General features: G+C 58.6%; 60 protein-coding genes, 2 tRNA genes and 2 pseudogenes (2 of these 64 running past the window's edge). 29 read left to right on the top strand and 35 right to left on the bottom strand.

Annotated features, from left to right (window positions below):
• Together ACZ1HN_RS22265 and ACZ1HN_RS22260 are read right to left on the bottom strand one after the other, a co-directional pair.
• A protein-coding gene (locus ACZ1HN_RS22265; RefSeq protein WP_472729073.1) for a TAXI family TRAP transporter solute-binding subunit crosses the window boundary here: on the bottom strand, positions 1–638 show its 5' portion. It extends 355 nt beyond the left edge of the window; 638 of the gene's 993 nt are visible here — the first part of the coding sequence; it begins with the start codon at positions 636–638; its stop codon lies off the left edge, out of view.
• A 237-nt stretch (positions 639–875) separates the two neighbouring features.
• On the bottom strand, positions 876–2,270 hold the full coding sequence (locus tag ACZ1HN_RS22260; RefSeq protein ID WP_472729072.1) for an aminotransferase family protein: 1,395 nt from the start codon (positions 2,268–2,270) through the stop codon (positions 876–878).
• A gap of 394 nt (positions 2,271–2,664) precedes the next feature.
• Here ACZ1HN_RS22260 and ACZ1HN_RS22255 point away from each other — a divergent pair, with 394 nt between their 5' ends.
• The 3 genes from ACZ1HN_RS22255 (at position 2,665) to ACZ1HN_RS22245 (ending at position 5,879) form a co-directional block, all read left to right on the top strand.
• Positions 2,665–3,672, top strand: coding sequence for a taurine ABC transporter substrate-binding protein (locus ACZ1HN_RS22255; RefSeq protein WP_472729071.1), 1,008 nt, complete (start codon positions 2,665–2,667; stop codon positions 3,670–3,672).
• A gap of 93 nt (positions 3,673–3,765) precedes the next feature.
• On the top strand, positions 3,766–4,572 hold the full coding sequence (locus tag ACZ1HN_RS22250; protein ID WP_299208729.1) for an ATP-binding cassette domain-containing protein: 807 nt from the start codon (positions 3,766–3,768) through the stop codon (positions 4,570–4,572).
• Positions 4,569–5,879, top strand: a complete 1,311-nt coding sequence (locus tag ACZ1HN_RS22245) for an ABC transporter permease (protein ID WP_299744534.1) — start codon at positions 4,569–4,571, stop codon at positions 5,877–5,879. The genes ACZ1HN_RS22250 and ACZ1HN_RS22245 overlap by 4 nt, the downstream gene beginning before the upstream one ends.
• A gap of 51 nt (positions 5,880–5,930) precedes the next feature.
• Here the strand turns inward: ACZ1HN_RS22245 and ACZ1HN_RS22240 are convergent, their stop codons facing one another.
• Positions 5,931–7,760 (bottom strand): capsular polysaccharide export protein, LipB/KpsS family, encoded by a 1,830-nt coding sequence (locus tag ACZ1HN_RS22240; protein WP_472729070.1) that lies wholly within the window; start codon positions 7,758–7,760, stop codon positions 5,931–5,933.
• 241 nt (positions 7,761–8,001) lie between these two features.
• Between ACZ1HN_RS22240 and ACZ1HN_RS22235 the strand changes: the two genes are divergently transcribed.
• Both ACZ1HN_RS22235 and ACZ1HN_RS22230 read left to right on the top strand, forming a co-directional pair.
• Positions 8,002–8,463 (top strand): GNAT family N-acetyltransferase, encoded by a 462-nt coding sequence (locus tag ACZ1HN_RS22235; RefSeq protein WP_472729069.1) that lies wholly within the window; start codon positions 8,002–8,004, stop codon positions 8,461–8,463.
• A 42-nt stretch (positions 8,464–8,505) separates the two neighbouring features.
• Positions 8,506–8,582 (top strand) — tRNA-Arg (locus ACZ1HN_RS22230).
• A gap of 15 nt (positions 8,583–8,597) precedes the next feature.
• Here the strand turns inward: ACZ1HN_RS22230 and ACZ1HN_RS22225 are convergent.
• The 3 genes from ACZ1HN_RS22225 to egtB all read right to left on the bottom strand — a co-directional run bounded on the left by ACZ1HN_RS22225 (position 8,598) and on the right by egtB (position 11,934).
• Positions 8,598–9,404, bottom strand: coding sequence for a phytanoyl-CoA dioxygenase family protein (locus ACZ1HN_RS22225; RefSeq protein ID WP_472729068.1), 807 nt, complete (start codon positions 9,402–9,404; stop codon positions 8,598–8,600).
• Positions 9,405–9,700: 296 nt separating this feature from the next.
• Positions 9,701–10,663, bottom strand: a complete 963-nt coding sequence (gene egtD / locus ACZ1HN_RS22220; protein ID WP_472729067.1) for an L-histidine N(alpha)-methyltransferase — start codon at positions 10,661–10,663, stop codon at positions 9,701–9,703.
• Positions 10,663–11,934: an ergothioneine biosynthesis protein EgtB gene (egtB, locus tag ACZ1HN_RS22215; RefSeq protein ID WP_472729367.1), complete on the bottom strand. Its 1,272-nt coding sequence runs from the start codon at positions 11,932–11,934 to the stop codon at positions 10,663–10,665. Before egtB ends, egtD begins: the two co-directional genes overlap by 1 nt.
• A 177-nt stretch (positions 11,935–12,111) precedes the next feature.
• Between egtB and ACZ1HN_RS22210 the strand changes: the two genes are divergently transcribed.
• Entirely contained in the window at positions 12,112–12,981 is an 870-nt protein-coding gene (locus ACZ1HN_RS22210) for a LysR family transcriptional regulator (protein ID WP_472729066.1), read from the top strand.
• Positions 12,982–12,984: 3 nt separating this feature from the next.
• Here the strand turns inward: ACZ1HN_RS22210 and ACZ1HN_RS22205 are convergent, their stop codons facing one another.
• A complete protein-coding gene (locus ACZ1HN_RS22205) occupies positions 12,985–13,953 on the bottom strand; it encodes a DUF5666 domain-containing protein (RefSeq protein WP_472729065.1) in 969 nt (322 codons plus the stop codon).
• Positions 13,950–14,921 carry a DUF6502 family protein gene (locus tag ACZ1HN_RS22200; protein WP_472729064.1) on the bottom strand — a complete coding sequence of 324 codons (972 nt, stop codon included), beginning with the start codon at positions 14,919–14,921 and terminating at the stop codon, positions 13,950–13,952. Before ACZ1HN_RS22200 ends, ACZ1HN_RS22205 begins: the two co-directional genes overlap by 4 nt.
• A 20-nt stretch (positions 14,922–14,941) precedes the next feature.
• Between ACZ1HN_RS22200 and ACZ1HN_RS22195 the strand changes: the two genes are divergently transcribed.
• Both ACZ1HN_RS22195 and ACZ1HN_RS22190 read left to right on the top strand, forming a co-directional pair.
• On the top strand, positions 14,942–15,430 hold the full coding sequence (locus ACZ1HN_RS22195; RefSeq protein ID WP_299701766.1) for a fasciclin domain-containing protein: 489 nt from the start codon (positions 14,942–14,944) through the stop codon (positions 15,428–15,430).
• Positions 15,431–15,458: 28 nt separating this feature from the next.
• Positions 15,459–17,390: a fasciclin domain-containing protein gene (locus tag ACZ1HN_RS22190; protein WP_472729063.1), complete on the top strand. Its 1,932-nt coding sequence runs from the start codon at positions 15,459–15,461 to the stop codon at positions 17,388–17,390.
• 60 nt (positions 17,391–17,450) lie between these two features.
• On the opposite strand, the gene ACZ1HN_RS22185 is transcribed toward ACZ1HN_RS22190, so the two are convergent.
• Positions 17,451–18,593, bottom strand: coding sequence for an alpha-D-ribose 1-methylphosphonate 5-triphosphate diphosphatase (locus ACZ1HN_RS22185; protein ID WP_472729062.1), 1,143 nt, complete (start codon positions 18,591–18,593; stop codon positions 17,451–17,453).
• Between the two features lie 34 nt (positions 18,594–18,627).
• On the opposite strand from ACZ1HN_RS22185, the gene ACZ1HN_RS22180 reads away from it, so the two are divergent.
• Complete coding sequence (locus ACZ1HN_RS22180; RefSeq protein ID WP_472729061.1) at positions 18,628–19,308, top strand: DUF1045 domain-containing protein; 681 nt, start codon at positions 18,628–18,630, stop codon at positions 19,306–19,308.
• Here ACZ1HN_RS22180 and phnN read toward each other — a convergent pair.
• The 8 genes and pseudogenes from phnN to phnG all read right to left on the bottom strand — a co-directional run bounded on the left by phnN (position 19,290) and on the right by phnG (position 24,631).
• Positions 19,290–19,832: a phosphonate metabolism protein/1,5-bisphosphokinase (PRPP-forming) PhnN gene (gene phnN, locus ACZ1HN_RS22175; RefSeq protein ID WP_472729060.1), complete on the bottom strand. Its 543-nt coding sequence runs from the start codon at positions 19,830–19,832 to the stop codon at positions 19,290–19,292. The genes ACZ1HN_RS22180 and phnN overlap by 19 nt on opposite strands.
• Positions 19,829–20,512: a phosphonate C-P lyase system protein PhnL gene (gene phnL, locus ACZ1HN_RS22170; protein ID WP_472729059.1), complete on the bottom strand. Its 684-nt coding sequence runs from the start codon at positions 20,510–20,512 to the stop codon at positions 19,829–19,831. The genes phnN and phnL overlap by 4 nt, the downstream gene beginning before the upstream one ends.
• 43 nt (positions 20,513–20,555) lie before the next feature.
• Positions 20,556–21,326, bottom strand: a complete 771-nt coding sequence (phnK, locus tag ACZ1HN_RS22165) for a phosphonate C-P lyase system protein PhnK (RefSeq protein WP_472729058.1) — start codon at positions 21,324–21,326, stop codon at positions 20,556–20,558.
• Positions 21,323–21,661: an NIPSNAP family protein gene (locus tag ACZ1HN_RS22160; protein ID WP_299701787.1), complete on the bottom strand. Its 339-nt coding sequence runs from the start codon at positions 21,659–21,661 to the stop codon at positions 21,323–21,325. The genes phnK and ACZ1HN_RS22160 overlap by 4 nt, the downstream gene beginning before the upstream one ends.
• A complete protein-coding gene (locus ACZ1HN_RS22155; protein ID WP_472729057.1) occupies positions 21,658–22,527 on the bottom strand; it encodes an alpha-D-ribose 1-methylphosphonate 5-phosphate C-P-lyase PhnJ in 870 nt (289 codons plus the stop codon). Before ACZ1HN_RS22155 ends, ACZ1HN_RS22160 begins: the two co-directional genes overlap by 4 nt.
• Positions 22,524–23,614: pseudogene (locus tag ACZ1HN_RS22150) on the bottom strand (carbon-phosphorus lyase complex subunit). Before ACZ1HN_RS22150 ends, ACZ1HN_RS22155 begins: the two are co-directional and overlap by 4 nt.
• A gap of 1 nt (position 23,615) precedes the next feature.
• Positions 23,616–24,176 carry a phosphonate C-P lyase system protein PhnH gene (phnH, locus tag ACZ1HN_RS22145; protein WP_472729056.1) on the bottom strand — a complete coding sequence of 187 codons (561 nt, stop codon included), beginning with the start codon at positions 24,174–24,176 and terminating at the stop codon, positions 23,616–23,618.
• A complete protein-coding gene (gene phnG, locus ACZ1HN_RS22140) occupies positions 24,176–24,631 on the bottom strand; it encodes a phosphonate C-P lyase system protein PhnG (RefSeq protein ID WP_472729055.1) in 456 nt (151 codons plus the stop codon). Before phnG ends, phnH begins: the two co-directional genes overlap by 1 nt.
• Positions 24,632–24,733: 102 nt before the next feature.
• Here phnG and phnF point away from each other — a divergent pair, with 102 nt between their 5' ends.
• Both phnF and ACZ1HN_RS22130 read left to right on the top strand, forming a co-directional pair.
• Positions 24,734–25,447 carry a phosphonate metabolism transcriptional regulator PhnF gene (gene phnF / locus ACZ1HN_RS22135; RefSeq protein WP_472729054.1) on the top strand — a complete coding sequence of 238 codons (714 nt, stop codon included), beginning with the start codon at positions 24,734–24,736 and terminating at the stop codon, positions 25,445–25,447.
• A gap of 82 nt (positions 25,448–25,529) precedes the next feature.
• Positions 25,530–26,711 (top strand): alpha-D-ribose 1-methylphosphonate 5-triphosphate diphosphatase, encoded by a 1,182-nt coding sequence (locus ACZ1HN_RS22130; protein WP_472729053.1) that lies wholly within the window; start codon positions 25,530–25,532, stop codon positions 26,709–26,711.
• A 1-nt stretch (position 26,712) separates the two neighbouring features.
• On the opposite strand, the gene ACZ1HN_RS22125 is transcribed toward ACZ1HN_RS22130, so the two are convergent.
• The 7 genes from ACZ1HN_RS22125 to ACZ1HN_RS22095 form a co-directional block, all read right to left on the bottom strand.
• Positions 26,713–27,330 (bottom strand): LbetaH domain-containing protein, encoded by a 618-nt coding sequence (locus ACZ1HN_RS22125; protein ID WP_472729366.1) that lies wholly within the window; start codon positions 27,328–27,330, stop codon positions 26,713–26,715.
• Complete coding sequence (phnE, locus tag ACZ1HN_RS22120; protein WP_472729052.1) at positions 27,330–28,649, bottom strand: phosphonate ABC transporter, permease protein PhnE; 1,320 nt, start codon at positions 28,647–28,649, stop codon at positions 27,330–27,332. Before phnE (ACZ1HN_RS22120) ends, ACZ1HN_RS22125 begins: the two co-directional genes overlap by 1 nt.
• Positions 28,646–29,527 (bottom strand): phosphonate ABC transporter, permease protein PhnE, encoded by an 882-nt coding sequence (gene phnE / locus ACZ1HN_RS22115; RefSeq protein WP_472729051.1) that lies wholly within the window; start codon positions 29,525–29,527, stop codon positions 28,646–28,648. Before phnE (ACZ1HN_RS22115) ends, phnE (ACZ1HN_RS22120) begins: the two co-directional genes overlap by 4 nt.
• Before the next feature lie 63 nt (positions 29,528–29,590).
• The gene (phnD, locus tag ACZ1HN_RS22110) at positions 29,591–30,496 is read right to left on the bottom strand and encodes a phosphonate ABC transporter substrate-binding protein (protein WP_472729050.1); all 906 of its coding nucleotides are present in this window, start codon (positions 30,494–30,496) and stop codon (positions 29,591–29,593) included.
• A gap of 51 nt (positions 30,497–30,547) precedes the next feature.
• Positions 30,548–31,369 (bottom strand): phosphonate ABC transporter ATP-binding protein, encoded by an 822-nt coding sequence (gene phnC / locus ACZ1HN_RS22105; protein ID WP_472729049.1) that lies wholly within the window; start codon positions 31,367–31,369, stop codon positions 30,548–30,550.
• 321 nt (positions 31,370–31,690) lie between these two features.
• A tRNA-Ala gene (locus tag ACZ1HN_RS22100) sits at positions 31,691–31,766 on the bottom strand.
• A gap of 90 nt (positions 31,767–31,856) precedes the next feature.
• Positions 31,857–32,189 carry a TIGR02300 family protein gene (locus ACZ1HN_RS22095; RefSeq protein WP_299208668.1) on the bottom strand — a complete coding sequence of 111 codons (333 nt, stop codon included), beginning with the start codon at positions 32,187–32,189 and terminating at the stop codon, positions 31,857–31,859.
• 154 nt (positions 32,190–32,343) lie between these two features.
• Here ACZ1HN_RS22095 and ACZ1HN_RS22090 point away from each other — a divergent pair, with 154 nt between their 5' ends.
• Both ACZ1HN_RS22090 and ACZ1HN_RS22085 read left to right on the top strand, forming a co-directional pair.
• The gene (locus ACZ1HN_RS22090; RefSeq protein WP_472729048.1) at positions 32,344–33,036 is read left to right on the top strand and encodes a M48 family metallopeptidase; all 693 of its coding nucleotides are present in this window, start codon (positions 32,344–32,346) and stop codon (positions 33,034–33,036) included.
• A gap of 31 nt (positions 33,037–33,067) precedes the next feature.
• Positions 33,068–33,718, top strand: a complete 651-nt coding sequence (locus ACZ1HN_RS22085; protein ID WP_299208830.1) for a GntR family transcriptional regulator — start codon at positions 33,068–33,070, stop codon at positions 33,716–33,718.
• Here ACZ1HN_RS22085 and ACZ1HN_RS22080 read toward each other — a convergent pair whose 3' ends face one another.
• Both ACZ1HN_RS22080 and ACZ1HN_RS22075 read right to left on the bottom strand, forming a co-directional pair.
• Positions 33,719–34,681, bottom strand: a complete 963-nt coding sequence (locus ACZ1HN_RS22080) for an acetyl-CoA carboxylase carboxyltransferase subunit alpha (RefSeq protein WP_472729047.1) — start codon at positions 34,679–34,681, stop codon at positions 33,719–33,721.
• A 58-nt stretch (positions 34,682–34,739) separates the two neighbouring features.
• A complete protein-coding gene (locus ACZ1HN_RS22075; protein ID WP_472729046.1) occupies positions 34,740–35,333 on the bottom strand; it encodes a LysE family translocator in 594 nt (197 codons plus the stop codon).
• A gap of 72 nt (positions 35,334–35,405) precedes the next feature.
• Between ACZ1HN_RS22075 and ACZ1HN_RS22070 the strand changes: the two genes are divergently transcribed.
• Complete coding sequence (locus ACZ1HN_RS22070; RefSeq protein WP_472729365.1) at positions 35,406–35,858, top strand: Lrp/AsnC family transcriptional regulator; 453 nt, start codon at positions 35,406–35,408, stop codon at positions 35,856–35,858.
• Positions 35,859–35,867: 9 nt separating this feature from the next.
• Here the strand turns inward: ACZ1HN_RS22070 and ACZ1HN_RS22065 are convergent, their stop codons facing one another.
• On the bottom strand, positions 35,868–36,335 hold the full coding sequence (locus tag ACZ1HN_RS22065; protein ID WP_472729045.1) for a DUF302 domain-containing protein: 468 nt from the start codon (positions 36,333–36,335) through the stop codon (positions 35,868–35,870).
• Positions 36,336–36,445: 110 nt separating this feature from the next.
• Here ACZ1HN_RS22065 and ACZ1HN_RS22060 point away from each other — a divergent pair, with 110 nt between their 5' ends.
• Positions 36,446–36,922, top strand: coding sequence for a transglycosylase SLT domain-containing protein (locus ACZ1HN_RS22060; RefSeq protein WP_472729044.1), 477 nt, complete (start codon positions 36,446–36,448; stop codon positions 36,920–36,922).
• Positions 36,923–36,985: 63 nt separating this feature from the next.
• On the opposite strand, the pseudogene ACZ1HN_RS22055 reads toward ACZ1HN_RS22060, so the two are convergent.
• Positions 36,986–37,946 (bottom strand): annotated as a pseudogene (locus ACZ1HN_RS22055) (L-malyl-CoA/beta-methylmalyl-CoA lyase).
• A gap of 256 nt (positions 37,947–38,202) precedes the next feature.
• Between ACZ1HN_RS22055 and dgcN the strand changes: the two are divergent.
• From dgcN to ACZ1HN_RS22035, 4 genes are all read left to right on the top strand, one after another.
• Positions 38,203–39,201 (top strand): N-acetyltransferase DgcN, encoded by a 999-nt coding sequence (gene dgcN / locus ACZ1HN_RS22050; protein ID WP_299208655.1) that lies wholly within the window; start codon positions 38,203–38,205, stop codon positions 39,199–39,201.
• A gap of 66 nt (positions 39,202–39,267) precedes the next feature.
• The gene (gene dgcA, locus ACZ1HN_RS22045) at positions 39,268–40,233 is read left to right on the top strand and encodes an N-acetyl-D-Glu racemase DgcA (RefSeq protein WP_472729043.1); all 966 of its coding nucleotides are present in this window, start codon (positions 39,268–39,270) and stop codon (positions 40,231–40,233) included.
• Positions 40,230–40,865, top strand: a complete 636-nt coding sequence (locus tag ACZ1HN_RS22040) for an exonuclease (protein WP_472729042.1) — start codon at positions 40,230–40,232, stop codon at positions 40,863–40,865. The genes dgcA and ACZ1HN_RS22040 overlap by 4 nt, the downstream gene beginning before the upstream one ends.
• Before the next feature lie 44 nt (positions 40,866–40,909).
• On the top strand, positions 40,910–41,773 hold the full coding sequence (locus ACZ1HN_RS22035) for a D-amino-acid transaminase (protein ID WP_472729041.1): 864 nt from the start codon (positions 40,910–40,912) through the stop codon (positions 41,771–41,773).
• A gap of 145 nt (positions 41,774–41,918) precedes the next feature.
• On the opposite strand, the gene ACZ1HN_RS22030 is transcribed toward ACZ1HN_RS22035, so the two are convergent.
• The 3 genes from ACZ1HN_RS22030 to ACZ1HN_RS22020 form a co-directional block, all read right to left on the bottom strand.
• A complete protein-coding gene (locus ACZ1HN_RS22030; protein WP_472729040.1) occupies positions 41,919–42,521 on the bottom strand; it encodes an OsmC-related (seleno)protein in 603 nt (200 codons plus the stop codon).
• A 10-nt stretch (positions 42,522–42,531) separates the two neighbouring features.
• Positions 42,532–42,843, bottom strand: coding sequence for a DUF1244 domain-containing protein (locus ACZ1HN_RS22025; protein ID WP_472729039.1), 312 nt, complete (start codon positions 42,841–42,843; stop codon positions 42,532–42,534).
• A gap of 76 nt (positions 42,844–42,919) precedes the next feature.
• Positions 42,920–43,657, bottom strand: coding sequence for an N-formylglutamate amidohydrolase (locus tag ACZ1HN_RS22020; protein WP_299599874.1), 738 nt, complete (start codon positions 43,655–43,657; stop codon positions 42,920–42,922).
• A gap of 99 nt (positions 43,658–43,756) precedes the next feature.
• Here ACZ1HN_RS22020 and pyk point away from each other — a divergent pair, with 99 nt between their 5' ends.
• The 5 genes from pyk to ACZ1HN_RS21995 all read left to right on the top strand — a co-directional run bounded on the left by pyk (position 43,757) and on the right by ACZ1HN_RS21995 (position 46,769).
• Entirely contained in the window at positions 43,757–45,202 is a 1,446-nt protein-coding gene (gene pyk / locus ACZ1HN_RS22015; protein ID WP_299208641.1) for a pyruvate kinase, read from the top strand.
• Positions 45,203–45,232: 30 nt separating this feature from the next.
• On the top strand, positions 45,233–45,364 hold the full coding sequence (locus ACZ1HN_RS22010) for a hypothetical protein (RefSeq protein ID WP_472729038.1): 132 nt from the start codon (positions 45,233–45,235) through the stop codon (positions 45,362–45,364).
• A gap of 234 nt (positions 45,365–45,598) precedes the next feature.
• On the top strand, positions 45,599–45,799 hold the full coding sequence (gene rpmI, locus ACZ1HN_RS22005) for a 50S ribosomal protein L35 (protein WP_027257795.1): 201 nt from the start codon (positions 45,599–45,601) through the stop codon (positions 45,797–45,799).
• Positions 45,800–45,816: 17 nt separating this feature from the next.
• Complete coding sequence (rplT, locus tag ACZ1HN_RS22000; RefSeq protein WP_147110356.1) at positions 45,817–46,182, top strand: 50S ribosomal protein L20; 366 nt, start codon at positions 45,817–45,819, stop codon at positions 46,180–46,182.
• A gap of 149 nt (positions 46,183–46,331) precedes the next feature.
• Positions 46,332–46,769, top strand: coding sequence for a BLUF domain-containing protein (locus tag ACZ1HN_RS21995; RefSeq protein WP_299552238.1), 438 nt, complete (start codon positions 46,332–46,334; stop codon positions 46,767–46,769).
• On the opposite strand, the gene ACZ1HN_RS21990 is transcribed toward ACZ1HN_RS21995, so the two are convergent.
• From ACZ1HN_RS21990 to ACZ1HN_RS21980, 3 genes are read right to left on the bottom strand one after another with little or no spacing between them, the layout of a single operon-like run.
• Positions 46,766–46,999, bottom strand: a complete 234-nt coding sequence (locus ACZ1HN_RS21990; protein ID WP_299599873.1) for a hypothetical protein — start codon at positions 46,997–46,999, stop codon at positions 46,766–46,768. The two genes, ACZ1HN_RS21995 and ACZ1HN_RS21990, sit on opposite strands and share 4 nt — an antisense overlap.
• Complete coding sequence (locus ACZ1HN_RS21985; RefSeq protein WP_472729037.1) at positions 46,996–47,790, bottom strand: OmpA family protein; 795 nt, start codon at positions 47,788–47,790, stop codon at positions 46,996–46,998. Before ACZ1HN_RS21985 ends, ACZ1HN_RS21990 begins: the two co-directional genes overlap by 4 nt.
• Before the next feature lie 21 nt (positions 47,791–47,811).
• Entirely contained in the window at positions 47,812–48,021 is a 210-nt protein-coding gene (locus tag ACZ1HN_RS21980; RefSeq protein ID WP_299208629.1) for a hypothetical protein, read from the bottom strand.
• A 183-nt stretch (positions 48,022–48,204) separates the two neighbouring features.
• Between ACZ1HN_RS21980 and pheS the strand changes: the two genes are divergently transcribed.
• The 4 genes from pheS (at position 48,205) to pheT (ending at position 52,944) form a co-directional block, all read left to right on the top strand.
• Positions 48,205–49,278: a phenylalanine--tRNA ligase subunit alpha gene (pheS, locus tag ACZ1HN_RS21975; protein ID WP_472729036.1), complete on the top strand. Its 1,074-nt coding sequence runs from the start codon at positions 48,205–48,207 to the stop codon at positions 49,276–49,278.
• Positions 49,279–49,390: 112 nt separating this feature from the next.
• A complete protein-coding gene (locus ACZ1HN_RS21970; RefSeq protein ID WP_472729035.1) occupies positions 49,391–49,603 on the top strand; it encodes a phenylalanyl-tRNA synthetase subunit beta in 213 nt (70 codons plus the stop codon).
• Between the two features lie 31 nt (positions 49,604–49,634).
• Positions 49,635–50,456 (top strand): CE1 family esterase, encoded by an 822-nt coding sequence (locus tag ACZ1HN_RS21965; protein ID WP_472729034.1) that lies wholly within the window; start codon positions 49,635–49,637, stop codon positions 50,454–50,456.
• 91 nt (positions 50,457–50,547) lie between these two features.
• The gene (gene pheT / locus ACZ1HN_RS21960; protein ID WP_472729364.1) at positions 50,548–52,944 is read left to right on the top strand and encodes a phenylalanine--tRNA ligase subunit beta; all 2,397 of its coding nucleotides are present in this window, start codon (positions 50,548–50,550) and stop codon (positions 52,942–52,944) included.
• Positions 52,945–53,008: 64 nt separating this feature from the next.
• Here pheT and ACZ1HN_RS21955 read toward each other — a convergent pair whose 3' ends face one another.
• Positions 53,009–53,890 carry a LysR family transcriptional regulator gene (locus tag ACZ1HN_RS21955; protein WP_299599868.1) on the bottom strand — a complete coding sequence of 294 codons (882 nt, stop codon included), beginning with the start codon at positions 53,888–53,890 and terminating at the stop codon, positions 53,009–53,011.
• Between the two features lie 82 nt (positions 53,891–53,972).
• On the opposite strand from ACZ1HN_RS21955, the gene ACZ1HN_RS21950 reads away from it, so the two are divergent.
• Positions 53,973–54,037, top strand: partial view of a class I SAM-dependent methyltransferase gene (locus ACZ1HN_RS21950; RefSeq protein ID WP_472729033.1) — the start only. 568 nt of this gene lie beyond the right edge of the window; 65 of the gene's 633 nt are visible here — the first part of the coding sequence; the start codon lies at positions 53,973–53,975; the stop codon falls past the right edge of the window.

The raw sequence follows: 54,037 nt of genomic DNA, 5'->3' as shown, positions 1-54,037 counted from the left end.
TGCGCATCCAACTGGCTGAAGGCCGGGTAAGGCAGCCCACCTGCCCAGGTCATCACGTCGATCAGACCGTCTTGAAGTTGCCCGGCCAAATCGGAGGCCCCGCCGTTGCGGAACTCAACATCCTTGCCCATGCCAGTCAGGATACGCGGCCAGTATGTTCCGGGTGTGCCGCCTGCCGGACCGACGCCCACAACGGCACCGTCTGGGATTTCAGCAAAGCTTGTAATCCCCGAGCTGAACAGGGTTACGGCATGAAAACCGGTTTTGTACATTGGGAAAAGCGCGCGCAGCTTGTCGTGTTTCAGACCGGGTGCCAGTGCACTGTTGCCGTTGATGGCGTCAAAGGCTGGCCCCATAGTGACCATGCCCATGTCCAAATCACCGGTTTGTACCAACGCGGCGTTCTGGACCGGGCCGCCGGTCACTTCGGTGCCACCAGGGATACCCAGTGCTTCGGACACCATGTTGGCCCATCCGGCGCCGTACACGAAATATGTGCCTCCTTGGCTGGCTGTTCCGACGGAAAAGCTGTCAGGCCAGTCGCTCTTGTCTTGGGCCGAAGCAATGGATCCAGCGAGGCCGATTGCACCGGCCAAGGCGAGGGCTTTAACGCCCCTCAGATTAAGCAAAGCAGTCATTAATTCCTCCAGTTAATGCGACGCCATGCGCTGGCGCTTATTTTTGTTATCGACTGAAGGTATATCTGCGGTTGTTCAAAACAAGAGGAACAGGGGCTGTCCAATCGCCTTCACGCGGTGTTTCCAAGGCTATTCACTCACAGGTAGTGCTGAGCGCAGTGCGCACGGGCCCCGCATCACATCCTACGAAAAAAGGCGGGGTCTCCCCCGCCTTTCGATCATGCGTCTTGAGTTTGATTAGCCAAACACGCGTGTCAGTGCGCCATCCACGGCGCCCACGATCTGGTCGATGTCGTCTTTGGTCGCGATCAGTGCGGGCGAGAAGCAGAGTGTGTTGTTCTTGCCGGGCAGCGAGCGGTTGGTGGCCCCAATGATCACGGCTTGCTTCATGCAGTCGCCGACAACGGCCTGCACCATTTTTTCATCTGCCGGATCGCGGCTGTCGCGGTCCTTGACCAGCTCCGCCCCAAGGAACAAACCCTTGCCGCGGACGTCACCGACCACCTCGTGCTTGTCTTTCAGCTCGGACAGTTTGTCGAGCATGTAGTCGCCCATGGCCGTGGTGTTTCCGAGCAGGTCCTCGTCCTCGATGATCCGCATGTTTTCGAGTGCCGCCGCCGGGCCTGCAGTGCAGCCGCCGAAGGTGGAGATGTCGCGGAAGTAGTTGAGGTGGTCCGACGTGTCGTCCTTGAACATGTCGAAGACTTCGTTGGTCGTCGCGAGGCACGAGATGGCAGCGTAACCCGATGCAACCCCTTTTGCCATCGTCACCATGTCGGGCTTGATGTCGTAGTGCTGGTAGCCGAACCATGTACCTGTGCGGCCCACGCCGCAGACAACCTCGTCAATATGAAGCAGGATGTCGTATTTCTTGCAGATCTCGGCAACGCGCGGCCAATAGCCATCAGGTGCCTCAATCACCCCGCCGCCGGCAGTCACCGGCTCAAGGCAGAGTGCACCAACGGTGTCGGGGCCTTCGCGCAGGATGATCTCTTCGATTTGGTTGGCCGCCCATTCGCCGTAATTCTGCTCGGGCGCGCCGTCCTGTTCGTGCTTGCGATATTCAAGGCAGTGGGGCACGCGGATGAAGCCCGGGGTGTAGGGGCCGTATTGTGCGTTGCGTTCGTCCTGTCCACCGGCAGACAGGCACGCGATGGTCGTACCGTGGTAGTCGCGGTCGCGGTAGAGAATCTTGTGCTTCTTGCCGCCATAGCGCTTGTGGGCGATCTGCCGGACCATCTTGAAGGCTTTCTCATTCGCTTCAGACCCGGAGTTGGCGTAGTAGACGCGGTCGAGCCCGGGCATCTTGGTCAGCAACTTCTCGGCAAAGAGCGCACCAGGGATCGAGCCTACGGTGCCGCCGAAGAAGTTCATTTTGACGATGGCGTCGCGCACGGCGTCGCCCATCGACTCGCGGCCATAGCCCACGTTTACCGTCCAGACACCACCGGACACCGCATCAATGTGCTCGATACCCTTTTGATCCCAGACACGCAGGCCCTTGCCTTCGATGATGATCTTGGGATCAGCACCGGTAAAAAAGGGTTGGTGCTGTACCAAATGGTGCCAAACATTTGCGCGGTCGGCTTCGATCACGCGGCTCATATCGTTTTCGTTGAACGTACCGTCCATGGGGTCAACCTTTCGAGAGAGAGTGCGGCCCATGAAACAAAGGGCCAATCAAGCTTGCTGACGCGTACAATCGCTGAGAATCTGGTCGTAACAGTAGGGCCAGTTTGTGCCGACAAGTAAAGCCAGTTGATGTGGCTTTGGATGTATCTTTGTAAGGGTGCCGTTCGAAATCCCCTTGTTTTCATGGGGCTGCCCGGAATTTGGGAATCCGAAAGACTTGGTTCACCTGCACAGAATTATGACAGAAGTCCCGATTTTACGTTGATCCGGGCGAGATTATCGGCTCGGATCACGCCAGCGCCGCGGCAGGCCGCGTGCGACCAGAGGCGGAACACCGCCCGACATGATCCAAAAACGGACCTGACAGGTTCGTGGAAAACACGGGAGTACTAAGATGACATTCAAGACAAAGCTGATGGGTGCTGTGGCAGCCACTGCAATGCTGGCGGGCGCACAGGGCGCCGTGGCAGCGGGCCATGGTGGTGAAATCACGGTTGCCTACTTCCTGGAATGGCCGATGCCTTTCCAGTTCGCCAAAGAAACCGGCATGTATGAAGAAGCCATGGGTGGCACCAAGATCAACTGGGTGAGCTTCGACACAGGTACCGCGATGTCGGCGGCCATGGCGTCGGGTGACGTTCAGCTGTCCGTAAGCCAAGGCATCCCGCCCTTCGTGGTCGCGGCCTCTGCCGGTCAGGACCTGCAGGTGCTGGACGTGGCTGTGTCCTATGCGGACAACGACAACTGTGTCGTGCGCGCCGACCTCGAAATTGACAAGGACAGTGCTGCCGAGCTCGCTGGTAAGAAAGTAGCTGTTCCGCTGGGCACCGCGGCCCACTACGGCTTCCTTAAGCAGATGGAGCACTTCAACGTCTCCCTCGATAGCCTTGAGGTCGTCGACATGGCACCGCAGGAAGGCGAAGCTGCGCTGAGCCAAGGTGCGGTCGACATGGCCTGTGGTTGGGGTGGTGCGCTGCGCCGCATGCTGAACTCGGGCAACGTGCTGCTGACCGGCGCGGAAAAAACCGAGCTGGGCATCCTGGTGTTCGACGCGACAACCGGTCCGACATCCTTTGTTGCTCAGGAAGCTGAGCTTGTGTCGCAGTTCCTGTCGGTGACGGCAGCGGCCAATGCGATGTGGGCAGATGAGGCGAACCACGCCAAGATGCTGCCGGTGATCGCGAAAGACGCTGGTATGTCCGAAGATGACGCGGCGGCCACGTTGTCGACTTTTGTCTTCCCAACTGTTGATGACCAGCTGAGCAGTGCATGGCTGGGTGGCAACGCGGCGACCTTTATGAAGGGTGTCGCAGACGTCTTTGTTGCATCGGGTTCGATCGACGCGGCGAAAGCTTCCTACACAGACAACGTGAACGCAGAGCCTCTTTCGGCTGCTGAGTAATCACGTTTTGTTTCGGGGTGGGCACTGGATATAGTGCCCACCCTTTTTCGCTCTGACCTCAGAGCGACCCACCCTGGCAAGAGGGGGCACCAATTGTCTGGACTTCTCATAAATGATATTTCGATGCGCTTTGATCTGCCGAATGGCGGGCATGTGCAGGCGTTGAAGAACGTGACGCTGGACATCAAATCCGGTGAACTGATGAGCGTGCTTGGCCCTTCGGGCTGCGGTAAAACCACGCTTCTGAACATTGTTGCGGGCTTTCTCGCCCCCACCGAAGGCAACATTCAGCTGAACGAAGAAGTGGTGCACGGCCCCGGTCCGGAACGCGGCATGGTGTTCCAGCAAGGCGCGCTGTTCGAATGGATGAGCGTGCGGGACAACGTGAGTTTTGGCCCTGACATGAAGGGCATGAGCCGCGCCGAAAGCAAGGAGAAGGTGGAACACCTTCTGGACGTGGTTGGCCTGCAGGACTTCAAGGAAAAGGCGGTTTACGAACTGTCCGGCGGGATGCAGCAACGTGTGGCCCTGGCCCGTTGTCTGGCAAATGACCCCGATGTCATCCTGATGGACGAACCCTTGGGCGCGTTGGACGCGCTGACCCGAGAAAAGATGCAGAGCCTTGTGCTGGACCTGTGGAAGGATACGGGCAAGACGATCATTCTGATTACGCACTCCGTCGAAGAGGCGTTGCTGTTGGGCGAACGCCTGCTGGTGATGGCCCCGCGTCCTGGTCGTGTGCACAAAGAATACCGCCTGCCATTTGCGGATATGGGCGTCGGCAACGATCTACGTGAAGTCAAGAAGCACAAAGACTATGGGCCGACGCGGGAAGAAATTCTCGAGATGATCTGGAACATGGAAGAAGAGATTATGGGCCGTACGGAGGAAAGCGCATGACTGGGTTACTTGTTCTTGCGCTGTATGTTGGCGCATTTTTCGGATCGTTCTTCCTCGCAAAGGCCGTGTTCAAAAGCGCCTTTGAGAAGAAGGGCTTTAACAAGCTGAAAACCGTTACCTTTGGTGACGAAAGCGCGATTACGGCAAACCGAGTGGCCTCCGTCATCTCGGTCATCACGGTGTTCTGGTTGTGGGTAGCGTTCACCAACTCTGTTATTCCGTTGCCCAAATTTCCAGGGCCGTTCTCGGGTGACATGAGCTTTACCTACACAGCACAGCTGGAAGATGGCACCACCGACGACGCGACTGTCACGATGCGGGTTTATCGTGAGGACATTCAACAAACCCTTGATGATGAGGGTAACCCGGGACGCGAGCCCGAAGCGGCCGAGGTCGAGCCGGGTGACGGGTTTGCCAAGAATGACAGCCTGACCGTCGCGCGCTATTCGTTCAAGGTGGTCAACGTTTGGGCCAATGACGAGGTGTCGAAGAGAGACGGTTCGTCTATCGTTGCCATCAATGGGGAGCCTATCGCGCCGGGCGAGTCGATCAAGGTGGGCGAAGGCACAATTGGTCTGACGGACAAGGGTACGCCCACGTTCGAGCCTGCTGTGGGTCTGCGCATGGCACGTCTTTACCTGCCTGCACCCGAAGTCGTGTTCCAGCGCTTCATCTGGCTGAACAAGGAAGGCTATCAAGGCTACACCCTGCTTGAGCACACCTGGTTTTCGTTGAAGCGTGTTGTTCTAGGGTTTCTCATCGGTGCAATTGTCGGTGTTCCGATTGGTTATGCGATGGGTCTGACGGGCTGGGCGCGGGGTTGGTTTGATCCGATTGTCGAGTTCATGCGCCCCATTCCGCCCCTTGCCTTGATCCCGCTGATCATCATCTGGTTCGGGATTGGTGAGGTCGGTAAGGTTGTCCTGCTGTTCCTAGCGGCATTGTGGATCATGATTATCGCAGCGCGGTCCGGTGTTTCCGGTGTGGCCATTTCAAAGGTCCATGCGGCCTATTCATTGGGCGCGTCGAAATGGCAGATTCTGTCCAAGGTCATTGTTCCCAACTCGCTGCCCGACATCTTCACCGGTGCGCGGGTGGCGATGGGGGTGTGTTGGGGCACTGTTGTTGCGGCAGAGCTTGTTGCCGCCAATGTTGGCCTCGGCAAGATGATCGTGACGGCGTCCAAGTTTCAGCTGACCGACATCATTATCGTTGGCATTATTATCATCGGTGTGATCGGGTTTGCCATCGAAGTTGGCATGCGTGCGCTGGAAAACTGGCTGATCCCGTGGAAGGGCAAGGTCTGACCCGGGCCAAACCGGTAGAGTTTGAAGACGGCGCCCCATGTGGCGCCGTTTTTATTTGCAGTGTTGGCTCAGGTAACTTGTCATTGCTGCCCGTGTGTTCGCCCGAATATCGGTGCGGTGATAATCCTCGACAAATCGGCCATAGAGTTGTTCGCCTGCAAAGAAGGGGAAGGTTGTGTCATGTTCGATCTGTGGCAGGACGCCACTGGACAGGAAAGCCTGAACATCCTGCGTTGCCAACCCGTGGGTTCGCTCGCTGGGTCGGGCGCTATCGTGGATTTGTTGCCAAACAAGGAACCGCGCCGCTTCGCGCGCCAAGGCACCCCAGTATTCTCCCTGGATGTCGACGCCACAGATGGTGCCGCGGTGGTAGTGCGCGTTCATGCCTACATAGTCTCCGTGTGACGCGGCTTGAACCACTGAACATCCTTTGACGTGATCGTTCTGGACGCGCAGCGCGGCGATCATTCGATCAAGGAGGGCACGGTCCTCCGGCGCAATTGCATCGTGATCGCGGGACAAACAGCGCTTGATCCAGAACCCCGGCCCGAAGGTTGAGCTGCGTCGTCGATCGCCCGGGTAAGTCGCGAGCCAGCGGCCTGCATGTTGCAGGAGTTTCTGACGCGAGCGCCCTTGCGCACCTGCAATTTTCTTATCAAGCCGAGAACCAGGAGCGTGTGACAGGATTGCGATCCCGTCCTCGGGCCATGCCATCAGGCAACGGTTCGCTTGACAGTCGCTATCAGCAAACGTTTTTTCCAGTCTGAATAGTTCGCCGTTCAAACTGCGTACCGTGTGTGCGCGAGCCTCGTTGAAGAAGCGCTTGATCACGACCTTTTCGCCATTCAGCTTTGCGCTGAACACCCAACTTTTGGCTGAGAATTTGAGGGTTTCGAGAATGCGAACTGATCGGACACTGGGACGATCTTTCAAATAACGGGTTAATGTCTTCGCCGCACTGATTTCGGTGGATGCAGGTTCGAATTCCCACGGGGCAGCGCGCAAGCCCAGTCGGTCCGGTGAAAAACCCTGATTGGTGAAGACCTGAAGGATATCCATGTCCAAATTGGGGTGGTCGAGGGCGAGGCAAAAGGTGCTGAAGTACCAGTACAGAAAATGTTGGTAATCATGTTGCGCAGACAGCGCACGGGTAAGATGGTCGTTGAATTTTTCGGGATCGATTACTGTTTCGCATACGTGGTGGAAGTCCGACTTGCCGAACAGAATGGCGGGCTTGTGATGAAGGAAACCTTCCAGTGCCACGGCCGAATTAAATGTTACTGTGACAGAGCACGCAGCCAAGATGTCGTGGATGTTTGCGTGTGTTGGGATCAGTTTCAAACCTTCGGCTTGCAGGGCATGGATCATCTGCTGTTCAGCCTTGGGGTTGAAAGACGGGTGCGCCTTGATCACCACCGGCCGATCCTTTGCCTGAGCGGCGACACTGCGTACCATGACCTCAGGATCGCAATGTGCGGTGCCCCAACGTTGTGGTGTGTCACCTTGGAGGAAGATGGCAACACAACCTTCTGGGATTGCGCTACGCTCTTTCGGCTGGTCATAGCGGGACCACCTTCTTTCGACAAAACGGTGTTGCAGGTTGTCCCAGAGTTTTTGTGCTTGCCCTTGATCGATTGTCGCTGGATCAAAACGGGCATGCCCGGCAGAGCTGTGGGCCAGCACGCCGCGCGGATCAAGATGGTAGAACGGCGGCAGGTAAGCGAGTGTAGTGTTCAGCACGCCTGGTTGTTGGACCAGTCCGTTTTCGACGATGTGTAAGCAATCCGATTCCAGCAGGTCGGACCAATCCGTTCTAAGCGGATCGCGCAGGCGTTCGTCGCGACTGCGCACCTCGATGTTGCCGCCTCTTGCCGTGATCAAATCCTGAATACGCGCATGCAGCCCAAGGTGTGGCTGGTGATAAAAGGTTCGCGAAAACCTGTGGGAAAGGTGAAGGACGACTTTGGACGTCACGGATCGTTTGGCTCATGCTGGACTGATGTTGCCTTTGGAGTAGCGGCTTTTGCGTTACCTGTCCAAAACTGCATTCACGTTTGTGGTCGGACGAAGGGCATGACATGTTTTTAAGTTTCAAATTCCTGATGCCTTCACTACGTTTGCCATGATGATTGCCATCGATTTGGATACCCCAGCCAACGCTGAAGTGCAGGCGCTGCTTTTGCGCCATTTTGAGCTGATGCGAGCATCGTCGCCTGAGGAAAGTTGTCACGTTATGGAACCTGGCACTTTGCTGGAGCGTGATGTGGCACTGTTTGCTGCACGCGAAGGTGGGATTGTCATGGGTGTGGGGGCAATGGCCATCATTGAACCCGGCCATGGCGAGTTGAAATCGATGCACACGGCAGCCGAAGCGCGGGGGCGTGGCGTGGCGCGCGCCGTGCTGAAGGCGTTGCTGGACCACGCACGGGGCATTGAACTGACCCGCGTCAGCCTTGAAACAGGATCGGCGGATATGTTTGCGCCCGCCCGCGCGCTTTACGCAGCGCATGGATTCACCGAGTGCCCGCCCTTTGGCGACTATGTTGTGGATCCACTGAGTGTTTTCATGACACGGCAGCTTTGAACGCTTGCCCTGTAGGCCGCACTGCGGCATGACAACACCAGCGGTCCCTTAGCTCAACTGGATAGAGCAGCTGACTTCTAATCAGCAGGTTGAGGGTTCGAGTCCTTCAGGGATCGCCACTCTTCACAGCGCTGTCATGCGATCTCACGATCAAGCAGGACTGGAAACCAGTCTTCGCGCAAACGTTCGCCATCCTTCATGTTATGGCCTGGGAAGGGAGGGGAGGTTGGTCCCGGGCGCGACACGTAACGCGCGTCATCTCCAACGAGGCGCAGAGAGAAGGCGCGCCTGCGATTGGCGGTTTGATTCCCCCGCGCACCATGCAGCGTCATGAAGTTGAAGGCGACAGCATCACCAGGCTCCATCTGCCATTCGCGTACGTCCATACCCTCAACATCGGGATCTGGCACGGGTTGATATGCTTCTTCATCCGGGTAGAAGCTGGTTTCGGCCAACCAACGGGTCGGCAGCACTGGTTTTTTCCAACGCTGTGATCCAACAACGCACCGCAGCGACGCGTCCTCAACAGGATCGAGCGGTGACCAGAAACTGACGGTCTGCCGTCCTTCTACGAAGTAGTACGGCCCGTCCTGATGCCACGGAGTTGGCTTCGAGGTTCCCGGCTCTTTTACCAGAACATGGTCGTGAAACATCTGGACACGGGACGAGCCCATGAGGTTGGCGGCAACTGCTGCAGCCTCTGACGCATGGATCACTTCCTTGAACTCCGGGATGCGGGTCCAGTTGCAATAGTCGTCAAAGAACCGGCCTTCTTCGCCCTTCTTCAGGTTTTCCGCTGCATAGGGTCCGGGCTCCGCCATATTGCGTGTTACGCCTGCGCGCAGTGTTTCGACGAAAGGAGCAAACAGCCCACGGATCAGAACAACACCGTCTCGCTGGTACGCGGTGATATCGGAGTGTTTTAGCAGTGGGTGCGTCATCGCGGTTTCCCGTGTCTTTGGCGAAGGTCTCCGTCTCTTGTACGATACAAAAGCCTTGGCGGAAATTGCCGTGACCCATCAATCCCCCTTGGCCTTCCCCATGCGTTGCCTGCCAGTGCCAGCCCACGACAGCCATAGGGCTTTCCTTGGTCGCCGATAAATCTTGCCAGCCGCAGCATGGCGTGACTTCAGTTCACAATCGACGGAACAACTGAGCGCGGTTACCCACCTTTATGAGATCGAGGTGGATAACCGGTGCAAGTGATTTTGCAAACCGTTTGCGTGCTGTGCATCCGTCACATGCGAGGCGTGAGAACGACTACTGAGAACCTGTCGGCCGCATCCGCGTAACGCACCGCAACGTCCCATCCGGCACTTAGCGCAAGAGCACGCAGGCTGTCGGGTGTGTATTTACGGGCCGCGCTGACATGGATCGCTTCCTCTGCTTCAAATGCGACGGTCGTTCCAGCGAGTGTAACGTTCTGATCGCGGGACGAGACAAGATGCATGTCGATCCGTGCCAAGGCCGGATCCCAACTGGCTCGGTACTTGAATGCTTGGGTGTCGAAGTTTGCACCCGCTTCTCGGTTCAGTCGCACTAGGATGTTTCCGATGAACTTGGCGGTGATGCCTTGGGCATCATCATACGCTGCTACAAGATCACTGGTATTTTTGACCATATCCATGCCGATTATGAATGCGGTGACCCCCTCCCACGCACGGACACCTGTCAGCAAAGCCTGCGCGCGGTCAGGCGTGAGGTTGCCAATCGTCGACCCGGGGAAAAAGCCAACTTTCGGAATGCCTGCCAGGTCGTCAGGCAATGTGACCGGGGCCGAGAAGTCAGCAACCACCGGTGCGATGCTCAAGGCTGGATAGCGGTTTTGAAGATCATTCGCTGTCTCCATCAGGAAATCCCGCGAGATATCGACAGGCACATAGCTGCCGAAATGCGACCCGACATCCAGCAATGTTCGGGTTTTGACCGACGCGCCTGATCCCAGTTCAACGAGTGCACCATTGTGCGGGACGAGACCAGCCAGCGCCGCAGCGTTGTCGCGGAGAATACCCGCCTCGGTTCGTGTGGGATAATACTCGGGCAACTGCGTGATCTGTTCAAACAGCGCACTGCCATTATGGTCGTACAACCATTTTGGGCTGAGTGATTTTTGCGGTGCAGTCAGGCCTGCAATCGCATCTGTGATCAATGCATTGGTTTTTGTTGAATCACGTGCCGCAAGTTGGAGTGTGCCGTCCATTACGATACATCCCGTGCCAGGCGCAGGCCCAACATTTGCCAGCGTTGATGAGGGTAGAAGAATGTGCGGTATGTTGGCCGCATCTGCTCGCGCGGTGTCGCGCAAGACCCACCGCGCAGCACACGCTGGTTCACCATGAACTTGCCGTTGTATTCGCCAAGCGCCCCCTCGGGTGGTCGGAAGCCCGGATATGGGCTGAAGTCCGACGCAGTCCATTCCCAAACATCACCCCAGACGCCTGGCCCTGGTAGGGGCCGCAATGCTCCGGTCGCGCCTGCGTCGCCCATCAGATTGCCTTGGATGGGAGTGTCGCGAAACGCGATCTCGTGTTCAGCCTCCGTTGGCAAACGTGCGCCAGCCCATCGTGCAAAGGCCTCTGCTTCGTAGTAGCTGACATGTACAACCGGGGCATCGAGGGCCACCGGTTGCGGACCGCGCAAGGTGAAGGTCCACCATTCATCATCCTGTTGCCACCAGTACAGGGGGTGTGACCACTCCTCCCGCTGGGCGACGGCATGTCCCTCCATCAACCAGTGCCGGGTGTCATCATAGCCCTCGTCTTCCATGAAAGTGATCCAGTCCCGGTTGGTGACGGGGCGATCGGCGATGTCGAACGGGGCAACATAGGTTTTGTGGCGCGGCCCCTCACAATCATATGCAAAGCCGATCCCATCATGCCCGTTCTCAACAAGGCCGCCATCATATCGGGTAAAGGTGAGCGGTACTTCGGATGTGACGGGAAGCGGTTCGGGGTCTTTGTAGACCGGCAGAAGTGGATTGAAGCTAAGCCCGTGCAGCAAGTCCGTGACCAGCAACTCCTGATGTTGCATCTCGTGGTGGCAGCCCAGCTCAACCAGAGCGGCAATATCATAGGCATCATCACGGGAGGCTGCCAACAGGTCTTCCAAACTGTCTTCGACATGTGCGCGGTATGCCTGGACTTCCTGAACGCCGGGGCGCGATACCAACCCCCGCCGTTCACGCGCGTGACGTGGTCCGGCCTGCGTGTAATACGAATTGAACAGAAACGCGAAGCGATCATCCGGGGATGTGTAGCCTGGCATCCTTGGTTTCAGAATGAACTCTTCAAAGAACCAAGTGGTGTGGGCGAGGTGCCATTTCGCTGGTGAGGCGTCTTCCATGCTTTGCAGCATCATGTCTTCCGCGGTCAGGGGTGCTGCCAACGCGTCGGTGCGCGCGCGCGTGCGGGAAAACAGGTTCGTTACCTCGTTTGGGGCCAGAGAAGGGGAGAGTGTGGTCATGACAGCGATGTTCCTTGGGTGGCGAAGGGTACGTTCATCTGATCTGTTTGTCTGAGCCCATGTTGTCAGGAATTGGCGACAGAACCACAGGCCACACAGGAAAGTGTAGTGCGTTGATTTTCCGTGCGATGCAGCGAATAGTTCATCACGGCGGATCGGCAACGATCCGCTTGGATGGAGGTCGCGATGAATTGGGATCATATGCGCATCTTGCTGGCACTTCATCGGGCGGGCAGCCTGCGTGGTGCTGCAAGCGCGTTGAAAGTCAATCATGCCACGGTCGCAAGGGCACTGGAGGGGGCGGAGTATAGTCTTGGTACCCGCTTGTTTGATCGATCCGCACGCGGTTTGGCCTTGACCCAACCCGGTGAGTTACTGCTTCCGCATGCCCAGGAAATGGAGCAGCGGATGCTGGAAGTGCAGCGCCGCCTGACTGGTTTGGACAGTGTTCCCAGCGGCATTGTGCGGGTCAGTTTGCCGCCCTCGTTTGGTCACGGCTTTTTTGTGTCGATACTGGCAGAGTTCACAGAACTCTTTCCGGATATTCGCATTGATGCGGTGGCAACCAACAGGATTTCGGACCTGTCGCGACAGGAGGCAGACGTCTCAATCCGCGCGGCCAGGCAGATCGATGATGATCTGGTGGGGCGCAGGATGGTCGACTACGTCAATGCTGCGTTTGCTACGCCTGACTACATCTCCGCCCATCCTGATTTGGTATCTTCGCTTGGAGAGGGTGCGCATTGGATCGGTTGGGGTGCTGACGATATGTGGATTGCACACACTCCACTGCCAAAGGCGACGCCGCGCCACAAGTTGCCAGAAGTCTTTATGCAGACCGAGGCTGCGGCAGCGGGCCTCGGTATGGCATGGGTGCCCGCTTTCCTTGGTGACACGCATCCGGGTTTGGTGCGTGTTCCAGGCGTGCCGGTTGGTCCGGGGCGAAGTATCTGGGTGCTGATGCATGGGGATCTTCGCAACAGCGCGCGTGTCCGCGCATTTGTTGATTTCATTGCAGAGTGGATCGCTGCCCGAAGGTCGATGTTTACCGCCTAGCGGTCAGCGCGTCATGACTGTTCGTGCGCGATCACCTGAAAGAGATGCGGCGCTGCTTTTGCCATCGGCTGGGCGCAAGAGTGACGCCCTCTGGCCTTGCGCCTCGGGTACAAGAACGGCGCGGCGTGCAACGAACCGGCCAGTGTAGGGGCCAAAGTACACTGCTCGGTTGTCAGCGAAACTGGCCAATTGGAGGCGTTGGTCAAAACTGTGGCCCAAGCCAGCCAAACGGAAGCCGGGCGCATTTGCAACCGGTTCAAGATACCCCTCTACCGACAACTGCCGCAAAGTACCGCCACCTTCCCGGAAACGTCCAAACCGCAGCGAGTTGACCTGAAGGGTCCCGTGTGTGAATTGCCCCTTGGCAACCACGAACTGCCCGGCAATCAAGCTTTGCCCGCGAGGTGGAGCAATCGGCGTTTGGCCAATACTCCAACCCTCGGCCGCTGATCCTTCAAGGACGCCTGAGACACTATCTTCCTGGCTGGACGTGCGTTGCATCAGGCTTGTTTGTACCGATCCATCGGCTTGCCAAATCCCACTCACAGTGACCCGCTCGCCGACCAGTGCATTGACACTGTCAGCACCGTGCAAAGTTGTGCTGTTGACCGAAAAACCGGATCCGTGGCGCAACAGCATCCCGGTCAGCGGATCATCGATGTCGATGCGTTTCGCTTCGAACCGGCCGAGCCGGGCGCGGGCCAGCATTGTGAGCGTGCGACCAGGTATGAGCAGGGTGTCGTTGGTTCGTGCATTTGCGGAAAAAATACGAGTCGCGGATGTCACCTCGACCCGCAGGCCGTTCACAAGCACACTGCCGGTGCCTGTCATCAAGCCAACAATCCCGGTGCCGCCGATGCCTCCCTCAAACGGGTCGTCGGCGAGTTGCGATGTTGAGATGGCTGGAGAGCAAGCGGTCAGTGCGGTGCCGCACAACAGCCCAAGCGTGTTCCGTCTGGTCAAGCGCGTCACGTGTCTTGGGCCTTCTCTTCTGTTTGCGCGTCTGAAGCGTCTTCTCGATAGAAGTAAATGCCCAGTCGGTAGCGTTGTCGAGGGCCATCATGCCCTTTGCTGGCATGGTGAAAACCACTCGACTGCTTGTTCAAGTCTTCAAGAAGGGCCTGAGCCTGCTGGCGCGCCGCCGTTTCAATCGCATCCACCGCGTCTGGTGGAAGTTGGTTGTAGAACACGGCGCGTTCGAAGAACGGAGGGGTGTCGGCAAGCAGGTTTTCTGTTGCCGCTGCCAAATGGTCGCCCACATTCGCAGCAAAGAACGCTTCCTTGTCCGGCGCATTGCCAGTTCCGACGACGGCTTCTGCTTCAAGGTGTAGCAAGCCATCACTGGTTTCGGTCACCAAGCCTGCAAATTGCAGTTCATCCAATACAGTTCGCGGTCGCACATCTCGGCTGACGGATCGCACAAGCGTTTCAAAGTTCACGGCGTCATCTGACTGTCGCGGCAATGGTGTTGGTGCGCCACTGCTGTCGATAAAATCAGGTGCGGACATCCATTGCCCAATCACCGTCGCAAGAAGTGCACTGTTGCGACGAGTTTGGCCGGTCGTATCGGTGTCTTCAGCTTTGATGGTTCGGATGTCTTTGCGGTGCACGCCTGTCAAAAGGGCGATCCGGCTGTCGGTCAAAGGTTTGTCATCCAGGCGGAATGACTCTTCTGCAACCTCGACATAGACCCGTTTTAGCAAGCTGTAGATTGCTGGAGCCGTCAGGCCGCGTGCAATCATTGTACGCACCAGTGGTCGCAGTAATCCCCTGAGAACACGCAGAAATGCGTCGGATGCGTTGGTTTGCTCGCTTCTTGCCATACGTCGACAATATCGCACGTGGAAAATTTTTCCACGTAAAACCTTGAAATCTGACGGACCTGCGTCATTTCGCCATGCGTGGGAAATATTCCCACTTTCTATCCGGCCCCGCGCCATACCTTTGAGGAGACACACCTATGAAACGCCGTTCCTTTATGAAAATGACCGCCGTCGGCGCGGCCCTTGCCACTCTTGGCGCTTGCGCCGAGATGAATACTCAGCCCGATATCGTCGATACCGCAGTCGCTGCTGGATCGTTTAACACACTGGTTGCTGCCGTGCAGGCCGCCGATCTGGTCGATACACTAAAAAGCCCTGGCCCATTCACTGTTTTCGCACCCACGGATGAAGCGTTTGCTGCACTGCCCGCAGGCACCGTCGAAAATCTGTTGAAGCCCGAGAACAAAGATCAGCTTGTCAGCATCCTGACCTATCACGTTCTGCCGGGACAGACCCTGTCGTCCGACCTTGCCGGTCAACGTTTGAGCGTCGCCACCGTCAATGGCGCCAACGTCCACATCGATGGCCGCAATGGTGTGAAAGTTGAAAAATCCAACGTGATCCAGGCAGACATTCTGGCTTCAAACGGTGTGATCCACGTCATCGATCGCGTGCTCATCCCCTGATTTTCACAAACCGGAAGGACTGTGACAAATGTCTATCAACATGTTCACTTTTACCGGTTTTGCGGAAAGCGACCTGACCCAGGGTAACCTGGGTCACGGTACGGTTTTCACGCAGCCGGCTGTTGCGACACTCGAATTTGCCGTGTCCGATAATGATCCGTTCCTAAGCGGCGATTTCCTGGATTTCTCTTTGGATCGCCACGGACAGAACGCAGCGATCACATCGGCTGGTGAAGACATCGGCAATGGCGGCCGACTTTATGCTGAGCGGGTGTTCCATCTTCAGGACGCAGACGGCAACCAATACGCTTTGGTTGAGCTTGAACAAGAGCATAACAGCATGGATTTCTTCACCTATCGCGGGCCTGTGCCTCCGGCAGGGACCGAACTGACGGTGGTTGGCGGTGTAAACGTCGGCCATGTCCGATATCGGGATCTCGGCGCAGGAGACACCACGCAAAACATCGTTGCGATTGCGGCGGGGTCTGACGATTTCAACATCCTTGTTCAGGCGTTGACCGCCGCGAACCTTGTCGAAACGGTACAGAACCTGAACGACATTACGGTGTTTGCACCAACGGACGCGGCGTTTGTCCAATTGGCGGTTGATCTGGGATTTGACGGCGACACGTCGGACGAAAATGCCGTCTTCGGTGCAATTGCAGAGGCATTGGCCGGGCTGGCACCAGATGGGGACCCAATCCCGCTTCTCACAGATGTACTGCTCTATCACGTAGCAGCGGGCGCCCGGTCAGCCGAGGACATCGCAGCGGTCGGAGCCGTCGACACGCTTCTGTCCGGCGTGTCTTTTGCTGCTGACGGCAGTGAATTGATCGACGCCGAGCCGGACATCGAAAACCCCAACATCGTTGTGCCCGATATTGCCGCCACCAATGGCACGATCCAGGCCATCGACCGTGTGCTCTTGCCCATCGACATTCCGGGGAACACGCCGGAACCTGAGCCAGTGCCAACTCTGGCCGGGCTTGTCGCGGCCAGTGGCGGGGTGTTTGACGCAGACGGCACAGACTTTGATATCCTGTTGAATGCGGTACAGGCGGCAGGCCTTGCCGGAGCGCTGGATGATCCAGAGGCAGATCTCACGGTCTTTGCCCCCAATGACGCGGCCTTTGTTGGGTTGGCGCAAACCTTGGGCTTTGATGGATCGGACGAAGGTGGCGCCTTTGCCTACATCGTGGATGCGCTGACGTTGTTGAGCGCGGGCGCAGATCCAATCCCGCTTTTGACGGACATCCTGCTTTATCATGTCTCGCCAGGGGCGCAGGATGCAGAAGCCGTGCTGGGCGCGTCTACGTTGGATACGCTTCTGGGGGCAACGCTTGGGGTCGACGGCACGCAATTGGTCGACAACGACCCCGACCTGGCCGATCCAAACATCATCGAGGTCAACCTTGAAGCTTCAAACGGCATCGCGCACGTGATCGATGGCGTGTTGCTTCCTGTTGATGTGCTACCGGACAACGGGCCAGGGCGTGTCGATTTCATCATCGACGGTGATGGCCGATCCTTCAATTTCACCGGCGCGAATGACGACTTTGTCTTTGGCCGAGGTGGGAATGATCTGATCGCACTTGGTCGCGGCAACGATGTTGGTCTGGGTGGTGATGGCCATGATGGATTGCGAGGTGGTCGCGGCAACGACACCTTGGACGGCGGTGCCGGACATGATCGCTTGATCGGCGGGGCGGATGACGACGTTCTGACGGGTGGAGAGGGCGAAGACATCTTTGTGTTCGGCCGCCACAATGGCGATGACATCATCACCGACTTTACCCAGGACGAAGACACAATCGTGCTGCGCGGTTTCCGCGACCATTGGGACATCATGGACTTCGTAGAAGACGGTGAAACCGGCGCGGTCGTGAGCTTTGGGCGAACCACCATCACGCTGGAAGGGGTGAGCGCCGATCTGTTGTCGACGGACGATTTCCTGCTCTAGGCACCGGGGTCGTCAAAATCCAATGCGGTCGGCATCTCGGTGTCGGCCGCACTTTGCCCGTCAAGCCACCTGCCGCCCCAGGCTGTACACCTCGCGTGCTACTGCACCCCCATCCATTTGTGCAAAGCGAACGAGATCGGCTCGTTTGCCCACTGCAATCGCCCCGCGATCCTCAAGTCCGACTGACTTGGCAGGTGTACGGGTGACAGTTGCAATGCCGCGTGCCATATCGCCCCACATGTTCCCGAGTTGGACAGCGGACATTAGCAGCGCGGCTGGCACGTAGTCCGAGGACAGAATGTCGAGAAGGTCACGTTTAGCCAAGTCTTTGGCTGCAACATTTCCCGAGTGGGACCCGCCCCGCACCAGGTTGGGTGCGCCCATGATGATGGCGATATCTTTGTCTCGACACATTTCTGCGGCTTCCACGGTGGTCGGAAACTCGGCGACTGCGACGCCATGCCTTGCGGAAGTGGTCACTTGGTCAGATGTCGTATCATCATGGCTGGCAAGGACCGCGCCCAGTCGACCTGCCTCGGCAACCGCCGCCGCCTCATGCTTGGCTCCCAGCCTGTCCTGCAAATCTTGCAGCTTTTCGACATGGGCGGCGAACTCGTCTTCGGTGAGGTTGTTCTTGCCCATGACATAGGCTTTCATTTTGTCGATGTCGCGGAATTGGCGTTGACCGGGGGTGTGGTCCATCAAGCTGACGATCCCGACCCGGTCATCGGGCGTGAACTCTGCGAGCTCGTCTGTAAGGGTTTCCGAACAGATTTCGGCACGCAAATGCAGAAAGTGACTGATCTTGAGAACGCCTTGCGCGCGCAGGGCCAGCATTTCGGATGACAATTCGCGCGCATATTTGAGATACCGCCCCTTGCCGGATGGTATCGACCCGACACGCATGGCGTCGAAGACGGTGGTAATGCCAGTGCCCGCAAGTTCCCGATCATGTGCCAGGATCGCCGGTCCGTGCGGCCATGGCACTTTGGGACGTGGTGAGATGTGTCGCTCAAGGTTGTCGGTATGCAGTTCGATCAGTCCCGGCGCGAGGAAATCGCCTTCACAGTCCAAAGCCCCTGCAGGCACTGACGTGCCCGTACCAATTTCGGAAATCAGGCCATCGCGGAGGACGACATGCCCTGTGACCACTTCTGTAGGCAGCACAAGCTTGGCGTTGGCGAGGATCGTATCTTGTGTCATGTGCCTGTCATCTCGAACTGGAATGGGGTGGGATATGTTCAAGCGCTATGCCATCTACTACACGCCCGAACCGGGTACGCCCTTGGCTGATTTCGGCGCCGCATGGTTGGGCTGGGACAGCGCCGCCGGAGCTGAGCGCACGCACCCTGATGTTGACGGTTTGGACAGTGTTGCTGTCACAGCTACGCCGCGCAAATATGGGTTTCATGGGACGATCAAGCCGCCGTTCAGGTTGGCGGACGGAAAGACGGTGGATGAGTTGAAGGCCGCGCTGGCCGCGCTGTGTGCGGATGCGGCGGCCGTGTCGCTCGATAGCCTTGAACTGACGCGTCTCGGGCGTTTCCTCGCTCTGGTTCCAAGTGGTAATGCCAGTAGCCTTGGTGTTTTGGCTGCTCGCGCCGTGCAAGAGCTTGACGTTTTCCGCGCGCCGCCAACCGACACAGAATTGGCCAAGCGCCGTGGCGCCAATCTGTCGGCTGCACAAGATTCGTACCTTGTGCGCTGGGGCTACCCATATGTGCTGGACCAGTTCCGGTTTCATCTGACACTCAGTGGCAAGCTGGACAAACCTGCGATAGCGCGCGTTGAGACTGCCTTGGCCCCGGCCTTGGCAGAGTTCGAACTGTCGCCCTATCGGATCGATGGCCTGACACTGCTGGGCGAGGATAAGAACGGGTTGTTTCATCAGATACATCGCTACGCCCTGACCGGGTAGAGCGCGTTCAGCGCCTTTTGAACGGTGGTCTCCAACGTGCTTGAATTGTCGATGATGGTTGCCTCGATGCCGTCCGGAAGACCTGCGCCAACCCGCGCCAGACGCGCGGCAATGTCGGCATGGTCCTCGCGCCCGCGTGCTGACAGACGGCGCGCCAAAATGTCAGTATCTGCTGTGAGAGCCAGAACGATCAAACCGGGAAACCGAGATTGCGCCTGCGCTAACACTCCGCGCGACAAGTTGGCCAGCATGTCCTGACCTGACGCGAGGCATGCATCAACCGATGTCGGAATCCCATAGGATAATCCATGCGCTGTCCAAGACAGGGCAAATGCCTCATCGTGCTTCATCGTCTGAAACGTCGCTTCTGAAACACCGGCAAACACCTCGCCCCCCGACGTTGCGGGGCGGGTGATCACTCTGCGTACTAGGCCAAGGCGGGGGGCTGCTTTGGACATGGCGTCCATCACGGTGTCCTTGCCAACGCCAGATGGCCCAACAACGGCGATGAGACGCCCGGTCATGCGGCCCGCTCCGGCGTAAAGAGGCTGACATCAACCTCGCGATCACAGACCTGCGCGCGCGCGGCTTCATCATGGAAAATGCCAATGATGGCCGCTCCGCGTGCCTTGGCGCGCTCAATCAGCTCAAGCACGACCGCGCGGTTCGTTGCATCAAGGCTCGCTGTGGGTTCATCAAGCAGCATGGCCGGATAGTCATATGCAAACCCACGCGCGATGTTCACCCGCTGCTGTTCACCACCGGAGAAGGTTGTCGGACTAAGCGACCAAAGCCGTTCTGGTATGTTCAGCATCATAAGAAGGTCGCGTGCCCGTGCGTCAGCCTGTTCAGCGTCAACACCGACGGCGCGCAACGGTTCACTGACGACGTCGATGGTGGGCACACGCGGGACCACGCGCAAAAACTGACTGACATAGCCCAGCGTCTCGCGCCGCAGCGCCAGAACGTCGCGTGGCGGGGCAGAAGCGACATCGACATCTCCAACCATAATCTGGCCGGCTTGTGTGGTGTAGTTGCCGTAGATCATGCGCATCAACGTCGATTTTCCGGCACCCGATGCGCCAACCAAGGCCACGCATTCGCCAGCGCTCACCGTCAGGGATGCGCTGTGCATGACTGGAATGACTGCGCTGCCTTGATTGTGCAGAACAAAGGATTTGGCGACGTCTTCAACTCTGATCATGTTCATCTTCTTCTTGCCAAAAGCTTCGGGTTTGTCCTGTTCGTCACACCTGCAACACACTCGACACCAGCAATTGCGAATAGGCGTGTTGCGGATCATCCAGCACCTGATCGGTCAGCCCCGTTTCGACCACATGCCCGTCCTTCATCACCATCAACCGGTCAGCGAGCAGACGCACAACGGCCAGATCATGGGTCACAATGATCGCGCTCAAACCCATCTCGCGCACCAACCCGCGCAGCAGATCCAACAACCGCGCCTGCACCGAGACGTCCAAACCCCCCGTCGGTTCATCCATGAAGACCAGTCGCGGACCCGTCACCAGATTGCGCGCAATCTGTAGCCGCTGTTGCATGCCGCCTGAGAACTGTCGGGGGCGGTCGTCGATGCGGTCAGCAGCAATCTCGACCCGCCCCAGCCAATCAATGGCCTGATCGCGGATGTCGCCGTAATGGCGCGCACCCACGGCCATCAGGCGTTCACTAACATTCCCGCCAGCACTGACGTTCATCCGCAGCCCGTCTCGGGCGTGCTGATGGACAAAGGCCCAATCCGTACGACCGAGCATGCGCCGTTCCGGCTCACTCATCGTGACCGTGTCGCGCATTCCGTCTGTGCGCGTATTGAACAGCACCTGGCCAGTGTCGGGCGGCAGGTGACCGGCCATGCAGTTCAGCAGGGTCGACTTGCCCGACCCACTTTCGCCAACGATGCCCATCACCTCACCAGGATACAGATCAAAGCTTACATCCGCGCAGCCGACACGTTGCCCATAGAACTTGGACAGCCCTTCAACCTGCAACAATGGCGTCATTGGTCTTCTCCAATCGCTGCGCTGAACGCGGTTGGCGTCAAAACAATGTCTTCGATCCCCAGCACGAATGTGCCGTGCTGTGCAGCAGTTTCTTTCTTGATCTGCGCCCAGTCTTCATCGGCCATGAACGCGGCCCAGCGGTCTTTCATCTCGGCCTCGTCCTGCCAAGCCAGCAAGTAGACAAAGCGCAACCGGTCCTCAGTTTGCTCTGTCCACATTGCTTGGATACGAAACCCATATGTCTTCATCAGCCGCGCCGCATGGTCGCGAAAACGATCGAGGAACGGTCCTGTATTCTCTGGTGGAACGTCATAGATACGCAATTGATTGATCATACTGCATCCTCCTGAAGGGGTGTTCCTTCAGCGCCCACATGACCATTGGCTCGGCGCGCGCCGCAGTAGTCCGTGTCGGAACACATAAACATGCGACCACCAGCGTCGTCGACGATCAGCTCGTCCAAGTAACTGTCCGTCGATCCACACAACCCGCATGGATGATTGGCTTTGGTGGCCTCGAAAGGGTAGTCTTCAAAGTCGAGGCTGACCACCTGTGTGTAGGGGGGCAGGGCATAGATACGCTGTTCTCGCCCGGCACCAAACAGCTGGATTGCGGGCATGCTCAGCTTGGGGTTGTCGAACTTGGGAATGGGGGAAGGGTCCATCACATAACGCCCTTCGACTTCGACCGGGTAAGCATAAGCCGTGGCAATTGCGCCATGCGCGCTGATGTCTTCGTACAGCTTCACATGCATCAGCCCGTAGTCCTCAAGGGCGTGCATCTTGCGGGTTTCGACCTCGGATGGTTCAAGGAAGCGCAGGGGTTCCGGGATCGGTACTTGGTACACAAGGATCTGGTCGTCGGTCAGGGGCTCTTCGGGGATGCGGTGGCGGGTCTGAATGACTGTCGCCTCCGCCGTGGTTTCGGTTGTTTCCACTTCGGCAGTATGTTCAAAAAAACGTCGGATGGACACTGCATTGGTCGTGTCGTCTGCACCTTGGTCAATGACCTTGAACACGTCTTCTTGGGTCATGACGGCGGCAGACACCTGCACCCCGCCGGTGCCCCAGCCATAAGGCATCGGCATCTCTCGACTGGCGAAGGGCACCTGGTAACCTGGAATAGCTAAGCTCTTGAGGATCGCACGTCGGATCATGCGTTTGGTTTGTTCATCCAGATAGGCAAAGTTGTAGTCCGTCACTCGGCGGCCTCCTGCTGCTGGTTACATCCCATTGCCTCGCGCCGTAACTTACGGATCAGTTCAAGTTCGGACTGGAAATCCACGTAGTGGGGCAATTTGATGTGCTCCAGAAAGCCCGTCGCTTGGATATTGTCGGCATGGTACAGCACAAACTCTTCGTCTTGTGCGGGCGCACCGACGTTGTCTTCGCCCAGTTCTTCCCACCGAAGCGCGCGGTCGACGAGGGCCATCGAAATAGCCTTGCGCTCGGACATGCCGAACACCAGCCCGTAGCCCCGCGTAAACTGAGGTGGTTCGGTCTTGGATCCCTGAAACTGGTTCACGGTTTCGCATTCGGTGAGCTCGACCTCGCCGATCTCAATCGCAAAACCCAGTTCGGGGATATCCATCTCGACAGCGCAGGTGCCTATACGCAGCTCTGCCACGAAAGCGTGGTTGCGGGCATATCCGCGTTGGGTCGAGTAGGCCATGCCAAGGATGAACCCTTCGTCCGCTCGCGTCAGAGATTGCAGGCGCAGCGCCCGATCCGCCGGCAATTCGAGGGGTTCCCTTGTTAGATCCGGCGGACTTTCCGCGCCCTCCGGTTCCGGCTGGATCAACCCCTCGCGATCCAAATAGGACATTATGTGTGGCTTGGAGCTGTCATCGCTTTGGCGTTCGGGTGCGTTGGGCACATCCCCATCCGCGGCCAGTTTGAAATCCAGCAGCCGGTGCGTGTAATCAAAGGTGGGTCCAAGAACCTGCCCCCCGGCGCGTCCTTGAACGTGGCTGACACGCGGCGGTCGCAGGACATGCTTTCGGTGTCCACCGGCGCCGATCCACCAATTCTGGGCAGCGTGGTGCGATAGGCGCGGATCAGAAAGATCGCTTCGATCATATCGCCACGCGCTTGCTTGATAGCGAGCGCAGCAAGGTCCGGGTCATAGAGCGAGCCTTCGGCCAGGACGCGGTTCACTGCCAGTTTCAACTGTCCCTTGATCTGATCTACGGACAGTTCAGCCACATCCACGGGCCCGCGCCGTTCCTCGGCCAGCCAGGCATGGGCTGCGTCTATGGCCTTTTCGCCTCCTTTGACGGCAACATACATGTCAGGACACCTTTGTGCTGCGGGGCAGGGCAGCAATGTGCGCCCCGCATGTGAACATGAAGTCCAGCCCAAGAGGGAACAGCGTAGCATTGCGCTGGAACGTCCCCAGATCAGGCAGGTTGAGCTGCGCGACGTCCCTAATACCCGGCCCTTTCAGTGTTGCGCCTTCGGCCTTCAATACGGGCAGGTCGACAATGACAGTCGCCGACCGGTCGGGATATTCTGCGGTGCCAACCGCAAGATTGGACAGGTCGATATCCTCCCAAGTTCCCAGAACGAATTGTGCATCAGCGGCGTCAACCAAAGGCGCGCCTGTCTGAAACGTTATCCAATCGCGTACGGCTTGGACGTTGTAATGTCCCGCCAAGTGTACGCCAGTGTCGTGGTCGGCGAGGGTTATCAGAACGGTCCCTGCCGCGACGGACAATGGGGCGGGCGGCACGGCCCCCGCGACATCGCAAATCGTTCCAGGACAGGCCATGGCGCGCATGATCCCGCGAAAAGCCTGTGCGCTTTCCTGGGGCGGGTCGGTGAAGCCGCCTGCCAGACTTGAATGCTCCATCAGTCCTCCCCTCGTACCATTGTAAAGAAGTCCACCTTGGTCGCCGCCGCCTTTGCGCCTCGCGTCGCGCGACGTTGTTCAGCGGCTTTGCGCAAGGGCGCAATGATTGAGGCGCCGACGTCCATTGCATCAACAGTTTGCATGAGAGCGTCGGCCAAAGCGGCTTGCGTCGCATGGTTCTTGTCGCGTCCCTGAACATAGCCATGGCCCACTTCTCCGGAAGCGAGGCGGATGGAACAGCGCGTGACGGTCATTTCGCCCAGATTGAACGGCGCGCCAACTGCACCGGCGCGGCCACGGACCATCACGGCGCCAATCTCGGGGGCACGCAGCACCTCGTGTGCTGGATCGTAGCCAGCTTTGCTCCAGAGGTTTGCAAGGTCAGTCGCCGAGGCCTTGGACAACACCGATAACCATGCCTTTCGCGCTGCATTTGGGTCGCTTGATCCGTCCATCTATACACCTTGCGAAGTTGTCGAGATTCCTATACAACTAGACAAATAATAGGCGAGTCGCCTCGCCACGTCCACCGACTTGATGTGAAAGTTCCGTGACACATGGCGCGCACGCCCATCTGGAAATCCATTGCGGATACCCTCTCCCGCGAAATTGCCGATGGTCTCTACAGTCCTGGCGACAAACTTCCGACCGAGGCGCAGCTATCGGCCCGGTTTGGTGTGAACAGGCATACGGTGCGCCATGCGCTGTCTGCCCTGGTCAAAGTTGGAACCGTGCATACGCGGCGTGGGGCGGGTGCATTTGTTGCGCAAACGCCGACCGACTATCCGATTGGTCGACGCGTGCGCTTCCACCAAAACCTCAGGGCCGCTGGCCGCACCCCGGCCAAACAGGTTCTATCGGTTATTACCCGCCTTGCCAGCTCCAAAGAGCAGGAGGCGTTGCAGCTTGAAGAAGCCGCGCAGGTGCATGTTTATGACGGCCTCAGCTTTGCCGATGATCAACCCATCGCGCTGTTCTGTTCGATCTTCCCCGCTGCGCGGTTTCCTGACCTTCCGAGGGCTTTGGAAGCGTCGGGCTCGGTCACCGCGGCGCTGAAGGCTGGTAAGGTCTCCGACTACACACGCGCATGGACGCGATTGACCGCCACAGCCGCGACGGCAACGCAGGCCCTTAACCTCCGACTTGCCGAAGGGGCGCCTTTGTTGCGCAGTGTTGGCGTAAATGCCGACCTGACCGGGCAACCGATTGAACTGGGGCGGACATGGTTCGCCGGGGACCGCGTTACGCTGACCTTGTCAGACGACATGTGAAAGTTCTGCGATGTCACGGCGCTGACATATCCACAGGCTATTCTATCCAGACGAGTATCAGCACAAGTGTTCGAGCAGATTGATGCACCAGTCTTATCCTTCCATGCGCTTTGTCGGTGCACGCGTTTTGCGCGGTGATGCGTTGGTCGATGCACCCGTTAGTGTCGCAGACGGCATGCTGGTCGATGCGGCGGATCGTGATTTGAACCTGCACGGATACCTGGTTATGCCGGGCATCATTGATTTGCACGGCGACGCATTCGAGCATCACATGGCGCCACGGCCGTCAGCACCTTTCCCATTGCAAACTGGCCTCGTCGGGACCGACCGAGATGCTGCCGCCAATGGCGTAACGACGGCCTGGATGGCCCAAAGCTGGAGCTGGGAAGGCGGTCACCGCAGCCCGGACTATGCCGAAGCGTTCCTTGCCGCCCTCGCGGCCTATCGCCCGCAGATGCAGACCGACCTTCGTGTGCAGATCCGGTGTGAAACGCACACGATGGACCATCAGGATCGATTGCTGGCTGCGATCCGGGAGCATGGGATCGACTATGTTATCTTCAACAACCATCTCGACGAGGCCGTTGAGCTGGCAACTGCCAAGCCGGAGGCAATAACCGTCTGGGCGGCCAAATCAGGGCGCACGCCGGATGAGCATATGGTCCTGGTCAGGGCAGCCAAGGAGCGGGACAAGGATGTTCCCCGGTATTTGTGCAATCTCGCCTCAGCCTTTGATCGTCTCGGTGTGACGTATGGGAGCCATGATGATCAGGATGCTGCCACCCGTGAACGCTATTCCATGATCGGGGCAAAGGTTTGTGAGTTTCCAACCTCCATGAAGGCCGCGGTCGTCGCCCGCACATGGGGAGACCCGATCCTCATGGGCGCTCCAAACGTGGTGCGTGGTGGCAGTCAGTCAAACAACATTGCGGCTGCCACGCTGATCAGCGAAAGCGCGTGTGATGCGCTTGTGTCCGACTACTACTATCCCGCCTTGGCGCAAGCCGCATTTACCTTGGCCGACCAAGGTCTGCGGAGCCTGTCTTCCGCTTGGGGCATGATTTCGTCCCGCCCGGCCCAGATCATGGGGCTGGATGATCGCGGCACCCTGGACGTCGGAAAGCGTGCGGATCTGACCATCATCAATATCGACACACGTCAGATAGAAGCGACCATGGCGGGTGGTCGTTGGACACATCTGTGTGGTGATGTTGCTAACCGCGTCAGTGCGCTGCATGCGTCGCTGTCGGTCGCAGCGGAATAGCTCAGAGGCGTTCGTATTTTTCCAGAAAGGCTTCGGCGTTCAGGTGGCGGAAGTCATCAAGCCTTGTGCGCAAGGTGGCGTGATCCCAATCCCACCATGCCAATGCCATCATGCGATCCGCGACACCCGGCGCATACCGGTCGCGGAGTTTGCTGGCGGTGACCCCGCCCACGATGGTGTAAGGGGCCACGTTCTTGGTCACAATGGCGCCGGATGCGATGACGGCACCATGGCCGATGGTCACGTCGGGCTTGATTTGCGCGTTGTGGCCAATCCACGTGTCATGCCCGACAAAGGCGCGCCGTGACGCCCGATGTGCGAACCAATCAGCGTCATCTTCCGCATCGTTCCAATAACTGGCCGAACGATACATAAAATGGTGCAGGGATGCGCGATCCAACGGGTGGTCTGTCGCCCCGATGCGGACGAAGCTGGCGATGTTGGCGAACTTGCCTACCGTCACGTTTGCCAAATCGCAAAACCGATCACAATAACTGTAATCGCCCATCTCCACTTGTGCGAGCCGAGTGTTCTGACCGATCTGGGTGTATCGCCCCAGCGTTGTGTTCACGGCTTCCACTTGCTCATGCAAGTATGGCTCTTCGCGCAGTCGTGGGATCAATGTCCGTCTTTACCCCCTGTGATCAGCTTGCGCCGCAGCAATCCCGATAGCCAGTCCATAAAAACGACCATCACGACAATCAGCATAATGTAGTAACTAACCTCTTCCCAATCCTTCTGGGTGATGATGGCTTGTGTAAGCAATAGTCCGATACCGCCGCCAGTGATGGCGCCGATAACTGTGGCGCTGCGGGTGTTGGATTCAAGGAAATACAAAATCTGTGAAATCAGCACCGGCGTGATCTGCGGGATCACACCAAACCGGTAGCGCTGGATCGGTTTTGCGCCGGTCGATTGCACGCCTTCCATCTGCTTCTTGTCCACGTTTTCCAGCGCTTCCGAGAACAGTTTGCCAAAGGTGCCAGTGTCCGTGATCAGGATGGCCAACGCTCCCGTCAACGGACCAAGGCCAAATGCGCGCGACAGGATAATCGTCCAGATCAACGCATCCACCCCGCGGATAAAGTCGAACAAGCGCCGCGTTGCCATGCGCACAGCCACCAGTGGCGCAAAATTGCGCGCAGCGAGGAAAGCCAAAGGAAGCGCGACGATGGCCCCGCCCATGGTTCCAAGAAAGGCCATCAGGATGGTTTCAAAAATCGCCCAGGCCACATCGCCATGCCGCCACATCTTGTTGGTCCAGAAGTCCTGCGCGATGGCTCCGGCCTCGCCACCAAAGGCGCGGCCGACCACTTCGCCGAACTCCAGGCCATGGTAGGGGCTGTCGAGTGTGAAAAAGAACAGTTCCCAGCCAACAAAATATCGGAACACCTCGGTGCGGTTGCGGGTGATCGACAGACGACCGGCTTCTGTCGTCACGGCCACGCGGTTCTTTGATGCGTTAACCCAGTTTGGAATGTCGCCCGTCGGGTAATCCTGGATGACGCCTTGTGATCGGGACACTTTGAACGTCATCAGCCCATATCCGGGCACGTTGTATGTTACGCCATTGTTCTCGGGCAGGTAGGTGACGATATGACCGCCTCCCAGATCAATGATTGTCTCTTCGCCAAGTGCCACCCAGTCCGGGCTCGCCCCTTCGGGATAGGCCCCTTTGCTTTCACCCTCGATTGCGACACGCACCGTGCCATTTCGGTTGTCGCGGGTCACATGGACCTTGTGACTGTAGGTGTCGGCCATCAGCGCGCGCGCATTGGCTCCGCTGGCCTTGGCAATCAGGTCGGGAACACCGAAGGCAAAGAAGACATAGGCCAGATAGGTCAGAACCAGAGCGGGCAGGGCAAAACTGACGATCCGCTTGCGGGACATCACACGGTCTGCGGACCCTTTCAGGTCGGCGGTGTCTAGCATGGTCATGCGCGGCGCTCCGATTTGGCCCCGTGGGTCAGTCGATCCCGGTAGTGGCTTGAGGTCTGGTCAATCACGACGATGGTGATGAACAACAGAAGGAAGATCGCAGCCGCTTCGTCGTAACGACCCTGCCCCCAACTGATGGCGTTCTTGAGCTCGTAACCAAGCCCGCCAGCGCCGACAAAGCCCAGAATAGCCGAGGCGCGCACGTTGATTTCAAACCGCAATAGCGCGTAGCTCAGCCAATTGGGTGCAACCTGAGGGACGATGCCAAGCGCCATCTTTTGCCCCCAAGCGGCTCCGACCGATGCCAGGCCATCAAGCGGTTTCAGGTCTGCATTCTCGTTCACTTCCGAGAACAGTTTGCCCAACGCGCCTGCAGTGTGGATTGCAATGGCAATCATCGCCGGAACCGGGCCGCCGCCCAGGATGAAGATAAGCACCAGCGCCACGACAATCTCGGGAATTGCGCGGCTGATGTCCATGATGCGGCGAAAGACCGGGATCAGAACGGGGAACCGCGCCATGCCGCGTGTTGACAACAGGGACAGGAAAATAGCTGCGATGGCACCGATCAAGGTGGCGGCGGCGGCAATGTTCACCGTTTCAATCAGGGCCGGAAAGAAGGTCACGAAATGGCCCGGCAACTCGGACAGTTTGCCACTCGCCTCGATCACCAGCTCCGCAGGGTAGTCGAAAAAGTTGTCCAACCCGCCCCAAAAAGATCCGGCATTGCGGCCCCCCGCGACAGAGAACCCGGCGACCATGAGCGCTATGAATATGATCAACAGAATAAATGAATAAAGACGCTTTTGCCGGGTCAACGCCAAGTAATCGTCTTGGATGCTGCCCAGATCGCGGATGCCCGCAGTTGTTTCTACCATGCCCTTACCCCAATAAATTACCGGGCCCCCAATTACTGGGGACCCGGCAGACACACACTTAAATCAGTTGGATTTGGCTTTACGTGCTTCGATGACAGAGACGTACGCCTCGTGGGTGATCGGGTCGAAGCCCAGGCTTTCACCGGCCGAGATGCTGTATGTGCAGTCTTTGTCCGTGTCGTACATGTTGTCGACCAGCGCGATCATCTTTGCTTTGACGTCTTCGGGTAGGTCCTTGCGCAGAACGATGGGACCTTCCGGGATCGGCTTGGATTTCCAGATTTGCACCAGGTCGTTCATGTCGATCAGGCCCGCGTCCACGGCTTTGCGCAAGGCGCCCGAGTTGTAACCGTCTTCCCAGTTGCCCTGGCCGTCTGCCCAGGTCACGCCAGCGTCGATGTCACCGTTGTTGACCGCAACGATGGTTTGCTCGTGACCGCCGGTGAACTTGACCTCGCCAAAGTATTCGCCGGACTCCATTGTGATCTTGTCAGCGGCCTGCGGGATTTCGATCGAAGGGATCAGATAACCGGAGGTCGAGTTGGGGTCACCAAAGCCGAACACTTTACCTTCCATCTCGTCCAGGTTGGTGATGTTGCTGTCGGCACGGGCAAACCCGATCGAATGATAGCCGTAGGAGCCGTCGAGGTTGATCTTGACCAGCACGGGCTCAACCGCGTCGGGGTTCTGCAGATAAGTCGCTGCATAAGACGAGGCACCCAGCCATGCCATGTCCAGCGTGCCACCAACCAGGCCCTGGATCACACCTGCATAATCGGCAGGGGCAAAGAGCTTGGTTTCAACGCCAAGAGTTTCCTCTGTGTAGGCGCGCAGGCACTCATTTGAATTCAGGCGATCCTGAGCGTTCTCACCGCCCAAAAGGCCAATGCGGAATTCGGTGATGTCTTCAGCCGAGGCGACTGTCGCCAGTGCTGTGGTTGCCAGGGCGGCAGCGATGATCTTTTTCATGGTTCTCTCCGTTGGAACGAAAAATCCCCGCCGGATGGGCAGGGACGAAGGTCAGACGTAGGCCTCGGCCTCCATCTTGGCTTTTTCCGAAGCGTCGAGTGTCTCGATCTCGGTCGAGGTTGCGCTCTCGGAAAACTCGGCGCCGGCGCCATAGATTTCGCGGGCCATGGATGTGGTCAGCTTGCCAGGCGTTGCGTCAAATACGATCCTGCCCGCCCGCATACCGATCACGCGGTCACAATAGCGCCGCGCTGTATCCAGCGTGTGCAGGTTTGCGATGACCATGCGGCCATCTTCCTCGTGGATGCGTCGCAGGGCCTGCATCACGACCTGTGCGTTCATCGGGTCGAGAGAGGCAATAGGCTCATCTGCAAGGATGATCTTTGGGTCCTGCATAAGCGCGCGGGCAATCGCAACGCGCTGTTGCTGACCACCAGAGAGGGCTTCGGCCCGCTTTGGTGCATGTTCTGCAATGCCCAGCCGATCAAGGATGTCGATTGCGCGATGAATGTCTTCGGTTGGGTACAAGTTGAACAGGGTCGCGACCGTCGACCGGCGGTTCAAAGTGCCATGAAGCACGTTCGAGACCACATCCATCCGCGGGACCAGGTTGAACTGTTGGAAGATCATCGCGCATTGGCTTTGCCACGCGCGCTTTGCCGCACCTTTCAGAGCGGTGATGTCCTGCCCTTCGAAATGGATGGTGCCAGACGTGTGGTCGGTGAGACGGTTCAACATGCGCAGCAAGGTCGACTTGCCCGCGCCAGAGCGTCCAATGATACCGATCATCTGGGGGCGGTTGATTTCTACCGATGCAGTATCAACTGCTATGTTCTGCCCAAATGCTTTGGTCAGCCGTTCGATCTTAAGCATACCATTCCCCGGTTTTATGCCCGGGTGTATCGGCGGTGTTGGATTCGAAAATGTATCAGATAAGCGAAATTTTTGTGACACGGCTGCGTGTCGCTACAGCGATGGACCATCCCAAAAGCCTGATTGAACACCTGCGTTCCGACTGACTTCGTCGCAGACAACATCCTTATAAAATCGGCGTCGTCGCACAGCATCAGAAAGACTGAATGCTGAGCCATGGCGGGATCGAACCGCTGCACTCACAGTGGCAGCACAGTAGACGCGCGCAAGTCAGGGCCTGACATTGCTGCCGCATTCTGCGTGATTTGCGAGAGAGAGGGATGGTGGAGCATAGCGGGATCGAACCGCTGACCTCCTGCATGCCATGCAGGCGCTCTCCCAGCTGAGCTAATGCCCCATCCTGTGTGGCTGTTTCCAGCCGTGCGCCGCTGATTAGGCGCTTTGCCAAACGGGATCAAGCGAAAAAGACCCCGTTTGGCGCATGCGTTTACGACTCGTCTTCTTCGACTGCCACGTCTGCCAGCTCGTCGAGCGGGACGTTGTCTTCGTCGTCGTCATCATCATCCAGCAGATCATCATCCAGCTCGACCTCGACATCGTCGTCGTCCAGCACCTGATCCTCCCCGTCCGCGACGGTCTTGGCCTTGTTTTTGGCCGATGCGGCATCTTCGGCGTCCGCCGCGATCATACGGGTTTTCGTGCTGTCGACCTCGACCGCATCACCGGTGTAGGGGCTGATGATGGGTGTCCGGTTCATATCGTAGAACCGTTTTCCGGTCGTCGGACATAGTCGTTTCGTGCCCCATTCTTCCTTTGGCATGTGTCATCCTCTTGTATGCGCGTAGCCCGGTATGGCGCTGTGAAAGCGGGTAAAAGGGCGTGCCTCGTGTTGCGGCGATTCTGGGCAAGTGCCATAAGGTCGGGACGGAGTCAAAGCCTTATGGGTAGGTGTTGGCCCGCGATGCGGAGATGGGATGGCTGAACGGGTACTTCAAGGACGCCCTGACATTGTTCTGACGTTGCGCCGGTCCACGCGGGCGCGGCGCATTACCTTGCGTATTTCATCCTTGGATGGTCGCGTCACGTTGACTTTGCCAACGCATGTCGCCGAGCGAGAGGCGTTGGACTTCGCGCGCCAGAAGGAGCTTTGGATTCGCAAACATCTGGCGGCAAGGGTCGAGGATGTGATTGTCGGCGCGGGAACACGTTTGCCGGTAGAAGGGCAGCAACGCAGCATCGCGCAAGGCACCGGTCGGCGGGTCGTGATGACGGATGACGCATTGCTGGTTCCCGGCACGCCAGAGACGGCCCCTGCTCGGGTCGTCGGGTTTCTCAAGGCGCGTGCACGTGATGTGCTGGCCGACGCCTGTGATGACTACGCGCAGCGGCTTGGCCGGTCCTACAACGGTCTGACCCTGCGCGACACGCGATCCCGCTGGGGGTCGTGTTCGTCGGCAGGCCGGTTGATGTTTTCATGGCGCCTCATTCTCGCGCCGTCCGAGGTGCTGAACTACGTGGCGGCTCACGAGGTGGCCCACTTGGAACAGATGAACCACTCACCAGCCTTCTGGAATGCCGTGTCACGCATTCACGGACCCTATGATGCGCAGCGTCGGTGGCTGAGGACTGAAGGTAACACCCTGCATCGCTTCCGTTTTGCCGATTGACCCGCGTCACGTCGTGTGATCACAAAAGATGATGCAGCAGGTTCCACGCACCCGAGACACCGCGTCCGCCGCCCATGACCGCGTTTATCGTCGTCTGCGGACACGCATCATGCATGGTGATATCGCCCCCGGGCAGGCTTTGACCTTGCGCGGGATCGGCAAGCAGTATGACGTATCCATGACCCCCGCCCGCGAAGCGGTACGCCGTCTGGTGGCCGAAGGCGCGTTGACCCTGTCGCAGTCCGGACGCGTGTCGACGCCAGAACTGTCCAATGAACGGATCGAAGAGCTCGCTGCCCTGCGCGCTTTAATAGAGGTGGAGTTGGCGACCCGGGCTTTGCCGCGCGCGCACCTTGCCCTGATCGAACGATTGCAAAGCATCAACGGCGCCGTGGCAGAGGCTGTCGCCCACCGCGACGCAGTCAGTTACATCCGTACGAACCTCGAATTTCACCGCACTCTCTATTTGCGGGCTCAAGCGCCTGCGATGCTGGCAATGGCGGAAACGGTGTGGTTGCAGATGGGCCCGACCATGCGGGCGCTTTACGGTCGGTTGCGACGGACCGAGCCGCCGCGATACCACCGCTTGATCATTGCAGCTTTGCGCGCGGGTGACGAACCCAGTCTTCGCCTCGCGGTGCGGTCTGACGTGACGCAGGGGCTGCGGATGCTGGCCAGCTGATCAGGCGGCAAGCCCGGTGCTGCCAAGGCTCAGGAATTTTTGCCTGCGGTCGCTGACGAGTGTCGCGCGATCCTTGCCGTCGAGTTCATCCAGCATTGCGGACAGGGCGTTGCCAACAGACGCAATGGTTGCGGCACGGTGTCGATGTGCGCCGCCAACGGCTTCGGGGATGATGCGGTCTGTCACGCCCAGCTGCTTGAGATCCTGCGCTGTTAGGCGCAACGCCTCAGCCGCTTCGCGCATCTTTTCCGCATCTTTCCAAAGGATCGAGGCACACCCTTCGGGGCTGATCACCGAGTAAACCGAGTGCTCGAGCATCGCGACCCGGTTCGCGGTGGCAAAGGCCACGGCCCCGCCCGATCCACCTTCACCAATCACCACGGACACCAGCGGCACACCGATCTGAAGGCACTTTTCGGTTGAGCGCGCAATGGCCTCGGACTGGCCGCGTTCTTCCGCCCCTTTGCCTGGATACGCGCCGGGTGTGTCGACAAGCGTGATGACTGGCATGTTGAAACGGTCCGCCATGTCCATCAACCGGATCGCTTTGCGGTAGCCTTCGGGACGGGCCATGCCGAAATTGCGTTCTATGCGGGATTTGGTGTCATTGCCCTTTTCGTGTCCAATCACGACGACAGGCCGATCATCCAGGCGGGCCAACCCGCCCATAACGGCGTGATCGTCTGCAAAGTTCCGGTCGCCCGCAAGCGGAGTGTATTCAGTGAACAGCGCTTCGATGTAGTCGCGGCAATGGGGGCGGTCTGGGTGACGCGCCACTTGGCATTTGCGCCAAGGCGTCAGGTCACCATACAGATCCTCAAGCATCTGTACCGCTTTGGCATCAAGCCCGGCAGCCTCGTCGGTGACGTCCATATCTTCGTTCTGGCGTGCGAGGGCCCGCAACTCTTCTGCCTTGCCTTCGATTTCAGCCAAGGGTTTTTCGAATTCAAGATACTGCGTCACGCCTGCGTCCCCGATGCGATTTTTCGCTATATGGCGGCAGGATGCAGTATTTGCAACGTTAGGGAAAGATCACGGGGTAGAGCGACGCGACCAGAAGCGCAGCCATGGTCCAGTTGAATGCAGTCAGACGGGCCGGATTTGTAAGTATCCGCGCCATCTGTTGGCCCAGCAATGTCCACGAACTGACGGACGGAAAGTTGATTGCGCCAAAGACGATTGCCACAAGGGCAATTGCCCAAAGGGTTGTGTCGGGCGTGTAGACGGTCACGGCTGTCAGGGCCATCGTCCATGCCTTTGGATTGACCCACTGAAAAGCAGCTGCTTGCAGGAAGGTCATCGGCGTACCCTTTCCAGCGCCATCTTTTAAAGGGGCCGCGGTGGCAATCTTCCATGCGAGATAAAGAAGATAGGCGACCGACGCCGCTTTTAGGATTGTATGACTGACTGGGTATGTGTCGAATATCTGAACAAGCCCTGCGCCAACCAGCAGCACCATGAACACAAAACCCAGTCCAACGCCCAGCATGTGAGGGATTGTCCGGCGAAAGCCGAAATTTGCGCCAGACGCCATAAGCATCAGGTTGTTGGGTCCGGGTGTTATTGAGCTGACAAAGGCAAACGTAGCCAAGGCAGTGAGGAGATCATACGTCATGCACAATAAATGCGGTAAGATCGGTCGAGATACATTGCGAAATAAATGAATTTCAATCTATCTTTGCAACTAATCATGAAAATCGATCAAATAAATGACCAGATATTGCAAGAGCTGAGCCGTGATGGCCGGATTAGCAATATCGAATTGGCGGATCGCGTGGGCCTGTCGCCGTCCGCTTGCTTGCGGCGTGTGCAAGAGTTGGAGCGGGCAGGGGTCATTGCCGAGTACCGTGCCGTGCTGGACAGAACCAAGATGGGCATTGGCTTTGTCGCTTATATCGCTGTTGGGTTGAATGACCATTCAAAGGCCAGTCAGGAAGCATTTGAACGTGCGATTTCTCGCGCACCCGAGGTGCGCGAATGCCACAACATCACAGGCACAATCGAATACCTGTTGCGCATCGAATGTGCCGACCTGCCCAGTTACAAGACATTTCACACCGACATGCTGGGCGCACTGCCGCAGGTGAATGCCATTACATCCTATGTGGTTATGGGGTCACCGAAGGATGAGCGCGCCTAGCGTCACGCTTTACTGTGTGGCTTGGTCCGAGATCGCTGCGAAGATCGCGTCCAGGTCCTGCGCAAGAGTTGCGAGTTCCGGGCCAGCTTCCTCTGTGTAGGGCGCAAATACGCTCGATGGCGTCTTGTAGCTGAGGGTCGCTGTCCCATCCGCATTTTCGGTCACGTAGACGCGCACGGGCGCTTCGATCATCGCGGCTGTCGACAGGTTCAGGATGTTGACCGCATAAACGTTGTTGAACAGCCCGATCACCCGGTTGCCTGGAATGGTAATCCCCCGGGACTTTGCAGCTCCGGTAGGACCAGCTTGGGTAACGACACCCATTTTATTCGTTTTGGCCGCCGTTTTGACATCCGCGATCAACTGATCGTAGCTCTTGGTTGTTGGCGTGACGGACCAACCTTCGCGCGGTGCCATCTCGGCTTGAGCGGCGAGTGGTGGCAGGATCAGTGCGAGGATGGCGAGTGTCAGGCGCATGGACGTCTCCGATGGTACAATGATCCAAGCAGGGAAGCATGTGAGCGAGGACTTGCCCAATCACGTCTGTGTGCGTGGTGCATAAGCCCGACTGCTATTAGTCATCCCTCATGACACGATTTATCCTGATGTGCATTGTGGCCTTGGTCGCCGCTTGCTCGAGCCCCGAACCAGAAGCGCGGTCGGTATCTGCGGTTCCGCTCTATCCGAATGAAACGCCCGAACTGCGACAACAGATCGAGGCTGCTGCAGCGGCAAATGACGTGCCCGTCGCCCTGGTGCAGCGCGTCGTCACTCGTGAAAGCACACACAGGCCGGGGGCACGGAACGGGCCTTACTACGGCTTGATGCAAATCCTGCCCGCCACGGCGCGTAGTATGGGATTCCGGGGGCAACCGAACGACCTGCTTGATGCGGAAACGAACCTCAAATACGCGACACGTTACCTGCGTGGGGCGTGGTTGGTGTCGGGTCAGGATATGGATGCGGCGGTGATGTGGTACGCACGCGGATACTACTTCGAAGCCAAGCGACTGGGTCTGATTGAAGAGACGGGCGTTGATGGCCGAAAGGTCTGGCCGGATTGAGGACGTCGGGTGGACGCTGTTTGCCGTTGGCAAAGGCGCCCCACCCACCGGCCCGTTTGGTGTTTAATTGCTTGCAATCATCTCAGATTGCCGCACGATCACTTCCGCCTGTTTGATCGAGGCGATGTCGACAAGACGGCCCTTGTAGACGGTTGCGCCTTCTCCTTTGGCCTTGGCCTCTTCCATGGCGGCGAGGATCTCACGGGCTTCGGCCACGGCCTCCTCGGACGGTGTGAACACTTCATTGGCCAACGTCACTTGTTTGGGGTGGATCGCCCATTTGCCAACCATGCCAAGCGTTGCAGACCGCAGGGCCTGTGCCCGGAAGCCTTCGTCGTCCGAAAAGTCGCCGAAGGGTCCGTCCACTGGCAGCACGCCGTGGGTGCGGCAGGCGGCGACAATGGCGGCCTGTGCCCAATGCCACGGGTCTGACCAGTGTTTCTGTCCTTCATGCATCATGTAGTAGTTGGCTTGCGTCCCACCGATCCCGGTCGTGGCCATGCCCATCGATGCCGCGAAATCGGCCGCGCCCAATGACATGGCGGCCAGCCGGGGCGAGGCGGCGGCGATGTCCTCGACATGTGCGATGCCGGCTGCGGATCTCGATGATGACCTCAAACGTGATTGTTTTGCTGCGTCCCTTGGCGGCCTCGATGGATGTCACAAGCGCATCGACGGTGTAGATGTCTGCGGCATTGCCCACCTTGGGGATCATGATCTGGTCCAGCCGGTCACCCGCCTGTTCCATCAAATCCACCACATCGCGATACCAGTAAGGAGTATCAAGGCCATTGATGCGGACCGACAGTGTTTTTGTGCCCCAGTCGATATCACCGATGGCTTTTATGACGTTCTCGCGGGCACTGTCCTTGTCGCTCGGTGCGACGCTGTCTTCGAGGTCAAGGTTGATGACGTCCGCAGCCGACGCTGCCATTTTTTCAAAGATTGCGGGGCGCGATCCTGGGCCAAAGAGTTGGCAACGGTTTGGACGGGCCGGAGGCGTGGGTTGAAGGCGAAAAGACATGGCGCACCTTTGGTAAGATAATTTCGTATGAGGCTACTTGGCTGGTATTAAATTGCGCACCGGTTCGCAAGGCGCATTTTGCAGGTGCAGCATGACGCGGCGATTCTGCTGAGTTCATGGGAGAATTCGAAAGAAACACTTCTCTATGCCTATATCACGCAAGATTATTCGACATATGACGAGATATGAGAGAGTTTCACGATGTGATTGCGTGCGGCATCGATAGAATGCCGCGTAACGACGAAGGGGATGTCAGATGATTCAAACACCATATCTATTGTTCCTCGGCGATGCGCCGGATCAGTTGGCCGCCAAAGTGGCACAAGGGATCAAGGACTGGCGTCCTGAGAATGCCGTGGGTCAGATCCGGCTGGAGGGCTGCGGCGCCGATATGGGGCTGACAGACATGACCCTCGAGGAAGGTCTGGCCGCAGGTGCCAAGACCCTCGTGATTGGCGTCGCAAATCGCGGCGGTGTGATCTCTGATGCCTGGAAGGTCGTGCTCGTGAAGGCGTTGCAGATGGGGTATGATCTGGCCGCTGGCCTGCATAACCTGTTGCGGGACGAGGATGAATTGCAAGCGGCCGCACGGGTCAATGGCTGTACGCTGCACGATGTGCGCATTCCCACGATTGCCTACCCCATTGCCAACGGGAAAAAGCGCAGCGGCAAGCGCGTATTGGCCATCGGCACGGATTGCTCCTGTGGCAAGATGTACACCGCCATGTCGATGGATGCAGAAATGCGCAAGCGCGGCATGAATTCGGATTTCCGGGCAACCGGTCAGACGGGTATTCTGGTCACGGGCAAAGGTGTGCCACTGGATGCCGTGATTGCGGATTTCATGGCGGGTGCGGTCGAGTATCTGACACCTGACAATGATGATGACCACTGGGATCACATCGAAGGGCAGGGCAGCCTGTTCCACGTCTCGTATTCCGGTGTGACAATGGCCTTGATCCACGGCGGTCAGCCAGACGCATTGATCCTGTGCCATGAACCAACCCGCACCCACATGCGCGGACTGCCCCACTACGGGCTGCCTTCGCTGGAACAATTGCGCGATACCGCGCTGCCGATTGCCCGTGTTGCAAACCGGGATTGCTTTGTCGCTGGTGTGTCGGTGAACACAAAGGCACTCGACGACAACGCGGCACGCGCATGTCTGGCAGAGATAGAAGACCGTATGGGCCTGCCTGCTGCCGATCCGTTCCGCTTTGGGGCTGGCAAGCTGGTTGACGCACTGGCATCCTGAGGCAACGGCGTTGTCTCCGGTTAGTTCCTCGGAGAAGGGGACGTGTAGACAGAGAATGGTGGGCTTATGCGCATTGATATAACCCGTGATGTCTTTCGATTGGCGCAAGCGTTCACCATTTCGCGCGGGTCGCGGACCGAGGCGCATGTGCTGACCGTCCAGATCAGTGATGGCACGGATACCGGATGGGGAGAATGCGTGCCCTATGCGCGGTATGACGAAACGCTGGACAGCGTGACGGCAGAGATTGAGGCTTTGCCAACGGCGCTCAGTCGGGCGGCACTATATGATCTCTTGCCAGCAGGAGCTGCGCGCAACGCCGTGGATTGCGCGCTTTGGGATCTTGAATGCAAACGTGCCGGAAAGCGTGCTTGGGAACTTGCGGGTCTTCAGACACCGGGCCCCGAGATCACCGCTTACACTCTGTCGCTTGACACGCCCGACGCGATGCAAGCGCAAGCGGCGCAGAACGCACATCGCCCGCTTCTCAAGATCAAACTGGGCACACCTGATGACATGCCGCGGCTGGAGGCCGTTCGGGCGGGCGCGCCCAAGGCCCAGATCATCGTGGATGCGAATGAAGGTTGGTCAGCGGCGGTGTATGCCGACCTTGCTCCGCATCTTGTGCGTCTCGGCGTCCAGTTGGTCGAACAGCCCTTGCCGGCGGGCGAGGATGACGCCCTGATCGGAATGGAACGGCCAGTTCCGGTCTGCGCTGACGAAAGCTGCCATGACAGGGCCAGCCTGCCCGCGCTGAAAGGCAAGTATGACCTGATCAACATCAAGATCGATAAAACCGGTGGGCTGACCGAGGCGCTTGCCCTGCGCGATGCGGCGCGCGCCGAAGGCTATGGGATCATGGTGGGGTGCATGGTGGGGTCGTCCCTGGCCATGGCGCCTGCGACTCTTGTGGCCCAAGGTGCAGCAGTGACTGACTTGGACGGGCCACTCTTGCTGGCCGAAGATCGCAACGCACCTTTGGTTTTTGATGATGCGGGTGTTCATCCACCAACCGCGGAGCTTTGGGGATGAGCCGGACCGCGATCATCTACGATTGTGAATTCGCGACAGCGCCGGGCGCGCCCCAACGGTTTTGGTGTGGTCCCAACGACCCTGACCCCGTTGTCTTCCAGATTGGTGCCGTCCGCATGTCCCTGGCAGCACCCTACAAGGATCTTGAGCGTTTCGAGGTACTTATCCGACCAACAGACCGCTCGGGTGCGCCACTGACCCTTGATCCGTTGAATGCCAGGTTGACGGGCGTGACCGATGATCGGTTGGCGAAAGAGGGTGTAACGCTCGCCAATGCTTTGGACCAGTTCAGCCGGTTTGCGGGCGATGATCGAATGTGGGCCTGGGGCAAGGATGAATTCAACATGATCGCCATCAGCTGCTACGTGGCTGGTATTGTGCCGCCTATCCCGGCAGACCGGTTCGGGAACGCACCCGAGTTGTTTCTTGCGGCGGGTGTGCCGTTGGACGTTATCCACGGATTGCGCAGCAACACGATGCTTGATCACTTTGGTCTGAGCCTACCCGACGCGCGTGGACATGACGCATTGGGTGACGCCCGGATGGTCGCCGAAGTCTTGCGCCACCTCATGCAAACCAATCAACTTGATCCCATGCGGCTGTCCGCCCCATTGCACACACGTGACAGCTAACTTAACGCCCGCGCCAGACGCGCACTGCCGGAAGGAACCTCGCCATGACCAGAACCGTATACGTGAACGGAGCCTACCTGCCCGAAACGGAAGCGAAGGTGTCGATCTTTGACCGTGGGTTTCTGATGGCTGACGGGGTCTATGAAGTGACCAGCGTGCTGGATGGCAAACTGATCGATTTCGATGGCCATGCCGTCCGCTTGCAGCGGTCACTTGATGAACTGGACATGCGGTCGCCCATCTCCAAGGAGGATTTGCTTGAGGTCCATCGCGAACTGGTCCGCGAGAATGGGATCGAAGAAGGCATGGTCTATCTTCAAATCACCCGTGGTGCGCCGGACGATCGTGATTTCGTATTTCCCGATCCGGAAACGACCGAACCAACGATCGTGCTGTTCACCCAGAACAAGCCGGGCCTTGCCGACAATCCAGCAGCGCAAAAGGGCATGAAGGTCATCAGCATTGATGACATCCGTTGGGGACGCCGCGACATCAAGACGGTGCAGCTGCTCTATCCGTCCATGGGCAAGATGATGGCCAAGAAGGCGGGCGCTGACGATGCCTGGATGATCCAGGATGGGTTCGTGACCGAGGGCACATCGAACAACGCCTACATCGTGAAGGGCAACAAGATCATCACGCGCGCCAAGTCGAATGACATCCTGCACGGCATTACCCGGGCGGCTGTGCTGCGTTTTGCAGCTGAGGCACAGATGGAGGTCGAAGAGCGCAACTTCACCATCGAAGAGGCACGGGAAGCGGACGAGGCGTTTATCACATCCGCCTCGACCTTCGTGATGCCGGTGGTCGAGATCGACGGCGTCACCTTGGGTGAGGGTGTGCCCGGACGGGTCGCGCCGCGCCTGCGCGAAATCTATCTGGACGAAAGCCGCAAGGCCGCCGTTTGACGTCTTAAGCATTCTGCTGCCGTTTGGGAGAGTGCCGCGAAGACCGGTCATCCTATCGGAGCGGCGCACCGGCGCTTGGACAGAGCAGGGCGGAGGACACCTCCGCCTTACAAGAACCACCCGCTTGGGCGGAGTGAACTCCGCCTTACGCGCCGTTGCCCGAACGGTCGACGGTTGTTTCCCCATTGTGCACCAGGCGCGTCGACCATGGGATCGGGTTGCGCAGCGCGAAATGCGCCATGCACGCACCTTCTGCCTCGGCCAACAGTGCCTCGATCTGCTCACGGGGTTCGGGGCTTTCAATCAGAACATGTGTTTCCACCAGTTCCGTCTTGCCATCTGTCGTGTGTCCAAAGTCCCGCATGTGCCCAAGGTTCGTTGCGAACCGTACGCGCTGCTCAAGGCGCAGTGACGTGATTTCGATTTTGCGTGCGGTATAGATGTCCGTGAGGTGCGTCATCAGGCAAAAGCCGATGCCTGCACAGAAATAGGCAAGCGGTGGGGGCGCCTGATCTTCGCCCACCGGAGGCTGTTCGTCGCAATACAGGGTAAGCGGGGAAAATCCGGGGATGTTGACCGAAACAGACCCCGTCTTGTGCTGCTTCGTACCCGCTTCGGCAACCAGATTGACCTCGAATTGCAGCGGGTCGGGCGCCCTGGCGCGTTTGAACGGATCAGGTGTAAACGCTGTTGGTTCGGGTGCAGCGTTGGCCCGTTCGCCGACGCGGTAACTTTGGTCATCAGACATGTGCGAAACCTTAGCTTTTCTCGACGTTTTCAGCGAATGCCGTTTGGAAAGCATCCTGCTGCGCGAGCGTCGCATCTGTCTGGTAGTTGGCCTTCCATTCGGCCATGGTCATACCGTAGAAGGTCTCACGCGCTTCGTCTTTTGACATCTCGATACCCTTTTCTGCACCGGCCTCCTGATACCAGCGCGACAGGCAATTGCGGCAGAACCCGGTCAGATTCATCATGTCGATGTTTTGAACGTCCGTGCGGTCCTTCATCAAGTGCTGCCTCAGACGCCGAAAGGCCGCGGCCTCAAGCTCGATACGGGTTTGATCGTCCATGTGACTTATCCTTGTGATTGCGCAGGATCAGGTGAATGTGCCCACCTTGCAGATTTCTGACGCCAGCGAAACTAGACTAAAGATTGGCGTCAGTCTTGGCGGCTTCAAGATGATGTGCCAATACCGCCGCCCAATGTCGTTGTCCGGCCGGGTCAGAAATAAGATCCTGGCGGACCTCCAATATGATGTTGGGCCGCCCTGGGATATGCGCATGTTGGCTCATTGCGTCACCGGGAAAGAACCCCGCATAGGGTGCGTTGTCGCCGACCGGGCTGCTTAGGGTCCTTTGCAATCCGGCGATAAGCGGGTTCGCGATGCGCCGATCCTCGGCTGAAAGAACTCCGATCTCCCATGGTCGCCGCGGACGGTTCACCAGCTGGGGTGTGAAGCTGTGGACCGCGAGAAATGCAATGTCTCGCTGTGCGGCCGTGCGGGCAATCGCATCATGGTACGGCGCGTACAGGGTATCGATCCGGCGTTGGCGTTCCGTCTCGGGCAGGATCCGGTTGCCGGGAATGATCGTACCGTCATAAAGCTGCGGGATCAGGGTCGGGTCGTCAGCACCGCGGTTCGGATCGATGACAAGGCGCGAAAAGTTGGCGCTGACGACCGGGGCATTCAGCAACTCGCCCAACGCATGCGCAAGCGCCAAGGCACCAATGTCGATCGCAATGTGCCGCGACATCTCTGTTTCCGGCAGGCCCAACGTACCGCCGTTCACATGATTTGGAACGGTGTTTGTTGCGTGATCGCAGGTGATCACCCAGCCACCAATGCGGTCTGCGCCGTCTATGAAAAAAGGTGTATGTGTCATCTGCCTGTCACCCATTGTGTCGCAGGTTTAGGCCAGTTGCCTCGCGATGTGAATTGGGCAATAAGGGCGCTGTTAGCGGTATCAGAAGAGGACCAGACCATGCGACGCCTACGCAATGTGAAAATCGTGGCTACTTTGGGTCCGGCCTCGGACACATACGAAACCATCCGGGCGTTGCACGAGGCTGGGGCGGATGTTTTTCGTCTGAACATGTCCCATGGCAGCCACGAAGAGATTGCAAGCAAACACGCAATCATCCGGAAAGTGGAAGAGGACACGGGGTCTGCCATCGCCATTTTGGCTGACCTGCAGGGGCCGAAGCTCCGTGTTGGTGTCTTTGCCGGTGACAGCGAAATGCTGGATGAGGGTGCAAAGTTTCGTCTGGACCTGAATGAGAAAGACGGTAACAGCAGCCGCGTCTGCCTACCCCATCCCGAGATTTTCGAGGCACTGGAAGTTGGCAAGACACTTCTCGTGAATGACGGAAAGATACGCCTGAAAGTCGAGGATTGTGGCCCCGACTTTGCCGATTGCGTGGTGATTGCGGGGGGAGTGATCTCCAATCGCAAAGGTGTGAATGTTCCCGATGTCGAACTGCCTCTCGCCGCCTTGTCCGCGAAAGACAAAGCAGATCTGGCCTTCGTTGCAGATCTGGGTGTGGATTGGATCGCACTCAGCTTTGTGCAGCGTGCCGCAGATGTCGAAGAGGCCAAGGATTTAATCAAAGGCCGCGCGGCGGTCTTGTCCAAGATCGAAAAACCCAATGCCGTCGACCGCTTTGATCACATCCTGCAGGTCAGCGACGGTATTATGGTGGCGCGCGGGGATCTGGGCGTCGAACTGCCGGTTCAGAACGTGCCGCCCATTCAAAAGCGCCTGGTGCGCAAATGTCGTCACGCTGGCAAGCCAGTAATCGTTGCCACGCAGATGCTGGAAAGCATGATCGAAAGCCCGATGCCGACCCGCGCCGAAGTCAGTGACGTCGCCACCGCGATCTACGAAGGTGCAGATGCCGTCATGCTCAGCGCGGAAAGCGCGGCGGGCAGCTATCCCATCGAGGCGGTCACCACCATGGACCGGGTCGCAGCCGAGGTGGAACAGGACCCGACATATACCCAGATCATCGAGGCCAGCCGCAGTGCCAGCCGTGCATCCGTGGCGGATGGCATCGTGGCGGCGGCGCGCGAGATTGCAGAGACAACTGACATCAAGGCGATTTGTTGCTTTACCCAAAGCGGGACCACAGCGCTGTTGGTCGCACGCGAACGCCCACGTGTACCAATCCTTGCACTGACGCCGCTCGCGCGTACTGCGCGGCGCATGACGTTGAGCTGGGGCTGTAACTGCTACGTCACGACAACCATGGAGCGCTTCAAGCAAGCGGTTGTTGGTGCAGCGCGCGCTGCGCGTGAGGGTGGATTTGCAGGACCGGAAGATCAGATCGTTGTCACCGCGGGCGTTCCCTTCAACGTCCCGGGCACAACCAATATCCTACGCGTGGCGCCGTGTGATGAACGTTTGATTTACTCAACTGATCCAGAGTAACGTTACCTGACTTAAGGTAAGGTTACGTCTATGAGCCCTGATTTTTATCTGGTGCTGGGTATTCTGCTAGCAGGATTCTCCATTCCGTCCGTGTTGTCGGCGATCTCTGACCGCCGCGCGCCACGTGCATCCGCGATAACAATCCTGATCTCGGGGGGCTGATACTGCTGGCAATCCAGACACAGCCAGGCGGTTACACAATCGAAGAAATCCCAGACGTTTTTGTACGTGTGATCGCTCGCCTTATCTGACGTTGCAGCCCCGGCGACATGGCACCTGAAAAGAGTCACTTGCCATGGGGCGCATCTGCCCCTATACGCCCAATTCGTTCCGCGCGTCCGGCCCAAGTGGCATGCCGAGTCGCGCATCTACCGAACTCAAACGATGGAGACGGAAATGCCCAAGATGAAGACGAAATCAAGCGCCAAGAAGCGCTTCAAGGTGACCGCCACCGGTAAGGTGATGGGTGGTCAGGCCGGCAAACGCCACGGCATGATCAAGCGCACCCGCAAATTCATTCGTGACGCCCGTGGCACCACGACCCTGTCTGCCCCCGACGCGAAAATCGTCAAGGGCTTCATGCCCTACGATCGCTAAGAAGAAGGAGCAGATACATGTCCCGCACCAAAGGTGGAACCGTCACCCACGCCCGTCACAAGAAGGTCATCAAGGCCGCCAAAGGTTACTATGGCCGCCGCAAGAGCACCTTCAAGGTCGCACGCCAGGCGGTCGACAAGGCCAACCAGTACGCAACGCGTGACCGTCACAATCGCAAGCGCAACTTCCGCGCCCTGTGGATTCAGCGCATCAACGCGGCTGTCCGTGCCCATGACGAAGCACTGACATACAGCCGCTTCATCAACGGTCTGAACCTGGCCGGCATCGAAGTGGACCGCAAGGTTCTGGCCGACCTGGCCGTGAACGAACCCGATGCATTTGCTGCCATCGTGGACCAGGCCAAAGCCCAGCTGAACGCCTAAGTACACGTCAGAATTGATTAAGGCCGTCCTCGCTTCGAGGGCGGTCTTTTTTTTGTGCGATATGATGCGTTTGTGGGTTGGTTTTGCTTGATCCTGTGGTTCATAGAACGCACCATACTAAATATGCCGTTTGTCTGGGGGGACGACCAATGAATTTGACGCGCCTTGTTTACTACTCACAACGCAATCCGTCCGAGAGCATGGATGCGCAAGATCTGATCGCGACCTGTGAGCGTAACAACATGCGCCTGAACCTGACCGGTATGCTGCACTACAACGGCGATCACTTCCTGCAAGTGATAGAGGGCGGACGGGTCGAAGTGTCGGCGCTCTATCACCGGATCGCCCGTGACCCGCGGCACAGCAATATCATTCTGCTCTCGTGCACGGACGTACGTGAGCGCATGTTTCCAAACTGGTCGATGGGTATGCATCAGGGTATGGATGAACGCGCACGCACCATCTACCTGCGCTATTTTTCGACGGATGACGTCAACCCCGAGACGGTGAACGTTGAAAGCCTTCTGGACGTGCTGCAGGACTTGTCCGTCGAAATGGCACCGCGGCTGCGGGTCAGCAACGCTTAACGCCGCGTCCGCCGCCGCTCCCGCGTCAGGGCATTCTCGGCTGCCTTGGCGCGATCTTCGGCGTTGTTTGCCCGACGACGCCATTTCGCAGTTTCACCCGCCAACAAGGCCGTCCGTGTCGCGTTTTCACTGCGATACCTTTGGCGCGCCATCACGAACCCGATAGCCGCTGCCACGCCCATGAATGCAATGGCCAGGATGAATTGAATGACAAGGCTTGCGCTGATCATGGCCGCACCTCGGCCCGCATGACGCGTATCTCAACGCGTCGGTTCAAAGATGATGCGGCATCGCTGCCTTGTTCCAGTGGCACCCGTGACCCAAACCCGACGGCTTCCATCTGACTGATGTCGGTTCCAGAGGCCGCCATCGCGTTCACCGTGTTTTCGGCACGTGCCCAACTGAGCTGCAGGTTCGAAAGGTCGTCGCCAGAGCTGTCCGAATGTCCGGCCACCTGAACCTGTGCCTCCGGGCACGCATTGATGCGCTCACCCAGTTCACTCAAGCGTGGTTGCGCCGCCGGATCTATGTCCGCGCTGCCCGGGGCAAACTGCAAAACCACGCCCGAGACATCGGATGTAAGCGCAGCCACGCAGTCGGTTGCCTTTACAGGATTTGGCGCGACCTTGGCGGGCGCTGCTGCCTCATTGGTGGCTTCTCGAAGGGCAACAACCCATGGCAATTCGCTCGGCTCATCCGGCAGAGAGGGAGGGGCGGAGGCGGTCGATGCAACGGTCTCGGCCTTCAAAGTCTCTACGGCTGGTACATCTGCGGCAGGTTGCACGTCTGGCGCAACCGTTTGGGTTGTTGGGGATGCCAGTGCCAGATCGGTCGCCCCGGTCGTTGGCAAATTCATCGTGTAGACGCCGACGCCAGCCATCAGCGCAATCGCCGCGATACCGACACCGGCCAAGGCCCAAGTCGACCCGCCTTTCTGCGCTGCCAATCGGTCCGCGCTTGCCAGTGTGAGCCCTGCGGCTCTGAGCGTGCGAAGATCTTGGCCCTTTTTGCGTGCTTTCATCAATTGTCCCCCCAGACAAACTCACTGATAAAACGTAACGGACACACTGTTTTCGTTTGTTTCGAAATGAACCTGGATGCCAAGAAGCGATGCGGTTTCCCGGATCATGGCCTCGTTTTCGCTCAGGCTGACCTCGGATCGGCCATCATCCAGAACAACCGTTAACCCAAGGTCGCGCACACTGTGCTGCAGAACCGACTTCAGCCGGTGCGAATACATAATGGGTGCCATCAAGCTTCCTGAACGCGTGTCTTTGCAATCTGATCCTGCCTACACCACATACAGTGTTGTGAAAAGAAGTTTGGGCTAAATATCGTATTATTGTGCACGTTATTGAACGGCTTACATGCATCTTGTCGGTGTTTGCCATCCCGCTGCGTTGTGGTAGCAGGGCACCGAATAAAGGAGCACGTCATGGACGACCTCAAAGCCAAGTATTTGACACAGATCGCGGACGCGGCAGACGAGACGTCTTTGGAAGACATTCGCATCGCGGCTGTTGGCAAGAAAGGCGAAGTCGCCCTCAAGATGCGCGAACTGGGCAAGATGACGCCCGAGGAACGGCAAGTGGCTGGACCCGCGTTGAATGCCCTCAAGGATGAAATCAACAGCGCGCTGGTTGCGAAAAAAGCGACCCTTGCGGATGCCGCCCTGGACGAACGCCTGCGGTCTGAATGGCTGGATGTGACATTGCCCACCCGCACCCAGCGTCGCGGCACCATCCACCCGATCAGCCAGGTGACCGAAGAGGTCACGGCCATCTTTGCCGAAATGGGCTTCTCCGTTGCCGAAGGGCCGCGGATCGACACCGACTGGTACAACTTCGACGCGCTCAACATTCCCGGCCACCACCCCGCGCGGGCCGAGATGGACACGTTCTACATGCACCGGGCCGAAGGCGATAATCGCCCGCCCCACGTGCTGCGCACCCACACCTCGCCGGTGCAGATCCGGTCGATGGAAGCCACTGGCGCGCCCACCCGCATCATCTGTCCCGGTGGTGTCTATCGCGCCGACTATGATCAGACCCACACCCCCATGTTCCACCAGGTCGAGGGCCTCGCCATCGACAAGGATATCTCGATGGCGAACCTGAAATGGGTGCTGGAAGAGTTCGTGAAATCCTATTTCGAGGTGGACGGCGTCGACCTGCGCTTCCGCGCCTCGCACTTCCCCTTCACCGAACCGTCGGCAGAGGTGGACATCCGCTGTTCGTGGGAAGGCGGCACGCTCAAGGTGGGCGAAGGCGACGACTGGCTTGAAATCCTCGGGTCCGGCATGGTGCACCCCAAAGTGCTTGAGGCAGGCGGGATCGATCCCAACGAATGGCAGGGCTTTGCCTTTGGCATGGGCATCGACCGGATCGCGATGCTGAAATACGGCGTCCCGGACCTGCGCGCCTTCTTTGACAGCGACCTACGCTGGCTGCGGCACTACGGCTTTGCGGCACTGGATGTTCCCACATTGCACGGCGGGCTGAGCCGCTAAACGTCGGTCCATTCCTTCCCTGTTTCAAAAAATCCCCCCGGAGGGCCGATTGGCCACCGGGGCGCGCATTGGCCCATGTTGTCTCGTTGCACGGTGCCGCTACCTTGACCCCATGCGTCGTGCCATCGTCATCCTCCTCGTCACCCTGATCGTGATCGCTCACATCTTCCTGTGGCGCTCTGACATGCCCACGCATCTCAAGCTGACCTTCACCCTGATCAATGCTACCGGCTGGACCATCGTGCTGGCCCCCATCCTGCTGATTGATCGTTGGCTCGACGCGATCCAGCGGCGCAACCGCGATGACCACGACAATGTGACGTGACACGCAGGCGTATCTGCGTAGCGTGCGGCGAATGACACGTCTTATCTTCTTCCTTGCTCTTGTTTGGGCTCTGCCGTCCGCTGCCATGGGGCCGTGGCAACGCGACACCTGCCATCTGGAGGTGCCGTGCGCATTGGGTGACCGCTCCTATCACGTCAAAGAACCAGACGGATGGGACGGGGAAACGCCCATGCCGGTTCTGATCCACTTCCACGGCTGGCAACGCACCGGCGCACTGCCCGTACAGCACCAGCGTATTTCGGGTGCCACCCGGCGGCGCGGGGTCCTGCTGATCGCGCCCAATGGCAATCGCGAGACCTGGAACATGTGGTCACCTGAAACCGAGGATGTGCAATTCGCAGCCGACGTGCTCGAGGACGTGATCAAGCGCTATCCGGTCGACACCGATAACATCTATCTGTCGGGCTATTCCTACGGCTCCATCATGGCGTGGCGTGTGGCCTGCGATCGCGGCACGGACATGAACGTGCGGGCGCTTCTGGGGATCTCGGGCACCATTGATCTGTCCGAGGACTGCGCGCAATCCCCGCGCGAGGCGCGCCATGTGCATGGGCTCAACGACAACGTGCTTGATTTTCCATATGGCCCCGATGGGGACACCACGTATCCCGTATCGCTCTGGCGTGACCATTTGGGATGTACAGATGCGCAGACGGATGGTGGCGACTGGGCAGCCGTCGAATTTCTTTCGCTCTCACGCACTGAATGGCAGAAATGTGAGGCGGGCATCAAGGTGACGCTGGATGTCCATCCGGGCGGGCATTTCATTCCGCACGGCTGGATCGCACGGCAGCTGGATGAGCTTCTGGGCCGAGAGCCTGTGTATCCCTGACACGCAAGGCGGGGCGTTCACTGCCCCGCGCTTGCACCTTGGCTCGATCTTTGCCATTGCAGGCCCGTACTGGAATGCAGGGGACGCTCCCATGAAATTCACGCTCAGCTGGCTCAAGCAGCACCTCGATACCACCGCCACGGTGGACGAGATCACCTATGCGCTGACCGACCTTGGACTGGAAGTCGAAGGGGTCGAGGATCGCGGGGCAAAGCTGGCCGACTTTACCATCGGCAAGGTGCTGAGCGCGGAAAAACACCCCGACGCCGACCGCCTGCGCGTGTGCCAGGTCGCCACGGACGAGGGTGAGAAACAGATCATCTGCGGCGCGCCCAATGCGCGCGAGGGGATCACGGTCGTGGTCGCCAAGCCGGGCGTCTATGTCCCCGGCATCGACACCACCATCGGCGTGGGCAAGATCCGAGGCATTGAAAGCTTCGGCATGATGGCTTCCGAGCGTGAGATGGAGCTGTCCGAGGAACATGACGGTATCATCGAACTCCCTTCGGGAGAGGTCGGCGACCTTTTTGTGGATTGGCTGGCCGAAAACGACCCGGCCAAGGTCGATCCGGTGATCGAGATCGCAATCACCCCCAACCGCCCCGACGCGCTGGGCGTGCGCGGCATCGCGCGCGATCTGGCCGCCCGTGGCTTGGGTACCATGCGTCCGAACCCGGTTCCTGAAGTCGAGGGCGCCTTTGTCTCGGACATTACGATCAGCATTGATGACGATACGCTCGATGGCTGCCCCGCGTTCTTCGGGCGACTAATTCGGGGTGTTCAGAACGGACCAAGCCCGGCGTGGTTGCAGGACCGCCTGCGCGCCATCGGCCTGCGCCCGATCTCGTTCCTCGTCGATGTGACCAACTATTTCACCTACGACCTGAACCGTCCCCTGCACGTCTTTGACGCAGACAAGGTGGCCGGGAATTTGCGCGTGCACCGCGCCAAGGGCGGCGAAGAAATCGCCGCCCTTGATGAAAAAAGCTACACGTTCCAGCCCGGCCAGATGATCATCTCGGATGACAACGGACCCGAAAGCATTGCGGGCATCATGGGCGGTGCCGAAACGGGCTGCACCGAAGAGACGGTGAACGTCTTTGTCGAAAGCGCCTATTGGGACCCGGTGCAGATTGCCTATACGGGTCGCGCGCTCAAGATCAACTCCGATGCGCGCTACCGTTTTGAGCGTGGTGTCGACCCGGCCTTCACGCCGGTGGGCTTGGACCATGCATGTGCCATGATCCTCGACCATGCAGGCGGAACCGCCTCCAGCATGATCGGCGCAGGGGCCGTGCCGGACACGCGTCGCGCGTACAAACTGGACGCCGCGCGGGTGCAAAGCCTTGTCGGCATGGACATCCATGAAAGCGAACAGCGCCAGACGCTGACCGCCCTCGGTTTCAAGCTCGAAGGGGACATGGCCCACGTGCCAAGCTGGCGCCCCGATGTGATGGGCGAGGCCGATCTGGTCGAGGAAGTCGCCCGGGTCGCGTCGCTGACCAAGCTGCAGGGCAAGCCCCTGCTACGGCTGACGCCGGGTGTGCCGAAGCCGGTGATGACACCTATCCAGCGGCGCGAGCAGATCGCGCGCCGGACAGCGGCGGCGCTGGGCTACAATGAATGCGTCACCTACAGTTTCATCGATCAGGCCTCCGCCAAACTCTTCGGCGGCGGTGATGATGCGACGATGCTGGAAAATCCAATCTCCAGCGACATGAGCCACATGCGCCCGGCACTTCTGCCCGGTCTGCTGCAAGCCGCAGCGCGCAATCAGGCACGCGGCTTTGCCGATCTTGCTCTGTTCGAGGTCGGCCCGGCCTTCAACGGCGGTGAGCCGGGGGAACAGCACCTGCTGGTCTCGGGCCTGCTTGTCGGACGGACGGGACCCAAGGACGTGCACGGCGCGTCGCGACCCGTCGACGTGTTCGACGTCAAGGCAGATGCCGAAGCGATCCTGTCGGCCATCGGCGCACCGGCCAAGGTGCAGATCCTGCGCGGCGCGCAAGGCTGGTGGCACCCGGGCCGTCACGGCAAGATCTGCCTTGGTCCCAAGAAGGTGCTGGGCATCTTCGGCGAACTGCACCCCCGTTTCCTTGAGGCGATGGATGTGAAAGGGCCTGCCATGGCCTTCACCCTCTGGCCCGCAGAGGTGCCTTTGCCGCGCAAGGCAGGGGCCAACAAGGGCGCACTGGACATCAGCGACCTGCAGGCGGTCGAGCGTGACTTTGCCTTTGTCGTTGACGCAGAGGTCGAAGCTCTGACGCTGGTCAACGCGGCCATGGGCGCAGACAAGGCATTGATCGAGGATGTCCGCATCTTTGACGAGTTCATCGGCGGCTCCTTGGGTGAGGGCAAGAAATCCCTGGCCCTGACCGTGCGCTTGCAACCCAAGGATGCAACCCTCAAGGATGCCGACATCGAAGCAGTGGCGCAGAAGGTGGTCGATAAGGTCACCAAGGCGACAGGCGGCAGCTTGCGCGGATAGGTCCGGCACTGGGGGGCCAGCCCCCAGACCCCCCGAAGTTTATCTGGCAAGATGAAGGGGCGGATCAGGTTTCGCTCAGCATCTCCGCGAGCAGGTCGAAGACAAGGCGAATGCGTTTGCTTGTGTGCAGTTCGCGGTGGGTGACCAGCCACACCGGGAAACTAAGGTCGGTGACACCGTCCAGCAGGCGGACTGCATCATCGAACTGATCACCAATGTGATCCGACATTGGGAAAATACCGAAACCTTTGCGCAACAGCTCCCATGTGGTGATTCCGCTGGTGGAACCGGAGCGCAAGTTTGCGCGGCTTACGGGGATGCCATATTCTTCCATGGCCGCGACAAAGGCGTCATCGTCGGCCATGCTGATGAAGTCGTGTTCCTTCAGATCCTCAACCGTTTTGGGCGAGCCGCGAGCCGCCACGTAAGACTTGGAGGCGTAAAGATGCGCTGACGAGTCGCCAATCTTGCGCGCGATCAGGTCAGCTTCGGTCGGGCGAACATGGCGGATGGCAATGTCGGCCTCGCGCTTGAGGATATCGCGGATGTCGTTGGCGGCAATCACATCAACGCGCAGGCGCGGGGCAAGGTCCCGCAGTTTCAGCAAGGTATCGGGCAGGACATAAGCGCTCATCATGTCAGAGGCCGTGACGCGGATTATGCCGTCCAACCCTTGCGTCCGGCCTTGTGCCATGACGGTGATGCGGGCGGCGGCATCGCCCATCTTGCGCGCCTCAATCAACAGGTCACGGCCTGCATCCGTCAGCGTCATGGAACGGGATGTGCGTTCGAACAGGGTCAGGCGCAACGCGTCCTCCAACGCACTGACCTGTCGCCCGATCGTGGGCTGGGCCAGACCAAGTTGTCGGGCGGCTGCGGACAGTGACCCGGTTTCGGCCGTTGCCAGAAATGCGCGCAGATGCGTCCAGTCAAACCCTCGATCCATGCAGATTTGTATATACATGTTGCGAAATTCGTCAATTTATTGCGCCTGAAGTCACCTATATATGCAGTGGTGAAGGAGATAGATGATGAAACCGAACGCACAATTCTGGGACAAGTTGGCGGTCAAATACGCGGCACAACCGATCAG

It is taken from the genome of Tateyamaria sp. GN1-10 (assembly GCF_055693845.1).
This window is presented reverse-complemented; position numbering and strand designations above follow the sequence as displayed.

Excerpts from the sequence above, each read along its gene's own strand:
- ACZ1HN_RS22260 (WP_472729072.1), bottom strand. The coding sequence starts at position 2,270 with ATGGACGGTACGTTCAACGAAAACGATATGAGCCGCGTGATCGAAGCC.
- ACZ1HN_RS22255 (WP_472729071.1), top strand. The coding sequence starts at position 2,665 with ATGACATTCAAGACAAAGCTGATGGGTGCTGTGGCAGCCACTGCAATG.
- ACZ1HN_RS22245 (WP_299744534.1), top strand. The coding sequence starts at position 4,569 with ATGACTGGGTTACTTGTTCTTGCGCTGTATGTTGGCGCATTTTTCGGA.
- ACZ1HN_RS22235 (WP_472729069.1), top strand. The coding sequence starts at position 8,002 with ATGATGATTGCCATCGATTTGGATACCCCAGCCAACGCTGAAGTGCAG.
- ACZ1HN_RS22225 (WP_472729068.1), bottom strand. The coding sequence starts at position 9,404 with ATGACGCACCCACTGCTAAAACACTCCGATATCACCGCGTACCAGCGA.
- egtD (WP_472729067.1), bottom strand. The coding sequence starts at position 10,663 with ATGGACGGCACACTCCAACTTGCGGCACGTGATTCAACAAAAACCAAT.
- ACZ1HN_RS22210 (WP_472729066.1), top strand. The coding sequence starts at position 12,112 with ATGAATTGGGATCATATGCGCATCTTGCTGGCACTTCATCGGGCGGGC.
- ACZ1HN_RS22200 (WP_472729064.1), bottom strand. The coding sequence starts at position 14,921 with ATGGCGCGGGGCCGGATAGAAAGTGGGAATATTTCCCACGCATGGCGA.
- ACZ1HN_RS22195 (WP_299701766.1), top strand. The coding sequence starts at position 14,942 with ATGAAACGCCGTTCCTTTATGAAAATGACCGCCGTCGGCGCGGCCCTT.
- ACZ1HN_RS22190 (WP_472729063.1), top strand. The coding sequence starts at position 15,459 with ATGTCTATCAACATGTTCACTTTTACCGGTTTTGCGGAAAGCGACCTG.
- ACZ1HN_RS22185 (WP_472729062.1), bottom strand. The coding sequence starts at position 18,593 with ATGACACAAGATACGATCCTCGCCAACGCCAAGCTTGTGCTGCCTACA.
- ACZ1HN_RS22180 (WP_472729061.1), top strand. The coding sequence starts at position 18,628 with ATGTTCAAGCGCTATGCCATCTACTACACGCCCGAACCGGGTACGCCC.
- phnN (WP_472729060.1), bottom strand. The coding sequence starts at position 19,832 with ATGACCGGGCGTCTCATCGCCGTTGTTGGGCCATCTGGCGTTGGCAAG.
- phnL (WP_472729059.1), bottom strand. The coding sequence starts at position 20,512 with ATGATCAGAGTTGAAGACGTCGCCAAATCCTTTGTTCTGCACAATCAA.
- phnK (WP_472729058.1), bottom strand. The coding sequence starts at position 21,326 with ATGACGCCATTGTTGCAGGTTGAAGGGCTGTCCAAGTTCTATGGGCAA.
- ACZ1HN_RS22160 (WP_299701787.1), bottom strand. The coding sequence starts at position 21,661 with ATGATCAATCAATTGCGTATCTATGACGTTCCACCAGAGAATACAGGA.
- phnH (WP_472729056.1), bottom strand. The coding sequence starts at position 24,176 with ATGGAGCATTCAAGTCTGGCAGGCGGCTTCACCGACCCGCCCCAGGAA.
- phnG (WP_472729055.1), bottom strand. The coding sequence starts at position 24,631 with ATGGACGGATCAAGCGACCCAAATGCAGCGCGAAAGGCATGGTTATCG.
- phnF (WP_472729054.1), top strand. The coding sequence starts at position 24,734 with ATGGCGCGCACGCCCATCTGGAAATCCATTGCGGATACCCTCTCCCGC.
- ACZ1HN_RS22130 (WP_472729053.1), top strand. The coding sequence starts at position 25,530 with ATGCACCAGTCTTATCCTTCCATGCGCTTTGTCGGTGCACGCGTTTTG.
- phnE (WP_472729052.1), bottom strand. The coding sequence starts at position 28,649 with ATGACCATGCTAGACACCGCCGACCTGAAAGGGTCCGCAGACCGTGTG.
- phnE (WP_472729051.1), bottom strand. The coding sequence starts at position 29,527 with ATGGTAGAAACAACTGCGGGCATCCGCGATCTGGGCAGCATCCAAGAC.
- phnD (WP_472729050.1), bottom strand. The coding sequence starts at position 30,496 with ATGAAAAAGATCATCGCTGCCGCCCTGGCAACCACAGCACTGGCGACA.
- phnC (WP_472729049.1), bottom strand. The coding sequence starts at position 31,369 with ATGCTTAAGATCGAACGGCTGACCAAAGCATTTGGGCAGAACATAGCA.
- ACZ1HN_RS22095 (WP_299208668.1), bottom strand. The coding sequence starts at position 32,189 with ATGCCAAAGGAAGAATGGGGCACGAAACGACTATGTCCGACGACCGGA.
- ACZ1HN_RS22090 (WP_472729048.1), top strand. The coding sequence starts at position 32,344 with ATGGCTGAACGGGTACTTCAAGGACGCCCTGACATTGTTCTGACGTTG.
- ACZ1HN_RS22085 (WP_299208830.1), top strand. The coding sequence starts at position 33,068 with ATGCAGCAGGTTCCACGCACCCGAGACACCGCGTCCGCCGCCCATGAC.
- ACZ1HN_RS22075 (WP_472729046.1), bottom strand. The coding sequence starts at position 35,333 with ATGACGTATGATCTCCTCACTGCCTTGGCTACGTTTGCCTTTGTCAGC.
- ACZ1HN_RS22065 (WP_472729045.1), bottom strand. The coding sequence starts at position 36,335 with ATGCGCCTGACACTCGCCATCCTCGCACTGATCCTGCCACCACTCGCC.
- ACZ1HN_RS22060 (WP_472729044.1), top strand. The coding sequence starts at position 36,446 with ATGACACGATTTATCCTGATGTGCATTGTGGCCTTGGTCGCCGCTTGC.
- dgcN (WP_299208655.1), top strand. The coding sequence starts at position 38,203 with ATGATTCAAACACCATATCTATTGTTCCTCGGCGATGCGCCGGATCAG.
- dgcA (WP_472729043.1), top strand. The coding sequence starts at position 39,268 with ATGCGCATTGATATAACCCGTGATGTCTTTCGATTGGCGCAAGCGTTC.
- ACZ1HN_RS22040 (WP_472729042.1), top strand. The coding sequence starts at position 40,230 with ATGAGCCGGACCGCGATCATCTACGATTGTGAATTCGCGACAGCGCCG.
- ACZ1HN_RS22035 (WP_472729041.1), top strand. The coding sequence starts at position 40,910 with ATGACCAGAACCGTATACGTGAACGGAGCCTACCTGCCCGAAACGGAA.
- ACZ1HN_RS22030 (WP_472729040.1), bottom strand. The coding sequence starts at position 42,521 with ATGTCTGATGACCAAAGTTACCGCGTCGGCGAACGGGCCAACGCTGCA.
- ACZ1HN_RS22025 (WP_472729039.1), bottom strand. The coding sequence starts at position 42,843 with ATGGACGATCAAACCCGTATCGAGCTTGAGGCCGCGGCCTTTCGGCGT.
- ACZ1HN_RS22020 (WP_299599874.1), bottom strand. The coding sequence starts at position 43,657 with ATGACACATACACCTTTTTTCATAGACGGCGCAGACCGCATTGGTGGC.
- pyk (WP_299208641.1), top strand. The coding sequence starts at position 43,757 with ATGCGACGCCTACGCAATGTGAAAATCGTGGCTACTTTGGGTCCGGCC.
- ACZ1HN_RS22010 (WP_472729038.1), top strand. The coding sequence starts at position 45,233 with ATGAGCCCTGATTTTTATCTGGTGCTGGGTATTCTGCTAGCAGGATTC.
- rpmI (WP_027257795.1), top strand. The coding sequence starts at position 45,599 with ATGCCCAAGATGAAGACGAAATCAAGCGCCAAGAAGCGCTTCAAGGTG.
- rplT (WP_147110356.1), top strand. The coding sequence starts at position 45,817 with ATGTCCCGCACCAAAGGTGGAACCGTCACCCACGCCCGTCACAAGAAG.
- ACZ1HN_RS21995 (WP_299552238.1), top strand. The coding sequence starts at position 46,332 with ATGAATTTGACGCGCCTTGTTTACTACTCACAACGCAATCCGTCCGAG.
- ACZ1HN_RS21990 (WP_299599873.1), bottom strand. The coding sequence starts at position 46,999 with ATGATCAGCGCAAGCCTTGTCATTCAATTCATCCTGGCCATTGCATTC.
- ACZ1HN_RS21985 (WP_472729037.1), bottom strand. The coding sequence starts at position 47,790 with ATGAAAGCACGCAAAAAGGGCCAAGATCTTCGCACGCTCAGAGCCGCA.
- ACZ1HN_RS21980 (WP_299208629.1), bottom strand. The coding sequence starts at position 48,021 with ATGGCACCCATTATGTATTCGCACCGGCTGAAGTCGGTTCTGCAGCAC.
- pheS (WP_472729036.1), top strand. The coding sequence starts at position 48,205 with ATGGACGACCTCAAAGCCAAGTATTTGACACAGATCGCGGACGCGGCA.
- ACZ1HN_RS21970 (WP_472729035.1), top strand. The coding sequence starts at position 49,391 with ATGCGTCGTGCCATCGTCATCCTCCTCGTCACCCTGATCGTGATCGCT.
- ACZ1HN_RS21965 (WP_472729034.1), top strand. The coding sequence starts at position 49,635 with ATGACACGTCTTATCTTCTTCCTTGCTCTTGTTTGGGCTCTGCCGTCC.
- pheT (WP_472729364.1), top strand. The coding sequence starts at position 50,548 with ATGAAATTCACGCTCAGCTGGCTCAAGCAGCACCTCGATACCACCGCC.
- ACZ1HN_RS21955 (WP_299599868.1), bottom strand. The coding sequence starts at position 53,890 with ATGGATCGAGGGTTTGACTGGACGCATCTGCGCGCATTTCTGGCAACG.